Here is a 57,671-nt window from a genome sequence, read left to right as displayed (position 1 = left end):
TGACTGTGGCGACGGCAAGGAGAGTTTTGAGGCTGATTCCGCCGCCTGTCGTCTCGACCAGAGCGGGGCGAATGTTCTTGTATTCGGCCGTATATGCCTCGCGGACAACGATTTCCACCCAGTGTTGAGCGCCCTGCCAGACGGGGATGCCGTTGTATGCGCCGTCGCCAAGGTCGAGCCGCATCTGGCAGTACCGCCGGCACGCTTCTTTCGGCCCGCCAAGGGCCTTGATGAACATCGGCGTGAGCGATTGGCACTGATGCCCGCGTACGTGCCCACGGACTGTGTGGGGTGCGCGGGCTGTGCCGTACCGGCGTCGCGTGGGGCTGCTCCCGCAGTACGGGCGTTGTAGGGGAGTGTGCGTGTACTCCATCACCAAGACACGCGAATCAGTTATTGAAACTTCATCAGGGCGCGATGTACCCTGAGACCTGTCCAGCAAGACAGTCCCTTCGGGGAAGCGCAGTACCACCGAGAGCGCGAGTTACCAGCTCAACCTCTCACCCACTTCGGAAACCCTCGGCCTGCCCGCCGGGGGATTTTCGATTTCTAGGGGGTTCGTGCTACTGCAAAGCGTGTGAAATTGTCACGTATTCTCCTGCCGGAGAAGAGTTTCGCTATGCGGTCAGCGGCAGAACCTCCTCAGAATGCAGCTTCTGATCGAGTCCCAGGTCGAATAGAATTCCCTGGTCAAGCTCAACCACGAGTTCAGAGTGACCGGTTACCAGTGCCAAAACATCGGCCACGAGCTGGCTTTCCGAGCTGACGCCGGTCTTAGCCCGAAGTTCTTCGAGCGCCTGGGCCACGTCCACAGGCAGGCGTGTCGACACGCGAGTGCGATTGCCTTTACTTGGGTTAGGCATATGCCTCTCCTTTCGATCCTGCGCCTGAACGTGCGCCAGGTTCACCGCCATCTTGCGCCAAGTTGGCGCCAACTTCGGGGTGACACGCCGCACCGAATACTAGATCACTGAAAAATCCTATTCGGAGCGTGATTATGTTGCGTGATTTTCTACTTAGATTTCGCGCGTGTCTCGCGCGCCTCTCGGCCGCGCTCCCACGCCTCGAACACCAAGGACTTGTCGGCTCCGTAGAGGCCAGCGATTGCTTCCAGGCGGTCCTCGTTCACCGGCTTCATACCCTTTTCGATCTCGGCGAGCGAGGTAGGAGAGATGCTCAACTGCTCCGCCGCTTGTATCTGGGTCAATCCGGCACGTACCCGTAGATCACCCATTCGCAACCTGTTGTCCGGAATCGGGACCAGCACGCTGATCGACACGTCAAGCTCGTCGGCAATCTGTTTGAGCACAGGTGGAGCCGGCGTGGACCGTCCCGTTTCCCAATGAGAAACGGACTGGCGGCTGGACCCGATACGCACCGACAGATCGTCGGGCGTCAGCCCCGCTTTCACACGCAACTCACGGAGCCTGTCGGCCCGAAAGCCGCGCACTCCACTCCGTGGCACTTCATCAACTCCTGGGGTCAGATCGCCTGCTTGCTCGCTCATTCTTGCGCCTCCCTGGAGCGGTACCCGCCACTAGCCTGTGTTATCGTTGCGTGTTATTGTTGACAGCAATGCTAGCTCGGAGCGCCAGTGAGGATCGAGGTGAAGGCGCGTGTATAGGTTGCACAAACCAGCCGGTTTGCAATACGCTTCGAATGCGCTCCCTCCCGGGGGTTTCCTGGATCTTGTCGAGGTCGGTTCCAGATGCAGCACCACGCAAGTGGCACAGCCCTATTCAGGCGTGCCCACTTTCTCCCGGGCAGGGGCAGGCGACTTGATTATTTTTCATGCACAGAGCGGCATTCAGCCTGCTCGTGACATTCGACTCCACGACGAATACCGGCCAGATGTGAATCGGGCTGGCCCTTGTCGTGCAGAAAACCCCAGAAGCGGACTTGTGATTGGCGTCGCGTTCCGATCCTGGGGTTCTTTCCAGCCTGCAGTGCAACACACACAAAGGCGCCCAGACCGCAGGCTTCCGAGCATAAGCGATCTGGTTGAAATCGCAACAAGCCGGAGGCAGTCATGGGGAACAGCTCTGCTCAAAACACCCGCTCTGCCTGGATAACTCAGGTGGCGAACAACCCGGATTCCATTTACCAGGAAGTCGGGCAACTCGTCATGCCTGGATCCAGCACTGCCGCCCCGATCTCGGCCCATCGCCCAGCGCTGCATGAAGATGCGGCCGGTGAAGCACCCACCTCACTCTCCCTGCCCGGAGAGCGGGTGGGTGCGACTTCACTGAAGCGCTGTATTCCGTTGTTTGCCAGTGTCGCTCATCGCGCCGGCTGCAAGCCGGGCCATATATGCGTCAGCATCCCGGTTACTGGGTTCTTCGGCGTATGCGCCATGTGGCACACGCAACTGCACATCCTCAACCATCTTTCAACGCTCCGTGAAGGGGCTTTCGCCCCTATAACGATCCGGCCTTCCCGGCGCTGACGCGTCGGGAGCCACGGCCGCGTAGCTACTGCCGTGCTGGCTTCCGTTTCGTTTCCCGCCCGGTTTGTGGTTGCACCACAAACACATTGAAGGAGAGCAATTTTGACGAATCACCGTAATCGGGCCGGTAAGCACCGGGCCGCACAGCGTTCGGCAGTCGCCGGGGTCACGCTGACCGCACTGACCGCCCTGGTCGTAACGACATTCGGCGGTGCGGGTGTAGCGCTTGCCGATCCGGTCCAACCCGGCGTGAGCACTGAAGGCGTTCAGCCTGGTGTCACGACTGAAGGCGTTCAGCCTGGTGTGACAGCTCCTCCCGCTGCTCCAGTCGCTCCGCCGGTGCAGCAAACCGTGCCGGTCACCTGGGTGCCCTCCCCGGTGGAGTATCAGCAGCCGTACCAGCCGCGTCCCGGTTGGGACTACGAGACAGGCAACTACGACAACAGTCAGGACCCGGTCGCGCCGCAGGTCAACATTGCGGATTTGCACCTGCCGGTTCCGGTCGAAACCGCAACAGCTCCGATTGCTCCGCCGCCGGAAATGGGCGCTTTCGGAAACTTCATTTTCAAGAAGCCGAATTGGTGGACCACCGACACGCTTAATCGGGTCAGCGGCCAGTCGGCGGTCTGGCTTGCTCAGACGACCGACTTCTACCGATCCACCGGTATCCCGCTGGACACCGCACAGCAGATGGCGGCATCACAATTCACCGCTGGCGCAGTCGGTTTGACCGCTGGACTGGCCGCTTCCGCGCCGGTGCTTGCGGCGACAACGGCGATCGGTGCTGGCATCGGCGGCAATATCGGTCTGGCATTGGGCAACGCTCTCATCCCGATCCCCGGTGTCGGTTCCGTTCCGGGAACCGTAGTGGGAGCTGTCGCAGGCGGTGCAGTCGGTGCGGTTGTTGCAGCTCCTGTCGTAATCGCTTCTGGCGCAGTCGGAACCGCGATCGGCGTCGGCGTGGGTACCGCGTTCGGCGAAGGTGAAAACGGCCGTGAATCCGAGGTCGTCATCCCGGACATCGATCAGCCCGCCATCACCACTGAAACACAGAATGTTCTCGATTCGTGGTCGGCGTCGCCGCCGGTCGGCACTGCTGCCGCGGACGGGGTGCGCAACGCTGCCGCTGCCGCCCCGGCGATCGACACCCAGATCCGCGAGACGGTCTCGGCGCTGCCCGGCGGCGAGGGTGCTGTTGCGGCATTCGACCAGGCGGTCACTGATATCGCTGCGGCCACCGCTGTTCCCGGCCTGCCTATCTCGATGATCTCCGACGCGATCGGTGCCGGTATCCCCGCATAACCACTCGGTCAGGGGGCGCGGGATTCTCTCGCCCCCTGACTGTGTTCCCGCCACGGCGGGATAGCGCAACTGACTCCACCGCCCCACAGAAAAAGGAAAGGCGCAGATCGTGAGTGATTCGCAGCGTCCCCCCGTCGACGAAGAGGACTGGTTCAACTCGCCCCCGCCGCATGTGGGCGATTCGTCCGCGGTAGCTGCGACGCCGCCGCTGTCCGTCGTCTCTTCCATGCCCGAATCCGATGTGGATGAGGCCGAGGACGATTGGTTCTCTACCGTGCCGGAATCCGCAGATCAGGACCTCGATGGGGGTACCGATCTGGATCCGCCCGGGACCTCCGAATCCTTCGCAGATGACGAGCGTCCGGCGAGGGATGACGACACCGATCAGTTTCCGGTGACTCCTCCCATGCCGTCGACGCAGTTCCTTCCAAGGTCTCCTGCCGGGGCTGCTTCCGCGCCGGAGCAGAAGTCCTCGTGGTTCCGCAGTCATCGCAGCGCCGTTGCTGTCGGTGGCGCAGTGGCGACCGTCGTCGTGCTCGGCGTCGGGGCTGCACTGGCGTTGTCGGGTCTGTCGAGTGGGGAGGAATCGCCCACTCCGATCACCGATCTCGCGTCCTCGGCTGTGCCGCCGTCTTCGCTCACCACGACAGCTGCTCCCGTCGCGGCGAATTCGTGGTGCACCGGCTTTTCTCCTCGCGAGCTGGCCACCCCCGAATCCTCGGATGCCGGTATGTCGGCGATCGCCAGCTTCCAGACCGCGTTCTATTCGGGTGATGCAGCGAAGGCTCGCAGCTTTGTCGCCCCCGACAACTCGATTGGATCAGTCGAACAGCTCACGAACGGCTTCGCTCAATTGCCCGCAGGGTCCGAGCAGTGCGTGCTTGCCGCGCCTGTCGGCAACGGCCGTTACGAGGTCGACCTCTACGAGCGTCATCCCGACGGATCGAACGTCAAGTACCGCCAGACGGTCGTCACGACCGGCGCCCCGGACGGTTCCGGTGCCCGAATTGTTGCCATCAATCCCAGGGAAGGGCAGTAGAAATGCACATTCATTCACTCACGCTTAGGCGGTCGTCCGCGACGGCTGCGACTGCGGTGATGCTGATCGCGATGGCTGGTACCAGCGCCGCAAACGCGCAAACACCGACCTCCACTCCGACGCCGTCCTCGACAACCACCACGTCGTCGACGACTTCTGCCTCTGCTGCGGATTCGGGGTGCACACCGCTGCACCTGCTGTTGGTCAACGGCACGACAGACAGTTCCCCGGACGCACCGACCGACACGGACGGCGGGTTCTTTTCCCAGGTCGCCATCCCTGCGCTGGTGGAAGCCAACGGCGACAACGGCAAAAAGGGCGTCATCGACCGCTCCTACGTGAACTACTCGGCGAGCTTCGGTGGCAAGCCTGGTGATCAGTCCAAAGACACGTACGAGCAGTCGGTGCAGATGGGAATCACCAACGCCACGGCGATGCTCACCGATCTGGCGAGCAAGTGCCCGGACACTCACGTGTTCGTCGGTGGCTACAGCCAGGGTGCACAGGTCGCGTCCGCGCTCTCGCGTGAGATCGGAGCAGGCGAAGGACCTATCTCTGCTGATCGGTTCGCCGGTGCCGCACTCTTCTCGGACCCGACCCGCCCGGCCGGTTCGCCGGTGTTCGCGTCGTCGTCTCAGACCGCCCCGGCGGCCGCACCCGGCGCCAAGGGCGACTCGGTCGAATCCGTACAGGTCGCAGCGACTGCGACTCCCGCCGGTGGCGGCATCGCCCCGGAAACGACGGGGGAGCGGTCCTTCGGCAAGGTTGCCGACCGTGTCGCTTCCTTCTGCACCGCAGGTGATCTGGCGTGCGACACTCCCGCTGACGCACCGTTGGCACGAATGGTCGCCAACATAGCCGGTCAGTCCAGCATGGACACCCAGGACCCGGTATCCATCCTGACGAGTGTCGGTACCGCGCTCGGGCAGTCTGTGATCTACACCGGTGCATCCGTCGTCAACGACAACATCAACTTCGACTCCAAGGCAGGCGCTTTCACTGTCAAGGACTCGAGCACAACGGTTCTCAATCGAATGGTCGCCTACAGCGACCCGTCCAAGCGCCAGGACGGCATCAGCGAAGCGGTAGCTGCGGTGACGAAGATTGCCGGCATGGGCATCGCGGCGGCCGTGACGGTGGCCAAGGACGTTCTCTCGCCACAGTCCATCACGCAAATCGCTGCCGCTGGTGTTGCCGGACCGCAAGCCGCTATCGGTGTGCTCGGCGCGAAGGTGCTCAATGCGACGGTCAAGCTGGTTCCGCCGGCCACCATCGACAAGACTGTCAGCCTTGCATTCAATGAGGTCAAGTCCGGTTTCGCGGATAACAAGGGCCTAGCGAAGATGGCGACCGATGCGGCGTACTGGGACACGATCGCCAAGCACGGCAGCTACACCACCACCCCCGTGGGGACAGGCGGTCAGACGCCAGTGGAGTTGGCGACGGACTGGATTCTCGCTCTCGCTCACGATCTGACCGGCGACCAGGTGGGCGGCAACGCGCCGCGCTCACTCGATCAGAGCGGGCCACTACTTGCTGCACTCGGACAGCAAAGCCGTTCGGCCAGCGAGATTCTCGGCTCCCGCACCACCACCACCGGCACGATGACGTCTCCGACTACGACGACAACTGGCGCGACGACGGCAACGACCACCGCGACCAGCAGCCCCGCTGCTAGTTCGTCGGTCGCTACATCAACGACCGCCGCGACACCCACTCAAGCCGGAATCAACTGATCCGCAGGTGAGGGGCACGCTCTCGTGTCCCTCACCTGAGCAGGTTGTTCGCGGTGGTGGTGGCACCACCACCGTTGATGGAAGGAAACCGAAGATGGCTTCACCTCTCGCTCGTGAGGGCGTTCCGGGTAACGACCCCGACACCGGGGCCGGCCGGATCGTCGTTCCCGCCGGTCTGCGAGTTCCACCACCCGAGTCGCGTGCTCCGGTGTGGGACGAAGCGATAGCGACAACCGCTCCGCGTCCGGCGTTTTGGTTACTCGGCGCACACGGCGGTGCCTGTGTGTCGACATTGACGCGAACCTGGGCGCCGGCCGGTGACTCTCGTCGGGGATGGCCGGCCGCCGATCGCTATCGCGGTGTCGTAATCGTCGCCCGCACCCACCGTGAGGGACTGCAAAGCGCTCACGAACTGCTCTTACAGGCAATCGCGGGACTGAGCGGAGACTGCGCCCTACTCGGACTGCTCACCGTTCCCGACGCTGACGGCAAGTTGCCTGCCACTTTGCGGCGTCAACTCGACGTCGTCGAGTCGGCTGCCCCGCAGTTCTGGCGACTGCCGTACCTGCCGAGCTACCGCACGTTGACCTACTCGCAGATGCCGGTGTGGTCGCCGAGCGATCCTCCTCCACCGCCCGGATCGAAATTGCGGCGCACGGACCCCACCGCATACCCGGATCCCAAACTCGCCGAGATCGGCGCGGAAATCTTCGCCGCGGCACGGCTCGCCGCAGCCCAACAAGCCCCCTGAATTGCTCCACCTCGAAGTAACCCTCACCAACAGAAAGGCACCATCATGGTCGCATTCCTCTCCTCCGCCCAGGTGGCGTATCACGCTGCCAGCGTTGATGTTCTGGCACAGATCGGCAACGAAACTCCACAGCCAATTCCAGGTGTGGAGAAGTTCGGCCTACTGATGTCCTGGCTCAAGTACGGCGGCATCTTCCTCACCGTCTGCGGCCTGATCGTCGGCGGCATCATGCTCGCGATGGAACGCAACGGCACCCGCGACGGAGATGGCAAAGCCAAGATCATCGGCGCCATGATCGGCTCTGTCGTCATCGGCCTCGCCCCCGCTGTGATCAATCAACTCGCGAGCTGACACGACCATGCGCACCGCACCGATATTGATCGCCCAGCCCCCATCCGATCGGCAACGACTGCCGACCGAAATGTGGGAGCCGTTGATGCTGGTACTGCGCTACGTGAGCTTCATCGGCATCTTCGCGTGCGTCGCCGCGCTCGTCGTCTTCGGGGCGATGCTCGGCTATCAACGCACCCATAACGCCGGCCAAATCCTCCAAGACAAAACCCTTGTCCGGATCTGCGCGTGCGCCGTCCTCGTTGGCTCGGCCGCCACCATCGGCAATCGCCTGATCGTCTAGAGAAAGAGAAAACCATGCGTACCATCGGTCGCCGCTCGGTAACCGCGCTCGCCCTGGCGGCGACCGTGCTCACCCTCTCGGCGGGATGTGGATCGGATTCCGACACATTCGATCCCGCACCCACTCCACTTGACACCATCAGCGCCCCAACGAATGTGAGCTGGGAAAGCTACAACGGCGTTCGCCTTCCGCGCTCACTGGCCGATGGGCCGAAGAACTCGTCGACGACGCCCTCCGGCTACTCCCAGTCCCCACAAGGAGCTGTGCTGGCTGCGATCCGGGGACAGGCGTACCTCGCACTGACCCCGGATGCGAACTGGGGAGAGATGGTCTCGATCGTGACCGCCCCCGGCCCCGGCCGCGATGAATTCGCCGCGAATCGAGCGTTGGTCTCGGTCACCGGCCCTGTTCCGGCTGAGCAAGCTCCGAAGTTCATCGCGTTCAAGGTCACCGACTACACGCCCGGTGATTCCGCTACGGCGGCCGTCGACGTAGTGCAGGAAATTGGTTCCCCACCAGCACTGTTCGTCTATCCCGTCGCACTGGAGTGGATCGGGGACTGGCGACTGGTCCTCCCCACGGCCGCAGAGAACATCGATGCCCGCGAGGTCGACAACCTCGACGGCTACACCCTGATCGAGGAGAAGAAGTGAACTCCAAACAGAAATGGTTGATCGGCGGAGCCATCGCCCTGGTTGTCGTACTGATTGCAGCGTCGTTCGCATTGTTCGCCGGCGACGACACCGAACCTGATGCCCCGACAGCCCAACCGACGACCCCAGCAGTGCCCACGCAAGGCAACAACGGAGGTACCGGATTCGCCGATCCTGCCACCGACACGTTCGGACGAAAGATTTACGTGCCGAACAACCCTGCCGGCCAAGCCCTCCCGCAACGAGATCCCGGCGCTCGGGTCGAGTGCGATCCCGGCCAGCTCCCCACGGCGCAGGGCGGGATGACGATTCAGCGCAACTTCGACATGGTGATGCTGTATTCGGAGACCGACGGCCCGGCCCGAGTCGACGGCGATCTTGCCCGCGGCTACAGCCACTCTCCGCAGGGCGCAGCTCTGGCGGCGTGGAACCTCTGGCACCGGATGCGCGAGGGCGGCGATGTCACCAAGCAGGTATTGCTCGAGCAGACCGTTCACGACGCGGCACTACAGAAAGAGCTGGAAACGAAGCCAGTTCCGCCAGGCCTCCGCACGGTGGAACAGAAACGTTCGATGGTCGCTCCGGATGGTTTCCGGATTCTGAGCTGCGATGACGATTTCGTCGTTCTCGAATATGCAGTGCGCCAAATCGCAGACGAGAACGGCGTATTGGCTGCCCCGCGTTGGGTGGGGATGCAGTGGTCGATGCTCTGGCGCGATGACGATTGGAAGATGCAGACCGCCGACGACTCGGGCAAGTCCGGCGCAGTTCACACCACACTCGATGGGTTTACGACATGGCAATTCTGAGACGACTTCTCGCGGTCGCGCTCGCTGCCGTGGCCTTGATGTTGGTCGGCGGCGGCATCGCCTTCGCACAGGACCGCCCCAGTGTTCCGCCGCCCAGTGAAGGTCCGGCACTGAACCTTCCGGTGCAGGACGGACAGAACGGCTTCCAGAAAACGTTCGAGGAGTGCAAGAACAACGTCCCCGACGACATGGAAGGTGTCGAGAAGTGGATGGACGAGCACATCGGATTCATCAACTGGGCCAACGAAGCAGCGAACAATGTCAGCTGCACGATGGACGCCACTGACGCTCATCCCGGCGACGCATTCTCGACCTTGCTGACCAACGCGGCGTCGACGTTCTGGGACGACCCGGTCGGCAAGCTCACCAAAGCCGTCATGGAAGGCAACGTCGCCGCGTTCTCCACGGTGATGACGTTCTGGATGTCGGTGCCGATTCCGGGACTGACCGGCGGAGAGGCGATGTCCGGCATCCGGAACCTCACGTGGGAGATCCAACTGGTGGCGTTCGTCATCGGCATGATCGTCGCGGCCGCGAAACTGGCAATCGCCAGGCAGCAAGCCGTTGCGGAAGGAGCGGACGAGACCGCGAAAATGCTGACGCGCACGGTGTTCTCGGCCGGGTTGCTCCCGACATTGGTGATCATTTTTCATCTCATCGGAGACGTGTTTTCCACATGGGTGCTCCAACAAGCCTCGGGCGGTGACCTCAACGCCAAGATCACTGGCATTGCGTGGGTAGACGAAAAGACAGGTCTGGGACCGGTTCTCGCGCTCGTGCTGACCGGGCTGGGATTGCTCGGGTCTGTCGCGCAGTTGATCGCATTGCTCGTGCGTGAAGCTGTGTTGGCCATCGTGGTCGGGTTGGCACCCGTGGCGGCTGCGCAGTCAGCCGCCGGCACGGGGCGTCAGAGCTGGTCCACGATGATGGGCTTCGTCATCGCGGCACTGCTGTTCAAGCCGGTCGCGTCACTCTTCTACGTGTTCGCGTTCTGGACAGCATCGTCGAACGTCGTGTCCTCGGCTGTCATCGGTTCCGTTCTGCTCGCAGTCGCCGGGCTCTCACTGCCCTCACTGATGAAGGCGATCGGCCCCGTCGACGCAGGCGGTGGTGGCGGCGCACAGCAGGCCGCCGCGATGGCAGGCGCTACCGGCGCGGTGATCGGCAGCGCGGCTGCGCTGGGCAGCAGAAGCGGTTCGAGCGGTGTCAAAGCTGGCGGTGCAGGCGGCGGCTCGGGTGGCGGCGGAGGCGGAGCCGCAGGCAGTAAGGGCTCGCCCGCGTCCGGCGCGAGGTCCTCGTATGGCGGACGTTTCAGCAGTGGAGGAGCCTCGGGAGCTCGCAGCGCCGCAGTAGCAGCAGGTCGTTCGCTCGGCCGGGTGGGAGCCGGTGTCGCGGGAGCAGTCGGAGCAGGTACGCGCACCGCTGCCACGGCTGCGGGAGCACTCGGTCGCGGCGCGGCATCAGCCGGCCAAGCCGCAAGCCAAGGCACGGCGGCGGCCGCGAACATCGCGAGCGGTGCAGTCGGCAACTACCACGGCCAGATCCCCCGATAAGGAGACCTCCCATGTCCACTCGAAATTCCGAAAGCGAGTCCGTATGAGCACCGCGATTTCTCCCCGTAAGTCCGTTGGTGATCGGTTTGATTCTCTGGCAGCCGTCTTCGTCAGTGACCGCGCTGTCGCGGTGGGCCGGGCCATCCGTGAAGCGTGGTGGTTCCTGTGGCCGGTCTTCTACTTCGCCGTACATGTTGTGCTGCTGACGTTCGTGCTCGGATTCTCGCGGTGGATCGCTCTGGACACCGTCCGCGAGGACATCTCGGAGGCCGGCACTTCGCATCCGACGTTGCTGGCTGTCTTTGATGCTTTCGACGGGGTGCTCCGGGCAGCGGAGGCGGTCGGCTCCAGCGGCGCGGCCGCCAGTTACGCCTTGTGGGTGGCATGGATATTTGCTGTCCTCGCGGTTGCCCTGTCCGGTGTCTCGATCCTGGTATCTCCGTCGTCGAACCGCGCTCCACGACTGAGCCGTTCGTGGGCGTGGTTTCCGCGCCGTGCGGTGCGGGAGATCTTCGCAGTACTGATCGCGTGCGCGATCCTCGCCCGTGTCGCGGGGGAGCCGAACTACCTCTTCAGCACGAAAATGTGGATGAACGCGGTCCTTCTCGCGCTGGTCATGTGGCTGACGGTGTTCGCCGAACAGCGATGGATGAGCACTGAACCGTCCTACGCCAGGATCACGCATCTGCCCGCAGCTCGGGCGGGTGTGACGTTCGGATCGACTGCACGTGCCGACTTGGCAGATGACGCCGTTACTGCATCGGTTGATCCGGAGGCGAACCGATGACCGCCGTGGCAGAGACGACGAACGACCGCCCGCTGTACGGATCGGGTTCGGTTCCGCAGCGGACCGGCATTTTCGGTTTGTCGATCTGGGCATCGGGCTTCGCCGCAGTCGGCTTCTTGGTCTCGCTGATCGTGGGCGTGACGTCAAACGTTCTGTACGGCTTCGCGTTGGCTGCCGTGTTCGCGGTGCTGATCGCTCCCTTGGTGATCCGGTGGGGTCATCGCTCTATGTACGAGGTGATGCAGTTGAAGATTCAGTGGTGGAAGCGTGTTGCTACAGGTTCGACGGTCTACCGGTCGGGGCCGACTTCGCGGATTCCCGGGGGCCGCTACCGCCTTCCTGGTCTGTTGGCGTCGACGACGCTTCATGTGGGCACGGATCGGTTGGGCAATCCGTTCGGAATGATCTACCGGCGCCGCGGCGCCGAGTACACGGTGATCCTCGAATGCTGGCCCGGTGGAGACGAAGCGTTGACGACGCCGGAAAAGGATCTGATGACCGCCGACTGGGGCGCATACCTGGCTGGTTTGGGTCTTCCCGGCGACATCGTCGCAGCGGTAGCAGTCGTCGAATCCATCCCGGCGACGGGATACCGGCTCTCACTTGAAGTCGAACAGTCCATCAAGCACTCCCGTTCGGAGCTTGCCTCGCAGATCCAACGCGAAGCGGCGGTCGAGTTCCCCTCGGGACGGTCACAAACCCTGTGCCGCTTGGCGATCACCTTCAAAGCCACGACGAAGGAACGGCGCACCGAGCCGGAAGAGATGGCTGCCGAGCTGGCCCGTCGTCTCCCCGCCGCGTACGAGGACATGCTCAACGCCGGTGTCGAAGCCTCCCCGATGTCGGCCGAACAGATCGTCTCCTTCGTGCACCGCAGCTACAACCCGTCCGCGGAGCGTGAACTCGAGGAACTCGAGATCCTCGACGAGCCCCACGGAATCGACTGGGAGGACGCCGGCCCGGCGTCTGCGCTCACGAAATGGGATCACTACCGCCACAACGGCGTCGTGTCAGTGGTGTACGAAATGAAGGCACCGCCGGAGTCTGTGTTCACCGACGAGGTCCTCAAGCCGCTGCTGCGGCCGCACGACGACCTCGATCGGAAACGTCTCACGATCGTGTATCGGCCGTTCTCGGCGGGAGATGCGACCAAGCAGGTGAACCGGGAGCACAAAGACGCACGTGCGGCAGTGAATCAGAAGTCGGGCTTGGTCTCCGCGGCCGCAGAGATGCGCGTCGAAACCACCGAGCAGGCCCGTCAGGAACAGGTCCGCGGTGCCGGTCTGGTGCGGTACTCGGCTCTGATGACGATCACTTGCGCTACGGCGACAGAGGTGCCGAATGCGTCCTCGATCCTCGAATCGCTCTCCGCCCGAGCGATGTTGAAGCTGGTTCGCGCATACGGAATGCAAGATGCCGCGTTCGCGGCAGGTCTCGGTGTCGGGGTGCTGTTGGGCGATCACACCACCACCTCGAAGATCGCCCGCAACGGCTGAGAGAAGAGGATTCGTCATGCAGTTCAAGACCGTGGACGACGTCACCGACGCCGAACTCGAAAACATCATCGGCAAGTGGGAATTCGCCGAACTCGAGGCCCTTGCCGAAGCGATCGACAACGGGTCGGTGTCAGCTCCGTTCCCGCTCACACACAAGGCTCGTGCGCTCAAGAAATGGCGCAAAGCCAACGAGGAACGCGACGACGCCGAAGACGAAAGTCCGGACCCGTCCTGGCGGCGGGCGTACCGCACACTGCCCCGGCGTGGGTTCCGCGACAGCTACCTCAGCAGTGACGGCGGCGGCGCGATGGAGACCGTGCTCGCCCCGATCGAGTACCAGGTCAGCACCATGCACGCGTGCGGCCTCAACCCATGGATGATCGGCGCCACCGCTCCCACCCTCGGGACCCCGATCGGAATGCACCAGCGCACCGGGGATTCCGCGTCCTGCGATGTACTGACGTGGTTCGCCGAAGGACTGATCACCAACCCATCCGCGTTCCTGCTCTCACTACCTGCTCTGGGCAAGTCCTCGTTCATTCGCAAGATGTTCGTCGGCGCGGTCGCCCGGAATCAGTGCCCGATCGTCGCCGGCGACATGAAGGGCGAGTACGTCGGCGCCACACAGGCGATGGGCGGTCAAGTCATCACTCTCGGCCACGGCAAGGGCCACCTCAACCCACTCTCGGCCGGCGCGATGGGCGCGGTCCTCCCGCGTCTCGAGCAGCATCTCGCCCGACTGCGCGCCGCAGAGGAGAGGGCCGCTGTCACCGGTCAACTGTTGCCTGCGACCGACCCGTTCTGTCAATGGCCACGAAGTTCTCCCCGTAGGCGGCCAGTAGTTCTCCCCGCTGGTGGCCACGGGTTCTCCCCGGTGGCGGCCAGTTGTTTTTCCCCACCCGCTTTCTGATTTGGGTTAGCTGAAGGGCTTCACCCCCTTGCCGGTGGTGGCTTCGGTGAGGCGGAAGGAGTCGCCGTCGGTGACGACGACGTGCGCATGGTGCAGGAGCCGGTCAACGGTGGCGGTGGCCAATGTTTTGGGCATGATCTCGTCGAAGCCGGAGGGGTGCAGGTTGCTCGAGACGGCAATCGCTCGGCGTTCGTAGGCAGCGTCGACGAGGCGATAGAATCCTTCGGCGGCGTCTTCAGAGACCGGGAGCAGACCGATGTCGTCGACGATGATCAGGTCGGAGCGGATGATCCTCGTCAGGGCTCGGGCGATGGAGTCGTCGGCACGGTGCCGGCGGACCAGGGCACCGAGGTCTTCGATGGTGAACCAAGACACCGCCAGCCCAGCTTCGACTGCGGCCTGCCCGAGTGCCTCGGTGAAGTGAGACTTGCCAGTTCCCGAAGGCCCACAGACGCAGAAACATTCACGCCGCCCGACCCACTCCAGGGTGCGGAGCGCGTCCTGGGTGGCGCGGGGAATCGACGATTTCGTTTCGTCCCAGTCGCCGAAGGTCTTGCCGGTAGGGAAACCCGCGCGTTTGCGGCGAGTGTGCAGGTTCGCCCGGTCCCGGCCGGCGGCTTCCTCAGCGAGGAGAACCCGCACGACTTCGGCGGGGTCCCAGCGTTGGGCTTTCGCGGTCGGGATGATATCGCTCAAGGACCTGCGGATATGGGGCAGTTTCAGGCGTTTAGTCAGGTCGATCGCCTCGGCCAACGGGTCGCCGTTAGCGCTGGTAACAGTGCGCAAAGGGGTGCTCATCAGGCGTCATCGCTTTCATCGTCAGTAGTGGCTGGGCTGGCCGGCGCTGGTGTCTGGCCGAAGGTGGACCAGGCGGCGGTGCCCGGTTGCAGAGTGTGGTTCTCGCTGCGACGGACCGGATCAGCGTGTTCGTGGGTGACTTGGTAGTCGAGGATCGAGATCAGGTCCCGATCGGCGAACCGGCCGGTCATCGCCGCCGTCCCCAACGCTCTGTCGACTGCGTCCGGGGAGTGCAGCTTCGAAAGGTCCACGGCCTCGGCCATCTTCGCCCTGATGCGGCGCGCTCCCGCGGCGGCAGCCTCGACCAGCCAGCTGTTGGCACCCTGGCCCAACTGTAGGAAGGCGAGCTCGGCGGCGGTACGAGGCTTGGGCACCCGGTCGGCGGCGTCGCGGTCTGGGCGGGGTGGGTAGTGGTCGTTGTCGAGGACCGGTGAACCGGGTTGGCCGCGGCGGTGCCGCGCGACTTCGACTGCACCGCCATCATTGTCGACGGCGGTCACGATCAGCTCCTCACCATGGAAGCGGGCCCAGACCCGAGTGTCGATCAACGTGTGCGGCACCGAATACCGCACCCCTTCCACCGAGATCGTCGACTCCCAGTTCACCCGCCGGGTAGTGCCGAACACCGCGGTGAACGGAGATTTCGGCAGCGGATGCAGCCGCTGCAACTCTTCGGCCAGCCGCTCGACCGGCCGCCGCCGAGTAGAGCTGTGGACGCGGGTGTTGACGTCGGTGCAGAACTGCCGGCAAGCCGACTCGAGCTCACCGAAAGAGTGATACTGCTCGCGCAGGTTCACCTCCTTCGGCAACAGGTCGGCTTTGGCGATCCGCACCGTCGCCTCACTTCCTCCCTTCGACTCCGGATCAGCAGGTAAACACGTCCGCAGCGTCGTGCCGTAATGCCGTGCCACCTCCACGATCTCCGGATTGCGGACCGCGATCCCGGCCACGTGATCGATCGTCGCGGTCTTCTCGTTGTCGGTGAGGACATAGACCGGAACCCCGCCCAAGCGGCGGAATGTCGCATCCAAACACGCCGCCACCGTCGGCAATGTCTTGTCCCAGATCGGGATCACCACCCGAAATCGCGACCACGCCAACCATGCGCAGAACAACGTCGTCTTCCGGCCGGAAATCGTTGGCCCGTCACCGAAGTCGTACTGTAACCACAGCCCAGGTTCGGTTACCCACGGCCGATACACTCGCCGCCGACCAGCCCGAAACTGGGCCTTCGCCTCCGCGACCGTCCGGCGCGTGGTCCGCTCACCGCCGGTGAACCCCAGCGCGACGATCCGTTCGTGGATGACATCCGCGCGGACCTTGCCCTGCGAGCGGACCACCAACTCCTCGATCTTCGGCAGAAAGTCGTCGATCGCCCGCGCTCGATGCCGCCGGCGGTCCGGCGGCTGCCCCGCAGCGCGCATCTGCACATACCGGGCCACCGTGTGGTGATCACACCCAGCCAGCTCCGCCGCCGCCCGATAACTACCCGTGAGGTCGTACGCCTCCAAAATTTCCATGATCTCCCTGCTCGATTTCATCCACCCAGCGTTGCCGGGACCGAATCTGACTCACAGCAGGTGGGGAACTATCTGGCCGTACGCGGGGAGAAACCATGGCCACAAAATGCGCCATAAATGGCCGCCAGTGGGGAGCTTACGATGGCCGTCGACACCGTTCACCGGCCGCGATCGAGTGCGCGTCGAAACCACCGAGCAGGCCCGTCAGGAACAGGTCCGCGGTGCCGGTCTGGTGCGGTACTCGGCTCTGATGACGATCACTTGCGCTACGGCGACAGAGGTGCCGAATGCGTCCTCGATCCTCGAATCGCTCTCCGCCCGAGCGATGTTGAAGCTGGTTCGCGCATACGGAATGCAAGATGCCGCGTTCGCGGCAGGTCTCGGTGTCGGGGTGCTGTTGGGCGATCACACCACCACCTCGAAGATCGCCCGCAACGGCTGAGAGAAGAGGATTCGTCATGCAGTTCAAGACCGTGGACGACGTCACCGACGCCGAACTCGAAAACATCATCGGCAAGTGGGAATTCGCCGAACTCGAGGCCCTTGCCGAAGCGATCGACAACGGGTCGGTGTCAGCTCCGTTCCCGCTCACACACAAGGCTCGTGCGCTCAAGAAATGGCGCAAAGCCAACGAGGAACGCGACGACGCCGAAGACGAAAGTCCGGACCCGTCCTGGCGGCGGGCGTACCGCACACTGCCCCGGCGTGGGTTCCGCGACAGCTACCTCAGCAGTGACGGCGGCGGCGCGATGGAGACCGTGCTCGCCCCGATCGAGTACCAGGTCAGCACCATGCACGCGTGCGGCCTCAACCCATGGATGATCGGCGCCACCGCTCCCACCCTCGGGACCCCGATCGGAATGCACCAGCGCACCGGGGATTCCGCGTCCTGCGATGTACTGACGTGGTTCGCCGAAGGACTGATCACCAACCCATCCGCGTTCCTGCTCTCACTACCTGCTCTGGGCAAGTCCTCGTTCATTCGCAAGATGTTCGTCGGCGCGGTCGCCCGGAATCAGTGCCCGATCGTCGCCGGCGACATGAAGGGCGAGTACGTCGGCGCCACACAGGCGATGGGCGGTCAAGTCATCACTCTCGGCCACGGCAAGGGCCACCTCAACCCACTCTCGGCCGGCGCGATGGGCGCGGTCCTCCCGCGTCTCGAGCAGCATCTCGCCCGACTGCGCGCCGCAGAGGAGAGGGCCGCTGTCACCGGTCAACTGTTGCCTGCGACCGACCCGTTCACCGGCCGCGATCGAGTCAGCGCCGCGCACATCGAGGAACTGATCGAAGAAACGAAGCTGGTCGTACATTCACGCCAACTCCAGATGATCACCGCGTTGATCGAACTGATCCGCCAGGATCCGATCGAGGACTACGAGAGTTCGCTGTTGTCGCGGGCCTTGCGGGAGTTGCGCGAGGGCGGCGAGTTCTCGTTCGTCGATCCGCCGCTGGTCAGACACCTCGCGGCGAAGATCATCGAGGGCTCCGAGCGACTGCGCAAGGTGGTCTTCGCACAGTCCCCAGATCACTACATCACGATCATCACGCGCTTGGTGCAGTCCCTCGAAGCATTGCTCGACGGACCGCTCGGCGACATCTTCGCCGACCACACAAGCGTGCCACTGGATCTCGATTCGACGGCGATCTGCATCGATGTCTCCGCCATCACCCGCGGCGACCAGAAGCTCAAGGCCGCGGTCATGCTCAGCTGCTGGTCCGACGCCTACGGCTCGATGGAAGCCGCGCATCTGCTCGCCGATGCCGGCCTCGAACCACAGAAGTACTTCCTCGCAATCTTGGACGAGCTGTGGCAGGTCCTCGGTGCCGGCGCCGGAATGGTCAACCGCATCGACGAACTCACCAGGCTCAACCGAAGCGACGGAACAGGCCTGCTCCAAATCACGCACACCGGCCGCGACCTCGAAACACTGCCGACCGAAGTGGACGTCAAGATCGCCAAGGGCTTCATCGAACGATCCGGAATGGTCATCTGTGGCGGACTACCCGCCGGTGAGCTCGATCGACTCTCCGACGTTCTCCAATTCACCTCCGCCGAGCGGGCAATGATCACCTCGTGGTCACGCGGCGCTCCGATGCGCCGTACCCGCCGTGGTCCGCGCCGCAACCCGCCGGGCCTGGGCAAGTTCATGATCAAAATCGCAAAGGACAATGTTCCGGGAATCCCGGTGCAGACCGTGTTCACACGAACCGAAATAGATCTGAAACTGCACGACACCAACTCTCGCTTCAACGAGCTGTTCGAACTCGAAGGTGTGGCGTGAGTAGCCGATACGGGGACGAAACCCGCGCATGGGCAGAGAAGACGTTCGAAGAAACCCGACACCAGTACAACTCGCGCCTCGAATGCTGCCAGGCGATCGCAAAATCGTTGGGCGCGCATGTCAATACGGTCTCGCGCTGGATCGGCGAGAGCTACGGACCTGCACGGCAGGCACCACCGGAAGAAGTGAGCGCCAGGATGCGCGCACTGGAAGAGGAAGTGGCGCGGCTGCGACGTCAGAACCATGATCTGGCTTCCAGTCGTGGATTCACCGCCGGGAAGCTGGGGCTGGCGTGAAAAAGGGACTCGCTGCGGCGCTGGTACTGATCCTTCCGATTCTCGTGGTGGTCTTCATCGCGACCTCGGAGGAGCCGAAGTCGACGGACTGCGTACCGAAGGGCAGTGGTCCAGGTTCGTCTGTGGCGCAGGGAGTCCCGACAGGTTCGATGTCGAAGCCGATGCGTTCGTCGGATGGTCAACTGACCTCGGGGTGGCGCACTCCGGATCGTCCGGACCACAAGGGCGATGACATTGCCGGTCCGGCCGGTGCGCCGATTTTCGCGCTGGCAGATGGCGTGGTCATTGATGCCGGTCCGGCGTCCGGGTTCGGTCAGTGGATCGTGATCGACCATCAGATGGACGGGAAGATGTTCTCGACCGTCTACGGGCACATGTTCGAGGACGCGGTACTCGTCAAGACCGGTGACCAGGTCAAAGCTGGTCAGCACATCGCCAACGAAGGCTACAACGGTGAGGTCTCTCCGCCGGGTCCCGGCGGGGCTCATCTGCATTTCGAGGTCTGGGAAGGTGGCCGACTGGCCGGCGGCCACGACGTGGATCCGATGCCGTACTACCAGGCAGCAGCCGAACCCGGCAGCGCCGACTCGTCGCCCGCGGTTCCGTCGACGCCGACTGCCCCATCTGCGCCCTCGGGAGCGGAAATGGCGGCACTGCCGGCCAAGGTCGGAACCGAAGAGCACTGGCAGGTCGACACCGTCCGGGTCGCTCGCGCCGTGTACGCGAAGTTCCCGCAACTGACCTCTATCGGCGGATGGCGACCGTCCGACGCGATTTCCCAAGATCATCCGTCCGGTCGCGCCGCCGACATCATGATCGACGACTACTCCAGCGACGAGGGCCGCAAGCTCGGTGACGCCGTCAAGGACTATTTGTGGGCCAATCGCGAGTACTTCCAGATCGAGTACATGATCTGGCGCCAGGAATACATTCCTTCGGACGGCACCCCGAACATGATGGAGGACCGGGGCAGCCCGAACGAAAACCACTTCAACCACGTCCATGTGACGACCATCGGACACGGAATGCCCACGGCTGGTCAAAGCTACGGCCCAGCTCCGGACGTGGACGGCTCCACCGCGCCCAAGCCCTCCGACGGGTGCACGATCGGGGGCGCGAATCTCGGTGATGCGGGCGCAGACCTCGCGGCGGGAACCGTGCCGCCGGAATTCGAGAAATGGCTGGTCATCAGCGCGAAGCAGTGCACGGAAATCACCCCGCCCCTTCTGGCGGGTCAGCTCGAGCAGGAATCGAATTGGAAGCCAGGCCAGATCAGCCCCGCGGGAGCTGGCGGCTACACCCAGTTCATGCCAGACACCTGGGCGGTGTTCGGGTATCCGGTCGACGAGAACGGCAACAAGAACGGTCCTGCCGGCGCCGGGGATCCGAACAACATCGCCGATGCGGTGATGGCCCAGGGCGCCTACGACTGTCACGTCGCCGAATACCTCCGCCCGCTGCATAAGAGCGGGCAGGTCACGGGCGATCCGATCGACACCATGCTCGCCGGATACAACGCAGGACCCGGTGCGGTCGAGCAGTTCGGCGGAATCCCGCCGTACGCCGAAACCCAGGCCTACGTCGTCGACATCAAAGAACGCATGACCCGCTACGACGCTGCCCTCGCCGGCGAGAACTAGGAGAGATCCACGATGAGAGAAAACAAAGGCATCGCGATCGTGATCGGCGTCGTCGTCGCACTCGTGTTGGTCGTCGGCATAGTCTTCGCGATCCGCCAGACCACCGGAAACGACAGCGGCCCCGGCACTTCAGAAGGCCACGACTCCGATCACCACCACGAGGACCCGCTCTCTCCGGAACACGCCGAACCTCAGACCGTGGCCACCAACGCCATGTCGATGATCTTCTCCTGGCAACCGGCGCGGGATCGCTCTGGATGGGACGCACTCCATCGCGCATCCCAGGCCGATCTGCTGACCGGAGCCCTCGCGAAAGCGGCTGCCAACGAACCGAATCCGCTTCCGACACCGGTAGCGGACTGGGCTGCCTGGTCTCGCAGCGGGGACACGCTCACCGCCGCGACGACAGCGGAAACGCCCGTCTCGATCAAGGGAGCGACCGCCACGGTCGACGTCCGTATCCGGCAGGTCGTGCTTCACCCCGACGGCGGATCGACGCCGTACAAGACATCAGCGGCAACGGTCACCCTCGAAAAGGACGCATCGGGGACCTGGCGGGCCGCGAATTACCGGATCGGAGAAACCGGATGAGAACCGCATCGTCACCTGCACTTCTCACGCTCCACCTCCACTTTCGTCCCGGAAGGACACTCACTCATGGCTGAGAAAATTCACACGCGAGATCCACACAGGTCGAACGTCGGGGTCTATCTCGCCGGCGCAGCATTTGCCGTTGTCCTCGCATTGGTTGGGGCGATCGGCATTTCAGTGCGCCTGGGTTCGTCGTGGGCGGGCTTGGAGCAGATCGTGTCGGCGAATCCGATCGACGCCGGGTTGAACGTGATGAGTGGAAAGCTGATCTGGCCGACGCAGGCGAGCATCATCGCGGGCGCCTTCGCGGTCCTCGCACTTGCTCTGATCGGTGTCGGCACCTGGTGGTGGGCATCGCGTAGTTCCAAGCGCCGCAGCAAAACCCCCGTCGGGTTGGCCACGGTGAAGGATCTGCGGATCGCCAAGCTGGACGAGGCATCCGCACGCAAGGAAGGCCGGTTCCTGCGCCCCTCGGTGGCGAACGTCTCCGACAAGGACATCGAGACCGCGGAACTGGCGCTGCGTCTGGGATTCCTGCGCAACTCCAAACATCCGGTGTGGGTGTCGACGAAAGATGCGATCTACGTCGAAGGTGCCGCGCAGCAAGGCAAGTCTTCCCGTCTGGCGGTACCGATGGTGCTCTCGGCACCCGGAGGCTGCCTGACGACGTCGACGAAGGTCGACATCCTGCATCAAACCTGGCTGCCCAGGTACCTACTCGGCGAGGTCGTCGTGTTCGATCCGGAGAACATTTCCGGCTGGCCGGATCGGATCACGTGGTCGGTGATCGCCGGATGCGAGGACGCGGACGTGGCGATCCGCCGCGCTACCGCCCTGGTGGCAGCGAAACCGAAGACGGCAAAGTCCAGCGGAGACGGTGACTTCTTCGATCAGAAGGCAGCAACCCTGTTGCGTTGCTACCTGCACGCAGCCGCGCTCGGCAATCGCAAACTCTCCGATGTCACGGCGTGGTGCGAGTCGACCGATGCAGTGGAAGCTCGCGAGATCCTCGACGAACACCATGCAGAGTGGGCGCGGACTCTCTCCGAGATCCTCGATGCGAAGTCAGAGAAGACGACGTCGAGCATTCTGATGGTGCTGACCTCGGTGATGGAGCCGTTGGCGTCACCGTCGCTGCTGGCTGCGGTGGACTGCCCGGCCGCGAGTTCGTTCGACGTGAAGGACTTCGTCGAAAAGGGCACCGGAACCATGTACGTGCTCTCCGAAGGCGGAAACGGATCGGTGGCACCGTTTGCTGCCGCACTGGCGGCCGAAGTGTTCTTCGTCGCCAACAAGCTCTCCCAGCGCCGCGCGGGTCGCAAGCTCGATCCGGCGCTGCGCATGGTCCTCGACGAACTCAACAATGTTGCTCCCATTCCGGAGCTACCGGCGAAGATGTCGGACTCGGGCGGCCGCGGAATCCAGCTGGTCGCATTCACACACAACTTTTCGCAGACCGAACGTCGATGGGGGCGCGAAGGCGCGAAAGAACTCGCTGGTAGCGCCAATATTCGGCTGATCCTGCCCGGCCTGCTGGACACCGCGACACTCAAGGAAGTCTCGACATTGCTCGGCTCTATCGAAGAGTTCGTGCTCTCGGCGCCGACGCCGCGTGGCCGGGGTATGGGCACCTCGCGTGGTGGCAGCTTGCATCGCCGTCAGGTGATGGAGGAATCAGCGATCCGTGAGCTCGAGGAGGGCACGGCGCTGATGATTCGCCGCAACAACAAGGCCGTCATGCTCGATCTTCCCGGTTTCTGGGAGGACCCGCAGATCCGCGATGTCGTCGCCGCGTCGGAAAAGCAAGCGGCGGCCGTGATCGAGCAGGGTTTCGTCTCGACGTCACCGCCGGTCGAAGCCTCCCCGCTCAACTGAACTGTTTTCCGCTCGTATCACTCGAATCCACCTTGTAGAAAAGGAGTTTCATCATGGTTGCAGGTCGTCGTAGCAGCACGAAGTCTCGCAGCGCCAGCTCGTCTGCGGCGCAGTGGGACGAAGTCGGCAAGGCAGTCAAGGAAGGAGCGGAGGAGCTGCGCACCTTGACCACGCACTCGGCGCTCTACGAGTGGGCGAAGGAGCACAAGTTCGCGACGCAATCGATGTTCCCGAAGTTCAAGACGGAACTGAACAAGCGACTCGACATCGACTACGACGAACTGCGCTCGATCGCGCAGCGGGAGCGACTGGCGCAGATCCAAGCAGCCGCGGCCGATGGTCCGTTGGTGGAGCTGTGGGCGGCCGGCGATGACGAAGTCGCCTCGTACGCGGTGTGCGGTCCGGAAGGGCTCGTTGCCTGGTACGGGGAGTTTTTCGACGACGACAAGATTCGCAAGGAAGGCGACCAGAACTCGGCGGATCTCTCGGCCGCCGGCAAAGCGGTGTTCCTGGCAGGCAAGGTCCGCGAAGAACTCGAGGTCGACGCTCTGACCGTCCGGATTCACGTGCTCAACCATCACGTCCGCAGCGGCGATCTGATGCGCGCCGCACTGGGCGCGGGAGTGGTGGTGGAAATCGACGTCGACGACGACACCACGGCGTTGGACTGGTGCCGCGAACCTGGATCGAAGTCCTGGCGCGAAACGAAGCTCGAACGCCTCGTCGCCACGGCCTCCGCCGATGCTTCGGCAGATGACGATGGACAGGACGATACCGCCCCGGACGACGACGGCAGCGATATGGACCATGTCGGCGACCAAGGATGAGGAACTCGACCCCCTCAGCAGCACAGGATGATTCGACTAAGCCGTGGCTGCATGACGATCATTGGACCACCGGTGACAAGGCCTGGTGGATTCTCGTCACCGGAAACGAGATCAGCCGGACGATGGTCGAGATCGTCTCTCCTGCCGATGGAACGGTGCGTGACCCGGAGGTGACGTACAACGACGGCGTATTCCGGGCGAGCGGCAAGTTCGAGAGCATCCGTCACCGGGGAGACTCCTGCGCCCCGTGCGGAGACTCGGTATTCGAGATGCTCGCGGCCGGGCAGGATGCGTGGGCCGGCTACTGGATGCAGGAATAGGCAACGGCAACCGGCGGCCCTTCGGATAGTGTTGCACGACAACGATTTTACGAAAATCACCAGCGCTCATACTGCCCGACAAACAGAAGGGGGATAGGCGGATGATGGAAGATGAGTTCGGTGACGACGAGCAACTCGAGAACGATGTGCCGGCGCGGGTGTACCGGTGGGAGGATCTAGACGGGGCACAGGCAGCGGAGCTGTGGGCGGAACTGATCGCGTGGGTGGGGTGGTTCCGCCGGCGCTACGCGGTGTCCGGATCGGATGCGGTGATTCCGCCGTGCTGGTTCCGCCACCCCGTAGCGGTCGAGGAACTGACAGGGCTGATGGTCTCGCACCAAAGCGCCTACACCCTCGACGAGCCGGGCTCGGAGCTCTCGGCGTTCCATGTGCAGTGGCTCTGGCCTACGTTGCGTGACCTTGCCGAACGGGCCGGTTACAAGCGGTGCACCGACGCGAAGTGTTCGTTCAAGGCGCTTGAGATCGTCGATGACCTGGAGGGATTGGGGGAGTGGGTCAACGATGACATAGCTGTCCGCCAATAACTTCTGGCGCACGAAAACAGGGAGTGAGCTGCATGTATAGGCAATTTGATGTAAGATAGTGGAAGCGATCGAACGTATCGCACGGGGAGGGCTGGGCCGCATGACCACTGCACACAAGGTCACCACACGCACTGCATCGCGCAGTGTCGAAGAGTCGGTACAGTTCGCGACCGGTGTTGTTCGTCTCGCCGGTGGCACCGTCACCGAAGCGGACAAGGCTGCTGCGCGCCGCGTTGCACGAGGAGTAAGCACTCCAGAGCAAGAGCTGGCGGCCTTCCGCCAGGAACTCGAGCTCTAACCGTCCGTTGCCTGCGAAAACTTCACAGTTCCGTTCCTGGGATGACTACTTCATCCCGGGAACGACTGTTTTACGAAACAAGCTGGTCACCGCTGCCGACCCATACGGGACACGGGACGCCGAAAAACTGCGCCGGTACGAAGAGCGAGCAACGCATCTGCGGGCGATCGAACTCGACAGGAAACCGATCGAGGGGAACTTCGACTACGCGCACCTCAAGGCCGTCCACCGCGCACTGTTCCAAGACGTATACGAATGGGCAGGTCAGGAACGTGTCGGCCCGGACCGACAGATGTCGAAGAGCGGCCCCGACATCGTCCACTACGCACCCGGGGACCCGGCAGCGCCCACAGTGCAGTACGGCTATTACCCAGGGGTCGGAGATCAGATCCGCGAAGCGGCCGAAAGACAGTTCCGCAAGCTCGCGGCCGATGACCTGCTGCGCGGCCGGGATCGAGAGCAATTCGTCGCCGGCCTCGCTGATCACTGGGGCGAGATCAACACGATCCACAGTTTCCGTGAGGGCAACACTCGCACGCAGTCGGTGTTCTTCTCCCAGCTGGCCCGCGAAGCCGGGTACGAACTCGACGTCGGGCAGTTCGCCGAGAATGCGCCACTGAGAACAGAATTCGTACAGGCACGCTTCTACAATCAAGCCACCGCCAGGACGGATCGTCTGGTCAGGGTCCTCGACAAGGCACTCACAAAAACGCATACTCGAACGAAATCTGGCGCAAATGCACCGCTCACTGCAGTGGAGCGTCTTACTCGAAGGCGACTTGAACATCTTCGTTTCGAAGGCGAGATTGAGATTTGATGCAGACGTAAACTCAGGGCCTGTACTTCGATTCCCAATGTGGATTCCGACTATCAGACTCGGAGAACTCATCTAGTCGACGTCCTCCGCGGAGGTCATCTCTGCAGCGCAGCTCGGCGGCACACATACCAGATTTATGCTTGAGCCGCGGTTTGGTGAGCTGTCGTCGACAACCTCGTAGGCGGCAGCGGGTCGAAACAGAATCCGGTGGTGCACGGGCGTCTCACACAGCCCAAACCCATTCGATCATCAGTCTCGATCGGCCTCTCGGTCTGCCGGGGTAGACACGCATCTCGTGCGAATACGTAACCGCGAACACCTTCCGACTTGGGGAACTTTCGGTCTCATCCGACACAGCCTCGGCGCGAACCAGACCGATGACGCAGAGTGCGTGAGATGATGACTCTTTCGAATGATCCAGGAGGGAAACCGTCTGTGCATATTGAGCGACTCCAAGTTGAGGCCGAGGGTTTCCTAGCGGGATTGGACCTCAGGTTCAGTCCCGGGCTGAATGTCATCATCGGTGCGCGGGGGACGGGGAAAACCTCGATTGTTGAACTTATCCGGTTCTGCACCGGAGCAGGTGCGTTCACTGAAAAAGCGAAAACTCAAGGCAACCAACAAGCTATAGCCATCCTGGACGGGGGGGCCGTAACGCTCACGATCCGTGACAACGACTCTATCTACACGATCTCCAGATCGGCCTCTGGTCATACGTCGACATCTCCCGGCGCCGGAAATATTTCCTGTACGGTCCTCGCCCAGAACGAGATTGAAGCGGTGGGTGCACAAACAGCAGGACGACTGCATCTTTTGGACAGATTTCGAACAGACAGAGAAGTGCGCGAACGAAATATCGACTCTTTTCGATCGCAATTGAGAAGCTTGACCACAGAAATTTCCACTCTAATTTCGGATGGTCGAGCGATATCTGAAGAAATTGAGTCGCTGCAACCCATAGAGTCTGAATTAGCTGCGGCACGACAACATCAGCAACAGCTTCTTGAAGATTCTCAGGCCACACAGGAACAACAAACTGAATTAAAAGACCTTCAAGAAATAGGGCAACGGATAGCTATGCGCGAATCCGTACTCGAGCAAGACAAATCACATGTCAAAGAATTTCAGTCCCAACTGGACCGCTTGAGATCCGCAACGACTCAAATTCTCATGCCTTGGCCATCCCATGCGGGAAGTGACTTGATTGCCGATGACCGCCCCCGTCTTGAACATATTTCTTACATGCTTCAACAAGCTGCGGGAGAATTACTGGCAATCGAACAGGGAATTACAAATGCGGCAGAGTCAACAACTAGCTTACGCGCCGTGATAGATGTTCAGAGCAGACAGGTTCGGCAACAACTGGATACCGTGCAAACTGGCATAGGACAAGCATCGCAGCGGGTAGCTGAACTGGAAGAAAAACACGGACGTCTTGAGGCACTCAAAAATCTCTTAACCATAAGAGCGGAAAGATTCCACTCAATAGCATCCGATCGAAACGAAATCTACACAAAGCTGGATTTGCTCCGGGACGAAATATTCCGAGAGCGAGATGCAGTAGCCACTAAACTAAATAGCAGCCTTGCGCCGACCGTACGGATTCGGATGAGTCGATCGGAAAATTCCGAACAATATCGCGCAGCTATAGTGTCCGGTCTCCGCGGTAGCGGGATCCACTACAACTCATTAGCGCCCCAAATAGCCCGCGAGGTCTCCCCACACGAACTTGTCACATGGATCGAAAACGGAACCTACGAAAACTTGAGCGCTGCTCTCGGAATCGCGCCAGAACGAGCGAGTTCCGTAATTAGAGCACTTCAGCATCACGCCACAGCGGATATTATTTCAGCAGTTATTGAAGACGGTGCAACTCTAGAACTTCTCGACGGACCTGAATATAAGCCCAGCGACCGACTATCAATTGGTCAGCGCTGCACTGTGGTGCTCCCGATATTACTTGGTCACCACGGCGATCCACTGATTCTCGATCAACCCGAAGACCATCTGGATAATGCATTCATAGCTTCAACCTTGGTTTCTGCTTTGCGCAAGCGGCTACCAAAAGACCAGTTCATATTCACGTCGCATAACGCCAACATACCTGTGCTCGGAGAAGCTGATCGGGTGATTGCCATGAATTCCGATGGTGAGCACGGCTTTGTTTCTCACCAAGGTTCGCTCGATGAAATTTCCACAGTTCAGGCCGTAACGAAGATCATGGAAGGCGGAGTGAGAGCATTCGAGACACGTTCCGAGTTCTATCAGAGAGAACGGGACGCCAAGTAGTGGATATCGATGAGGCAATGAGATTATTGGCCTCCGCAAGTTCAAGTGAACGACTTCGAGGAGCGCGAGGATTATTTAACCTTCCCGAAGCGTCAAGACTGTCTGAAATACGCCATATACGAAATAATGAACCAGACTCCTGGGTGCGATCCGCTTTGGACCGTGCCGTTTCCAACTGGAGGACGGCCGGCGGAAAATATGAAATAGGAGACGGTTGGATATCGACAGCGGACGAGGTCGAACTAGAGGACATACGAGCTAAGGCTATTCAGTCGGTCACAGAGACTATCCTGCACGAGGTAAAAACTATTGTAGGTGATATTTTCACATCGGCTCGCCGGGAACTGGGAGATGAATTTCCATCATCAGCGACCGAAAATTACATAAACCGTTTGCGAAGCTTCCTAGACACCATCAAACGCCTGCACGACGCCTCCACTTCACCCCAATACACTGAATTCGATCTCGCAAACCTCATCACCGAGGAAATCCACCATGGCAACTTTACCGAACACCAAGTAATAGTAACTAGATCAGACTCTGTCACCGCCTTGGGTGATCCAGAGCTTCTTCGTATCGCTCTCATAAATGCAATCCGAAATGCGGTAGAAGCAAGCGAGAAGGACGGAAATCAAGTAGTAATCAATTGTGGCGTATCGCATGACACTGCCTGGATCGCTGTACTGGACAATGGAATCGGCCTCCCTGAGGGAAATGACCGATTATGGGATCCAGGAGTTACCAAGAAGTCTAAAGAGATACACTTCGGATGGGGCCTTCCAATCGCGCAACGCGCGGTTCATTCATTCGGCGGATCAATAAAATTGACTCCGCGTGAACATGGAGGAACATCGTGCGAAATTCGATGGTCGACAAATGTAGATGGGATATGAATAGATGAAAATACTACTGATCGAAGATGAAGATAGAAGCATTAGACAAACTACTTCCGCCATCAAATTCGCATGTTCACATGCACAAATAACCTTAGCCCAGTTTCGCGAGCAGGCTATATCAAAAATACAGAATGATGTTTTCGATCTCATTATATGTGATCTTAGAATCCCTCCCACTGAAAATAGCGCCGACATCAGCGAATCTCATGGCTTCGCGGTCCATGGGGTTGCTCGCGAAATTTGCCCCGGAACTCCGCTTGTGTTTCTTACAGCCTTTGCCACAACGAAAAACACGAAAGATAAATTAGCGAGCGGTGGTACTGATTCAATTTTTGGAATAGAAGAGTACCCCCTTGTTCAGTTAGTTGAAAAAGATGACGTGGAGGAGCTTGAGGAGTTAATACTGACACTGAGTCGCGCACTTTCTGAACTTGACGATTATTGCAATCTCGACGCCGGGGGAGTGGAAGACATCATATTTCAACGTGCGGTACGCACTTACGCGAAAAAAATAAAACATAATCGTGCGATAGTACAAAAAGCGACAGGGCTTTCTGGCGCAACAATCGGTCGAGTGAAATTTGTTTCAGAAGATCTGAGTGAAGCTAATATCTTCATTAAAGTATTGGATCGGGCAGAAGCATCAGAGGAGTATTCCCGATTCAATGAATTCGTCCCGAATCATTTGCAGCCAGGATTCTTTGCCCCCTCCATACCCCCCATGATGTCAGGATTGAGGAAAAAGGCGGCCCTGATTTCAACATTGGCCTCGGCTGATAGCAAATCATTTTTTTACAAATTGAATGAAGACCCCAATTCCGCAGTAGAAATCTTACGAACCCTAAGAGAGGCTATGACTAAATGGATAGGCGGCGATACCAAATCTCTAATTAGCCTAAGAGAATTAAGGCAGGACCTAGTATCCGACGAGCGCCTAAATGAACTCGACTTCGCCCTCGACCGTCGGGCGCAGGAACGCGAAGAACGAATGGTTGTCATTCGAAAAACAATTGTGCATGGCGACCTTCACGGAGAGAACATACTAATTGACAAGTTCCAACGACCAATTTTGATCGATTTCGGCGATGTTGGAAACGGTTTAGCGCCAGTTGATCCTGTAACGCTCGAACTCAGCATTATATTCCACGATCAAGGATCTGCGCGTGAAAGCGATTGGGCTGACCGCGCGAATTGGTCTAATTGGGCTAACCTTGATGCTTACTGCGAGTCCAATCCATATGCGGATTTCATTCGCGAATGCCGGGGTTGGGCCCTGGACGTCGATTCGGTCGAAGCGACGCTAGCCTTCACGTACGCACATGCGATGCGGCAGTTAAAGTATTCCGACGTGCCGGATGAGTTAGCACTTGCCGTGGCAGATTCTGCACTAACGCAACTTGAGTCCCTACAAGATTCTGGTGACCGTCCAAATATCTAATGCTGAAACATCTCCCGCGGATCATCTAGCTTCGCCGCTACCAATCCGACAGGCGCTTCGAGTGTGATCTTCGTACCCGCCGACTAAAATCAGAGATACACGTCGAATCCGACGTGAGACATGACGACCACAGCTAATTCCGATGCAAAATTTTCATATACCGCGTAAACACTGATGTCAGGATTCTAGGCCTCGCTGTCGGCGTTTTTCTTGCGTGTTCTGTTCGCGTTGGCGGGCGAGCATCATGGCGCGGTTGTTGCGTTCCTTCGCCTCCGGCTGCTGACCCGTGTCCTTCTCGGTGGCCTGCTGTTCACGTTGTGTCGTTTCGACGATGGTCTGTTCGGGTGTGAGGGCGCGCCGCCGGGTTTGCTCGCCGGTGATTGCGGTGTCCTGGTCAGCGAGCTGTTGTTGCTGGGTGTCGATCCGTTCGAGGGTCTTGTCGGCGGTGTTGAGCGCTTGGCGGTCGCGTTCTTCTGCTTCGCGGAGGGCTTCGGGCAGTCGCTTGTCCGCTTCGGCCGCGTCGTTGGCGATCTTGTCCCATTGGTTGGCGGGTGCGATCGCCTCGGCGGCGGTACGGGCTGCTGTGAGCTCCTCGATTGCTGCTGCTCGTTCGGCGGCGAGGGCGCCTATCTTCGCTTCGATTTCGGCGCGTTTGGTGCGGGCGAGGCGTCCGGTGCCGGCCAGCTCTGTGCGGGCGCCGTCGATGGCTGTGTCGACGCGGTGCACTTTTTCGGTGCGCGCCTCGATCGCTGCTTGGGCTTGGGTGAGCGCGTGGGCGGGGGCGGTGATGCGGGTGTGTTCACGGCGCACCGCTTCGGTGCGGCTGCGGGAGACTGCTGCTGCGCGGGTCGCTGCGGTGAGGGTGCGGAGTTGTTCGAGGTGACGTTGCTTGGCGGCAATGTGGCGACGGGCGTCGACGAGCTTGGCTCCACTGAGTGCACGCAGGCCGGTGAGCCTGGGGGCTGCCGGTGTGCGGGGATCTCGCGTGATTGCGGGCCGAGGTTCGGTCTGTTGTTGCGGTGTTTCGGGTCGGGTCTTTTCGCGCCGGGTGATCGGCGACGGTTCGATGGTCCGGGCGGGGGTAGTGGTTCGTGCCGGTTCCTGCGGCTGCGCTGTTTCCGGGCGGGAGGTAGGGGAGTCGAGCGTGTCGAGGTAGTCGCGTAGTTCGGTGGCGTAGGCGGCGAGGGCTCGGTCGGTGGGGGCGATTGGTTCGTGTGTGGTGGGCAGCGCTGGATCTGCGGGTGTGGTGTCGTCGAGGGTCCGGAGGCGTTCGAGCAGTGCGGTTCCGTAGCCGGCGAGCCGTTCGGGGCCTTGCTCGGTGATGGTGGCGACGACGGAGTAGGGGTCGCGGCCGCCGTGAATTTCTGCGTCGGCGACTGCTGCGAGGAGCGGGGTCCATTGTCCGTCGTCGCGGATTGCGTCGACGACGTGGTCGGGGAGTGCCGCTTCGAGGAGTGTCGCGGCGTCGCCTTCTGCGATGCGTGCGAGGGCGGCGTTGTAGGCGGATTGCTGTGGGTGGGTGTATTCGAGGTCGACGGGTCGCAGTCCGTCGAAATCTGCGGCGGTCACGGTGGGGGAGCTGCCGATCTGCTCGCGCATGCGGGTAGCGAATTCGCGCAGGGTGTGATCGCTTCCGCTGTGGGCCGGGGGGAGGATCGCTTGCTGGTCGTCGGCGAGTGCGGGTGTCTCGATTGCTTTCAATCGTCTGAGCAAGGCGCCGGGGATGTTGCCGACGGTGGCGAGTTCGCGGTCTGTCGCTGCTGCGAGGATCGGGGCGATGTCGGCGCCGTGGGTGGCGAGTTCACGGACGCGGGCGACGAGGGAATCGAAGCCGTCTTGCTTCTTGGCGGTCGCGAGGATGGTCGCTGGCAGTGACCGGTCGAGCAGGTGCAGGGCGTAGTCGGTGCCGAGTTTGGCCGCGGCCACGTCGTAGTAGGTCTGAAAGCGGGCGGGGTCGCTGGCTCGGTCGAGTGCCTCGCGTAGTTGTTCGGTTGCGGAGATCTCCTCGCCGCGGCGATCGAGGATCTCGGCGAGCACACCGCTGCGGGTGGAGACGGGGTCCGGTTGGTGGTCGAGGTCGCCGTCGGGCAGCTCGTCGGTGATGAGGTAGGCGTAGTTTCCGTGGCGGCCGCGGGTGAGTGCGACGTATCCGGCTTCGCGGGTGACGGAGGCTCCGAGTAGCGAGCGGGCGACGTCGACTGTCATGCCCTGGGCGCGGTGGATGGTGTGCGCGTAGCCGAGTTCGGTGTGTTGGGTCAGGTACCAGTTCGGGAGGCTGACGGTGCCGCCGTGGCGTTTGTGTACGGCGATGATGCCGTGCTCGGTGACTGCGTGCACAGTCCACAGGTCGCCGTTTTCGACGCGTTGGCCGGCGCGGGTTCCGCCGACAGCGGTGATGTTGTTCTGGTTGCGGCGGGTGACGATGATGTCCCCGACGTAGGCGTGGTCGCCTGCGGTCAGAGCTGTACGTGTGCCGTCGGTGAGGGTGCCGTTTACGAGGTGGATCGCTTGGGCTGCCTGATTGAGGGACTGCACGTCGGCTGTGGTCGGGGCGAGCATGACCGATGTCGATCCGGCGGCAGTATCGGCAAGGTGATCGCGCAGGATTTTGTCGAGTAGTTCGTCGCGGCTTCCTCCGATGAGGCGGTCACGTTCCTCGTACCACTCGATGACGGAGTGTTCGCCCTTGCGTAGTGCGAGGGAGATGTCGCGTTCGTCGTCGTCGCTGAATCGGACGACTTCTTCGAGTTCGGGTGCTCGGGTGTTGCGTGCGAGTAGTCCGAGTGCGCCGCCGGCGTTGACGGCGGACAGCTGGGCGGGGTCACCGATCAGGCGGACGACTGCGCCGTGTTCGGCGGCGATCTGTACGAGGGCGTCGAGCTGGTGTGTCGATGCCATTCCGGACTCGTCGACGAGCAGCATCGCGCCGCGGTTGATCGCGGCGTCGATGCCCAAGCGGTGGCGCGTGAGGATGTCGTCGATGGTGCGTCCGCGCACGCCGATGTCTTCGCCGAGCACGGTCGCTGCGGCTGCGGAGGGTCCGAGTGCGATGACGTCGCGGCCTTGCGCCTGCCATGCATCGGTGACGGCTTTCATGGATGTGGTTTTGCCGGTGCCGGCCGGTCCGATGCCGACGGCGAGGAGTGCCTCGGTGGTTGCGAGGTGTCGGGCGAGCGTTATCTGTCCCTTGTTGAAGGGTCGGCCTTCGAGGTTCTCGCGGTAGGCGAGAGCGGTCTCGAATGCGCTGTCGGAGACGGTGAAAACAGTCGGGGTGTGGGCTGCGTTGAGGAGTCGTTGCTCCGCGTCGAGCATTGCGGTGCTGGTGTAGCGGGCCTTCTGGTGATCGGTGAGCGTGGACTCGCCGTTGGCGCGAGTCATCGCTTCTGGCATCTGGTCGAGGCTGATGTCAACGAGTAGCGAGTCGCGGTGCAAGGCGCGGTTGACGACGAGTTCGACTGCTGCGTTGGCTTGTTCTTCGGACGGGAACTTCACCCGCGAGAGCATGTCCTCGGCGACAGTCCGTACGTTGGCTTCGGTCCAGGTGCTTCGTTGCAACGAGACCCGTTCGACTGCGGAGCTGGCCACCTGGTCGGCGTCGAATTCGGCGGGGTCGATGAACGGTTCGTCCTGGGATAGGGCGGTCGAGAGAAGGTTGTCGATGCCGTCGGCGCCGAGCATGTTCACCGCTTGTTCGCGCCATTCCTCGCGCATCGCGGCCAACGATTTCGGGGTCTGCTTACCGGATCGCGTTTCCAGAGTGGCTCGCTGGACGAGAGAAATTTGGACAACCTTGGACGGGTTCTTGCCGTGTTCGGCGCGGTATTCGGCCATCAGTTCGTTGGCCCGCTCCATGATTTGGGGGCGACGAGAGAAGCCGTCGAGAAGCTCCTGCGGTACTCCCGCAATCTCGCGGACCGGCTGCTTGTTTTCGCCTCGTGAACGGTCCTCGAATGCGACGGGGAGCGCGCGGCTGATCTTGTCGGCAACGATGCGGTTGTAGCGTGCGGCTCCGGCGACGGCGATGCGGTGTAGGACCCTCGCGTCGAGTGACGACCAGTTCCCGTCGATGCCCCGGACCTTGTTGGAGACGGCGCAGTGGGTGTGCAGATTGGGGTCGCCGTTGCGGTTGTCGAAGTGGTCGAACTGGGCGATGACGAGTCCGTCGGTGTCGATCTGTTCGACGCCGGCAGTACCGCGTCGGGTCAGCGCTGCTTCGGATTCGATCCATGCGAGGGTCTCGTTCACAGCATCTTTATGGGCCTGCTCGATGGCGGTCCGTACCTCGTCATCGCCTAGTCCCCACAGGACGGAGACGCTTTTCACTGGCGTGAACACGAGGTCGTAACCGGCGACTGGTTGCCGGATCTTCGACTCTTGAGCGGCCATGAAGCGGACAAGTTCTCCCTTGGTGGCCGCTGACTGACCGTGCTGTTTCTGGTAATGCTTCGCCGCGAGCATAAACCGGAGGGCGTCGCGCTCGTCGCGGGTCGGGGCCTTACCGGTGTCGATGCGGTGGGCCTCCAGGGCTGAGTTGAGCTCGTTGACGAACTCGACATCGTTCTTGAACTTCGGGAAAGCTCGACCGAGTTTTTGCGCTTCAATGGCTGCCTTCGGCGACATTCCTGCGGCGATCGCTTGGTCGAAAAGGAGGTCCGCATTGGGGTGCAGACCCTCACCGAACAAGGCGCGCATTTGCTCTTCCGAGACCTGACCGGTGAGTCCGAGGTCGTCGATCCCTTTGCCGACCCACAGGCCGGGCGGAGTGCCTTCGGCAACGTAGTAGTCGGCAAGATTCTGGCCGCGGGCGATCTCGCGGTCACCGCTGGCGACCTGTCGCGTGAGGTAGGTGTATCCGTCTCCGGCGTGCAGCCGGTGCAGGGTCATCATGTCGAAACCGCCGCAGCGGGACGGTGCCGGACACAGGTTCCGTAGCACTGAAACCGCGGCTGAATGCGCCGGTCGCAGGCATTCTCAGCGGTCTCCAAGTGCGCGACACCGGCAAAGCTGGTGAGCGACTTGGGCGTCATCATAAATCGAGTCTCCTCTAGGCCCACGGCAAGTGCAAATGGTGTGTGCGGTTTCAGATTTTGATCATTGGTGAGGAACGAACTGAAAAGCTGAGGAACGAAGTTCCTGATGCCGAGGGACGAGGTGCAGTGAATGGGCGTGAAGATCGCAAGCTGTGGCGAAATGCAGAAATGGAGTGGCGAAAGAGCGATTGATGGTGCCGAAGGCTTAGGATGCTGGTATGACGTCAACGGCGAACAGAGTCAGCGCGAGGGAACGTGCTCGTTCCGCCACTGCGGCACGGCTCGCGGAAGAGCAAGCTCGGATCAAGCAGAACGAAGATGATCTCGCCGCATTCTTCAAGGCGGACGAGAACAGCGAGAAGGCACAAGCCGATGCGGAGGCCCGGATCGCTCGCATTCGCGAGGAGACGAGCGAGAAGTTGCTCGCCTCGGATGCCACGCGAGCGTCGTCCTTGGCGGCACTCAAGAGTCGCGGGGAATCTGTCGCGTCGATCGTGACGATGACCGGACTTACGAGTACCGAGGTCAACAAGTTGCTGAAGCTGGCTCGTACGGCCGGCGGGACTCCGGCAAAGGATTCGTCTAAAGCTGATTCCGCGAAGAAGAATGAGAAGGCTTCGGCTGAGTCTGCTTCGAGTTCATCGGATTCGTCTCCTACTGCTGTCGCCTCCTAGTCGGCGGTCCTGCGATGGTGACTGCGATGCGGGTTGTCCCCGGTTGGGTGTCAGCGACCGATTGTGTGTTGCCTGAGATCGAGCGGAGCGGGAACAGAAATCTCGGGCATCCACATGAGGGAATTCGCTGTCCCCGGTTGGGGGCAACCCGCGCCGACGGATCGGCCGGTCCCGGAAGCGTTAGGTTTTCTCGATGACGAATCCGGAGGACCTAACGCTTCCGGGCGTGCAGGGTCTTGGTCGCCAGGAAGATCGGCGTGATGGGTTGTCACTGCCGGCCCCTGGCGATCGGGAGCGGGAGCGGTTCGAGCGGTTCATTGTTCGCGGCCCTGGTGAGCGTGATTGCCATTTCTGGACAGGTTCGATTTCTGACGACGGGTACGGCCGTTTCTGGATCAAGCGCGATGGCCGGCAGCGGGTCGTCCGTCCGCATCGGTACGCGCTGATGCTCGAACTCGTTCGGCCTCTCGAAGATTCGGAGATGGCGATTCACGAGGTGTGCGACAACCCGATCTGTGTTCGGGTCTCGGAAGCGTTAGGTCGCCCGCACGTGGTGCTCGGCACGCAATCGCAGAATCTTGCGGGGATGGGCGCGAAGGGACGCGGCGGTGGGCGCGGGCAGAGCTGGCATTGGTACGGGCCGGATCGTGCGGCGCGGGTTGCTCGGTCGCGAGCGCTGCGCGAAGCATTGCGCAACGGTTGGGATGCGGATGCGGTTCAAGCGGTGTTGCGTCACACAAGCACCGCGACACTTTTTTGACGAGCGAAGGGCACCAGATGAGCGAGAACTTCACTCCGCGTAAGCGGTCCGCTGTGGAAGCGGCCGCGTACCAGGCGACGAAGCACACGCAAAGGATCACCGATGCGGATCTCGTTGCGGTCGTGGCGGGTTTGACCGAAACTTCGGTTGTGCAGACTCCGCGTATCGACATCGCTTTTCCGGCTGCGGGAGATCCGGACGATCTCTTCCGCTGAACGACGCACGACGCGTCCGGGCCGCCGGTCCGCACAGTGTGGCGCAGTGGTTGTAAGGGCTCGATGCCCGAGCAACCACCACCACGTACGGGGGCGGCCCCGACTCTCTCGAGTTGAGTCGGGGCCGCGTTTTTGTCCGTTCGGCTATTCGGTGTCGAGGTCGATTCCCATCGAGCGCGCCACCTCGACGCCGATGGTGGCAAGTTCGGCGATCGCCTCCGGCTTGAGTCCGGCTGTGCGGGACGAGTCGAGCAGCTTGAGCAACGTCGTGAGGCTGGGGTCGACGCCGATGGCGCTCGCGGCCTCGAACGCAATTCCGGCGGCGACTCCGTCGCCGTCGACGTATGCGGCCAACCCGGCAAGGGTGAGGGCCTGGACTCGGCAATTTCCGCGTAGGTGCGCGGCGATGGTTCCGAAGGCGTCCGCTGCGGCTTGCGGGCTGATCGTGACGATTCCGATCATGGCATCGCGGTGGTGCGGGTCCGCTGCCGCGCACAATCCGGCGCGGGCGGCGAGGTCGAGACTGGGGACCTCGAAATTGCGCACGACTGCGGCGATTTCCGTGATCGTGTTTCGTGCGAAGTCCTCGCCCTGCTCGGCTGCGGCGGCGCGGGCTGCGTCCATGTCGGCGGCCGTGTCCTCGCGGTAACGGGCTTCGATCTCGGCGCGGCTGCTCGACGTCTGACGTCCGCCCATGATTCGGTTCATGCTGACCTCCGACAGGGTCGGGTCGGCGGTGCGTCCGCTCTCCTCTCCGTTGGTGTCGAACCACTCCGCTCCGACCTCGAGAGACTCGGCGACAAGGGTGCGGCCGCTGCGGATTCCCCTGCCGTCGAGCTCGCGCTGCGCTGCCTCGATCTGATCGAGTCCGGCGGCTGCCACCGGACCGGCTCCGACGACAACCCAGATAACGGACGTGACTGCAGCTTGCTCGAGTGCGGTGCTGTAGTCGGCTGCCGCATCGGCACCGACGACATCGGTGCGCGCGACAAACGCGAGGGTTGCCGGTGATCCGGTGAGCGCGATCATCACGACGGAATTGGCGGGGACGAATCCGAGCAATGCCGGGATTGCGGCCAAGACGTCGGTGGCGGTCCTCAAACGGATGTTCTGCATATCGTTCCCCTTGCTGTGACAGTGACCGGGCCTGGTGCCCCGCCAATTTTTTTCGCCTTCTGGCAAAGGAGAATCGCGTCGGCATGAGGGGGCCGGAGTGCCACCCCTGGGCCGAGAAAATTTTGACGGGAGCGTGCGAGTGGCGAAAATTTCTCGGAGCCACCGGCCGGCGCTTGCGCCGCCAGGGGTTGCGCGCAGGTCACCGCCGACGAGAATCGGAAAGCCAGAAGTGAATCTCAATAGCTTTTGTCAAGCACGGCCGAAGGCCGTTCCCATCTCCGGCGCGGCACGCGGCGCGGGGCAAATGCCCCGAACGCGTCCGCTACTAGTAACGAAAAGGTGCCTGACCGTGTCGCCCCGCTTGACTGAGACAATCTCTCAGAACGAATAATCGATTTCCAGCATCGGATGAAGATGAAAGAGAGTGCTCCGTGACCTATTGGGCGGTTGCTCGGCCAGGCTCGGGTTCCGGCGAGGTTCTCCTACGCGATGGTTACGTCGTTGGTGATGATGCTGCGATCGCGCAGATCGCCGAGGAAGGCGTGCAGTTGGCTGTGTCCGAGGACGGATCGCGGCCGATGATCTGGGTGTCCTTGGGAAGCGCACATGCCCGTGTGCCAGGATTCGGCGATCAGAGTCTTGACCGCGCTGAACTCGAAGCCGATATCCGCAGGTGTGTCACCGAGGAAGAGAACGCACAGCGCCGCGCTGCTGTCGAGGCGATGATCGAGGGTTCTTCGCACGCGCGAAGCGCCGTGCATTCAACGACGGCGGGTTCGGTTCGTGATCAGTGGAGCCGGATCTCCGATTGGCTGCGAGTCCACTTTCCCGGCACGACGATCACTGGAGCCGACCGCGACAGTGTCGATGCCGCGATGGCGAAGACGGGACAAAGTTGGCCGGCCGAGTTGATCGAGCTTTACACCTTGGTCGACGGAGTTTCCGACGACCGGTTGCTGGGGTTGCTCCACCGTTTCGCGTTTCTCACGTTGGACGATGCCATCTGGCATTGGGAGTCATCGACTCGGATTTGGGACGAGAGTGCTCGCTTGTACGGCGGTGGGCCTGTTGACGCGCCTGCCGAGGCTGGATTTCAAGCCGACACCTTCATTCCGGCTTTCGTCCCCTTCGCGGGACTCGACAGCAACTTTTTGTGCGTTGACACCCGACCTGGACCCATGCACGGCTGCGTGACCGAATTCGATAAGACGGGAGCGGACGAGCCTGGACCACAGTGGGTCTCGATCAGCGCCATGCTGACCGATCTCGCCGACAGCCTGACCACCTCGAAAGCGTTCCACGACGGCTGGTACTGGACGACAGACAACGGAGCGCTCGAATGGGAACCTGACCGCACCTGGCGACTCAGGCAGTGTGTGTTGCAAGCCAACTCTCACACCCCGTGACCGAGTCGCTCCAACTGGACACGCATCGCGTGGACCGGATAGCCAGAACTGAAATCAGCTCATCCCAGTGACGCCCGCAGTGCGGTCTGATCTACGGCCCAAACTGCGGTTGAGAGGGCCGCGCCCATGTTGCTGAGGCTAAACTCCGTGGCCATGAGCGATCATTGCCTGTTCTGCGGCATCGTTGCCGGCACAGTCCCGAGCGTGAAAGTGGCCGAGGACGAGACGACGTATGCCTTCATGGACATCAATCCGGGCTCGGACGGTCACATACTGGTTATTCCCAAGCAGCACAGTAAAGATCTGTTCGAGATCCCGGCCGAGGACCTGACCGATGTCACTCTGGCCGCGCAGCGAATCGCGAAGGCAGCGGTCGCGGAATTCGGTGCAGACGGGGTGAACCTGCTCAACTGCTGCGGCGCCGACGCCTGGCAGACAGTGTTCCATTTCCACCTGCACGTGATTCCGCGTTACGTCGACAAAGCCAAGGATCGACTGGTGCTGCCCTGGCAACCGGGAACCCCCGGCGACATGGAGGCGATCGCCACTCTGGGCAGTCGACTCTTCACCGCCCCGGACGGGCAGCTTTCCACCGTCTTGGATTGACTCGGGCTGTGCACCGTCTCCGCATGGATCTGTTACTCAGGCGGCCGATGCAACAGTCGGCTCCGGCCGATAGACCGCGTTGTCGCGGAGCATCGCCCACAACACATTCAACCGCCGCCGGGCCAACGCCAGAACGGCTTGGGTGTGCCGTTTCCCTTCCGCACGTTTACGCGCGTAGTAGGTCTGCGACGGCACGCAACTTCGAACGCTCAACTGCGCGGAGAGATAGAACGCCCGCAACAGTCGACGATCGTATCGGCGTGGGCGCCGCAGATTTCCGCTCACCCGACCCGAATCACGTGGTACCGGGGCAAGTCCAGCGATCCCGGCCAATCGGTCCGCGGTCCCGAATGCGGTGAAATCGCCGCCGGTGGCGGCGAGCACTTCCGCCCCGAGTACCGGCCCGAAACCGGGCATCGACTCGATCACCTCCGCATGATGATGACTGCGGAACCGTTCCTCGATATCACGATCGAGCTCGGCCATCTCCGCATCGATGTTCATGACCTGCACCGCTAATTTCGCGACCGTGGTCGCTGCTACGTCCTGGCCGGCAACTCTCACATGTTGTGACTGCGCCGCGGCGATCGCCTTCGCTGCGATCTGGGTGGCGTTGTAGGCCTTACGTTTCCGCAGCCATGCCTGCAACCGTGCCTGGCCGAGCCTGCGGATCCCGTCCGGCGTCTGATAGCCCGAGAGCAAGATCAACGTCGCTTTGACGTTGCTGATGTCCAACGCCCGCTCGAGGGCCGGAAAGTAGGTGCCCAGTAGTGCACGGAGTCGGTTGATGGTGCGGGTACGGTCTCGCATCAGATCGGTACGCCTCGAGGTCAGAATGCCCAGTTCGATACTGATCTCGTCGCCGGCCCGCATCGGGTGCAGGTCGCGGCGCATCCGCGCCTGATCGGCGATAATCGCGGCGTCCTTCGCGTCGGTCTTGCTGTCCCCGCGATAGCCACCAGCGGCGTGATGGACCACCCGGCCTGGGATGTAGTGCAACCGTTGCTCTCGTTCGGCCATCAGCGCGATCAGCAATGCAGCACCACCGTTGTTGAGATCCACCGCCCACGTCACCACACCTCCACCCGAGAGGCAGAGGGCGTCGTCGATCAAATCGCTGAGTTCGGTTTCGTCGTTGGCGACGCGATGCGAAAGCAATCGCGTTCCCTCGCTGTCGATCACCACACAGTGGTGGTGCGCTTTGCCTGCATCGATTCCTGCCCATAGTTGCCTCACGAGCGCTCCCTTTCACTCTCGTTCCGTCATGGATCGGGCTTGCACCTGGGTGGACGACCTCTCTGTCGTGTCCTTAAACAGCGATCGAGTCGCATCTCTCAATAAGCAGTCGAGTCGTCGAGAACACCGCGGCGGCCACTCACTTCCGGCCATACGAACAGCGAAAACAAATAAGCCATACCGCAGCGTCCCCAGGCAGCTCCGAACCTACGAGCAACAACCGGAAACCGCCCCTCAAAGACGTTAAGGAAAACAAATCAACGCTTTTCACAGAACGGAGCGCAGCGGAGTTCATTTCGGAGGACACCGAAGGTGGCCGGCCGCCGGTCAGGTGGATCCAGATCGTGAGTTGGCAGCCCTGAGTCGCCCGCCACGTCGGTGGCAGCCTCTACCGGTCGTCGTCTCTGTTAACTGCGCTGAAGCCGGGTATCCCATCCCAAAGACAGGGGTACGCGATGAGATCACACCACGGCTTACGGCGAACATCGATCGTCGCCGGCATCGGGGTCGCGCTGCTCTTCGGCGCACAACCTGCCGCTGCCGCACCGACCGACACCGCCTTCCCCGTTCCTGTCGTGGGGGCATCGGTCACTGTGACCGGCCTCCCTTCTGTGGGCGCCATGTACGTCACCGCCAGTACCGATCCGGCGATACCGGGCGTCACCCGATTCATCGCAGACCGCTACTGCTGCGTCTTCATTCACTGGCGAAACATCTCCACCGGAGCGGCGGGCATCGCGTACCTCGGATATCCGAGCGTCGAGGCCCAGACAGGGTCGGGCATCGTGGTCGCCGCCGTCACAGTGCCGACCGGGCCGCCGAATTATCCGGCAGTGATGATTCAGCCCGGTGGTGGTGCCTGGACAGTCCCCTGACCGAACCGGTAGAGCGCGTTCACCGGCAACTCCTGGACAACCTTAGTGGCGTTGCCAGACTTAGTGCTTCACAAGGACGCTGCCCTTGGTCCGGAGGTCTCTAAGGCGATTTCGAAGGGGCATGAAACCGGAGTCGTCCGGCGGAGTAGCGGCGTGTCGTCCCCGGAAGGGCCGCAATTTTCCCCTCGACGATATGTCGGCCACCCCAGATCCCAGCCGCTTCCTGCCTGTCGAGCGCACCCGTCAAACACTGATGAAGGTGAGAGCATATGCGGCACAACGCTATTGCAGTCGACAGTTCGCTGCGGACCGACGAGAACCACAAATCCGGGTCGGAGGATCGACATGGGACCTCTGCACTGTCCATGCCGTCATCCTGACATGAACGCGGCCGTCATCCTGACATGAACACGAAGGTTCGCATCGTTGCGGAAGGACTCCTCACCAATGTCCACAGTGCGAACCTGCACAAGGCCGGACCTCGTAGTTTCACGTAACTGAGAAGCGCTCGAAGAAACCGGCACACCGCGGTCACCGCAAAGAGAGGACACTCGGAAGTGGTCCGGTTCTGTGCTGAATCGAGCCGCTTGAACCCGTCGAGTGCTCTCCCATTCGTACTCGGCGGGCACAACGCAAGACCTTCTTCAGTGTTCGGCGATCTCAAGTGCGGACTACTCCTTCAACACTGGCCAATGCCCAGTGCCATCTCCGTCGAATCAGTCCGCGTACTGGCCCTCTGTTCCTGTTTCGACTGACGTATCCAGACTGGTGATCCGGGGAACCTGGCGTGTTCCCACGCTGTCGGCTACCCCTGATGAGGTCGTTCATGCCGGGGACGGTGAAGGCGATCCCGGCCGGCCGTTGCGCAGATCAGACCCTTGTAAATGACGGAGTTGCAAACATCGCTGACTTCGCTCTACGAACTGCGGGCAGTCGAACTCGAACTCCTGTTTCCGCCAACCGCCACAAACGGTGCACGTTTCGCAGCGATACCGGCGGATCCGTAGAACTACTCGATCGGCGAATCCGTTTCGACGATCACACCGTTTCGATGCCCGATACCTCCGCACAACCCGAGCAGAGAGTTTTGTGACCCCGTTGACCAGCGTGGGTTGATCGTATGTAATGGTGAACATGTTCAGTGAACAGGTTCAGGGTCGTGCGGCTGCCCGTGATGCGACGCGGCAAAGGGTCATGACTTCGGCGGAGAGACTCTTTCGTGAACACGGTTTCGCTGCGACGACGGTTCGGGAGATCGCAGCCGATGCTGGGGTGAGTACGGGGTCGGTCATGGCGGTCGGCGACAAGGACGGTTTGCTGGTGTCGGTCTTCGACGACTGGATAGCGGCTGTGCACCAGGCCCGAGGCGAGCCGGAGGCGTTCGGCGGGTCACCGGAGGAGGCTGCAGACGCCATCATGGGCGTGTTTGCACCGTTCCTCGCGTATTTCGCGCGTGATCCCCAACTTTCGCGGGAGTACACCTCCATCATCGTGCGCGGCACTCACACGTCGGAGATCTTCGGAGATCTTGCGGTCGCGCTGGTCGCCGAACTCGGCGCGGTGCTCTCCGGGATCGGTATGACACCTACGGAGTCTGCTCGCGGTGCGCGTGTCATGTACTTCGCTTACCTCGGAATCATCATGACTGCAGGCAATTTCGCCGCGATCAGTCGATCACCGCTCGAACAGATCCGCGAAACCATCAGCTTCGTCCTGAGCGCACACCACACCCGGGACCCGTAGCCCCCGGACGAATATCACCACGAAGTCCTGTCGACACCGCGTTCAGGAGATGTCGACATTCATTCCATTCACCACACGTAACGAGGAGCCCAAGATGAAAATCGTAGTCGTAGGCGCCGGATATGCAGGAACGATCGCGGCCAATCATCTGGCGAAGAAACTGCCGGACGCCGAACTCACGGTGGTCAATCCGCGTGCCGATTTCGTCGAACGGGTCAGGCTCCACCAACAGATAGCCGGAACAGGATCTGCAGCAACACCTCTCACCTCGATGCTGGCAGAGACGATTCATACGGTTCTCGGCTCCGTGAACAAGATCGGCGACGGCTCGCTCACCCTCGAAGACGGCGCGAGCCTGGACTTCGACTACCTGCTCCTCGCGGTCGGAAGCACGGTCCGCGCACCCGCGGGGACGGTGCCGGTCGGGACGTGGGAAGGTGCGCAGCAGTCGCGGGCCGCACTGGCCGAACTACCCGGTGGGAGTGTGGTCACCGTCGTCGGCGGCGGTCTGACCGGGATCGAGGTTGTCTCCGAGGTCGCCGAAGCGCGTCCGGATCTGCGGGTGCGGATCGTGGGAGAGAAGATCGGGGCAAGTCTCTCCCCTGGCGCGCAGGATCGGGTGCGGGCAGAGCTCACGCGGATGGGGGTCGACATCGTCGAGGACCGTGTCGTCGACATAGACACATCCGGCGGAGGAGGCAGCGGCACAATCGCTCTGCGCTCTGGCGACCGTGTCGACTCGGATCTGACGTTGTGGGCGATCGTGGCCGACGTTCCCGATCTCGCAGCTCGCAGCGGACTGGACGTCACCGCAGAGGGGCGGGCAGTGGTGGACGAGTACCTCCGTAGCGTCACCGACCCTCGGGTCTTTGTGGTCGGGGACTGCGCCGCTGTCCCGGGTGCGCGTTTCGCGTGCGCGACGGCGACCCCGCAAGGTGCCCACGCGGCAAAGGTCATCGTTCGAACGATCAAGGGGCGCAGGCTGAAACGATTCTCCATGGGGTACGTGGGGCAATCTCTGAGTCTCGGAAGGAATGGCGGTCTGCTTCAGATGTGTCGGCGGGACGACACACCGCGGCGGATGTACCTCACCGGCCGAATCGCCGCGACAAGCAAAGAGAGCATCGTGCGCTACGCCAAGTACGGGTCCCGGACAGCTCACTACGCTTGGATGCCCGGGGGGCAATCGCCGAAGCTGACCGCATAGCGTCGGGTGTGCCGGGCGACCTACATTCAACTACCGATATCGGGCTGACTGTCGCCGTCTCCCGCCTGGAACTCGGAGAACTGTCTCTGTCGCCGTCGGGGTACTGATCGTGGCGTTGATCGGTGGACTTCTAGTGGGGTCAGTGATGTCACACCACTTGTTAGCGAGCGTGGTGGCCCGCCGACTTTCGGTGCCGAACGTCGTGCCGACGGGCCGTGCGCGCTCAGCCTGGCAGGCATAAGCGAGCAGTCCTTCAGTGGCCCGCCCCATCGCTCGTCAGTAGCAATCAGGCGGGCCGTGTGCGCCCACATCCGACTAAAGAACAGGCGCACAGTCCAGGTGGCCCACCCATCCGGCCGAGGAGACTCACAAGATGGGCCATGCACGCCACCGGGGCGGCGCGCACCGACGATACTACGACGCAGGACCATGTCGGGAGGTGCGTCGGACACCAGTCCTCGTCGTACGCTGCGGCAGCAACCGTGCGGTCAATGCAGCGATCGAATGACCGAAAGGTCAAAATGGATTGTTTTGGCCCAGGCAGAGGTCCCTGGAAGGCCGGTGGTGATGTGCGCAGTGGTAGTAGCGGCGCCTTCATCCTGCCTGCAGACTCCGGATCACCTCTCGCGGAGATTAACGTCACCTGAAACGGCGTGCCTGGTCGGTACTTTTAGGTGTTGTCTTGTACCGTTCGGATCGTAAATTCCCGACAGAGGGTGTAAATCCCGGAGGTTGCAGTGACGGGCGCGATCAACGCTTCGGATGGTTCCAGTTCCGATACCGAAACTGTGAATTCAGGTGCGGTCGTAGCCGAATCTGCCGCGTCAGCTGAGGTACCGCGACGCAGTCTCCGTGTCGGTGTTCTCGGATTCTCTGTACTCGGTGTCCTGGCCGTCGCGTCCGTGCTGATGGTTCTGTTCGCGGTGCCAATGGATGCACATTACTGGGGGATCTTCGACAACTTCCTCGATCTCGACGTCTACCGCCACGGCGGCAGCGTTGTGGTTCAGGGCCTTCCGTTGTACGACGGGCCAGTCCTGGAAGGGATGATGTTCACGTACACCCCGTTTGCGGCTTTGCTGTTCACGGTGTGGGCGGTGCTCTCGCTGCAACAGGCGATCCTCGTGTGGACGGGTTTGAACATCGCTGCGTTGTTCGCAGTGATCGTGTTGTGCTGGAAGTACCTCGGTTATCGGCTCGACGTGAAGGCGTACGCCGTGAGTGCGTTGGCCACCACGATCTTTCTGTTCATGGAACCGATACGTACGACGCTCTGGCTCGGGCAGATCAACATCTTCCTGCTGCTCTTGATCGTGTGGGACCTCGGTCGGGACGAGAAGAGTCGGCTCCGAGGAATCGGAGCAGGCGTTGCCGCGGGTGTGAAGCTGACTCCGGCCTTCTTCTGGGCGTACCTCTTCATCACTCGTCAATGGCGTGCGTTGGTGACGGCCGTCGTGACGTTCGCGGCGACCGTCGCGATTGGTTTCGTCGTGATCTACAACGATGCGTACAAGTACTGGACCGGCACTCTTGTCGACAGCGAACGCGTCGGACCGACGGATGCTCCGAGCAACCAGTCCGTGTCCGGTCTGATTGCTCAGCTCACTCACACTCCGACGCCGTCGCGGGTCCTGGTCCTCGTCTTCAGTGCGCTGGCAGTATGCCTCGGACTCGGTGCCGCGTGGATTGCTCACCGGCACGGCCAGAAATTGCTCGGCCTCACCATGACGGGGTTGACTGCGACCACTGTCTCGCCGTTCTCATGGGGTCACCACTGGGTGTGGTTCGTCCCGCTGGTCGTGCTCGCCGCGCACTACGCGATGGTGTCGAAGAAGCGCTGGGCGTGGGTGGCGCCGTTCGTTTTCCTGCTCCCGGTCCTGAACTGGTCTCACACCTGGTGGGGCCCCTCGTTCGTTCCTGGCACGGATCGCTTTGTCGGAATGGGCCTGTTCATGTTCGTGCCGCCCGAGTATCTGCGGATCCCGGCCGTCGGCGTCTACCTCTGGGTCTTCACGCTTGCCGCGGTCTCGACCTTGGTGGTGTTCGGGTGGAAGAAGTGGAAAGTTCCCGCTGCGGACACGACCTTCTGATCTTTGATCGCAGGCATGGCGCAGGGTCGACGATCCGACGGAATGAGAGTGCGAGTTATCTGATTGCAACCCTTCTGCAATCAGATGCGCACCGGGTTCGCACCGATTTGCCGGGCTTGCATGCGAGGCTGTGGGCATGATCCCAGATTCGGTACCTCTCGGTCGGTTTCGTGCCCGAAAGGTCATGACCGGTCTCGGCGTCCTGCTCGGTGCCTGCCTCCTGTCGAGTGTGGGCGTCGTAACCGCTCACGCGGACCCGACGGAGCCGGTTGCCGCTGTCGTGGGTGTTCGGACTGTCTCCGAGACCCTTTCGGTCGTCGACGTGTTTTCGCCGTCGATGAACCGCGTCATTTCCAACGAAGTACTGCGCCCCGCCGGGGGCGGGTCGCTCCCTACCTTGTACCTCCTGAACGGAGCGCTCGGCAACGAGGACGGTGTCGGATGGATCAACAACTCCACCGTCCGCGACTTCTTCGCCGACAAGAATGTCACCGTCGTCCTCCCTGTCGGGGGCCGCTTCAGCTTCTACACCGATTGGCAACAGCCTGATCCCGTCCTCGGTGTGAACACCTGGCAAACGTATCTGACTCGGGAGCTCCCCGCTGCCATCGACGCCCAGTTCGGTGGAACGGGCGCCAATGCGGTCGCCGGACTCTCGATGAGCGGTGCATCCGCACTCGACCTCGCCATCCAAGCACCCGGCCTCTACCGAGCGACAGCCTCCTTGAGTGGCTGCCCCGCCCCCAGTAGTCCACTCGCTGCCGCGGGGATCTCCGCCATGATCGCCGGCGGGCTGAACAATCCGTTCAACATGTGGGGACTGCCCGGCAGCCCCGCCTGGCGCGAGCATGATCCTTCCCTGAACGCAGGCAAGCTCACCGGCACAGCCGTCTACGTCGCCGCATCCCGCGGTAATGTCGGCGCCGTCGACCGCATTCCCCCGGGAGCGATGCCGCCGTGGGGCGGGATGGCGGTCGAAGCAATGATTTTCCAGTGCACCACCCAATTCGTCGATGCTCTACGCGCCGCGAACATCCCCGCGACCGTGTCGCTGCGTGAGGAAGGCGCACACACCTGGTCACTGTTCGAAGACGAACTGCGCGAGGCGTGGTTCACCACGATTGCACCCGCACTGAACACTGCCTGATCGACGGTCGACGAACAGGCGATGCCTGCGTGTGCTGCGGACGGGTCGGATGCCGCGCTGACGAACGGCGCATCCTCCACCCACACCGGGCGGCAGGAGCCGGGTAAACCCGTTTACACCTTGCGCGCGTCCCACCTTCGAGCCCTCACCCACCTCGATACGAATTCCATTGACGCGAGCCGACACTGGGTCGATACCCCAACGGAGAGGCCCTTGGTCGCATGAAGGCACCGGACCGAAGGCGAATTGAGGCACGAGACGGGCTCGTCATTCTTCTCTGCTGGCCGATTCTCGTGGCCGGCATCGTCGGGGTAATCTCGTGCGCTGGTCAGTCCTTGTGGTGGGGAGCTTTCGTGTGGTCCTTGATCGGCGCAGGCTCGACATCGGCCATGCTGCGAGCCAAGCACTCCGGGGAAACCAGTCCAGCGGAAGAGATTCAGCGCCGGGAGACAAAACCGTAGTTGATCTGCACCTCGGTGATTTTCGTGCCGCCGACACCGGCCGACCCGTGCATCACCACGACACGCCCCTCCCCGACGCTCCCGTCACGTCAGTGCGACTTCACACGCCCTAGCGCATCGGGCGGACTAGACGGTATGTAGGTCGGCCTGTTCTGGGCCGAGGCCTCGCTTGCAAGTTGCCGTGGGTTGCCGAGTAGGCGAAGCCTGGATCGGTAGTGCCTACATTTGCAGGAGGCCCCGGTGATATATCAGCGTACGAGTGTCGGATTGGACGTGCATGCACTCTCGGTAGTGGCATGCGCGATTGACGGTCAGACCGGCGACATGTTCAAACAACGATTATGTCCGGATCACGGCGAAATCCTCGCCTGGTTGCGTTCGCTGCCGGGCCCGGTGAAGGTCGTCTACGAGGCTGGACCGACCGGATTCGGCCTGTGCCGATCCCTTAATCATGCAGGTATGGAGTGCGTGGTGGTCGCGCCGTCAAAACTACAGAGACCTGCGGGAGATCGGGTCAAGACCGACGCTCGCGACGCACTGCATCTGGCAAGGTTGCTCCGGCTGGACGAGATCGTCGAGGTCACTGTTCCTTCGGTGGAACAGGAGGCGGCCCGTGATCTGGTCCGTGCCCGTGAGGATGCTCGCGGGGATTTGATGCGATGCCGACATCGTTTGTCGAAACTTCTTCTGCGGCAGGGCATCGTCTATTCCGGTGGTGCGGCGTGGACCGGCGCGCACGACATGTGGCTCCGTGGTCAGAAGTTCGACCAGCCGGCACTGCAGGCGACGTTCGACTCGAACTACGAGGCGATGCTGCTCACGCGAGACCGCCGCGACCGACTGGATACGGCGATCGAAGAGATGGCGGAGAGCAGTCCCTACACGCCAATGGTGCGCCGGCTGGGATGTTTGCGCGGAATTTCGACGTTGACCGGGTTCGGGTTGGCGGTCGAGATCGGCGACTGGCAACGCTTCACAGGGAGCACGATCGGCTCGTACGTCGGGTTGGTGCCGAGTGAATACTCCTCGGGGACATCACGATCGCAGGGATCGATCACCAAGACCGGCAACGGTCACGCGCGACGGTTGTTGGTCGAGGCGGCCTGGCATCACCGCAAGATCTACCGCAATCCTGGGCAGGTCATGCGCACCCGGTGGGAGAAGGCGTCACCGGCAGCGCGTGCGCGTGGCCACGCCGGCAACCACCGCCTGCATCATCGGTGGGAGCAGTTCACCGCTCGTAAGAAGCGTCCGGTGGTCGCCAATGTCGCCGTCGCCCGAGAACTTGCGGGGTGGTGCTGGTCGTTGGCGGTCGTCGACGACCAGCCCTGAGCTAGTGATTCCCCTAGATTTCGGTCGATAGACAATCCAAGGGCGTGATGGCAGCGTGAGGAACGATCTGCGAAAACAACTATGGGCAGCAACAGAATCCGAAATCGGAACCGATTGTGACGCCCGACCCTAGAGCAGCAGCACCGTTCCTGCCGAACAGTCGTCCTGCGGTAGCCAACCCGCGTATATCAGTCTGACCACGAGTCGTGAATATCGACATGTCACCCGCCGTTCTTCATATCCGTCGACCGAAACGGAAACGGCCTCGGGAACTGACGTTCCCGAGGCCGTTTCCACCTGTCCCTTGACAAATTTCTCTACATATCAGTTGTTTCCCCACAGCCCGAAGGTGCATTCGGGCTGCGTCGAGGTTCCCGCGGGTGGAATCGGGCGCGCATCGCGCAGCGCAGGGGTACGTCAAACCAGCAGCGGTACTGACAGCGCCGACGTCGAACGAGAACGAAACTCGAGGACCTGTACCGACCGGTGCCACCACCTCGGTCTACTTCCGACCTCGGCGTCAAGCACCCCCAGTGTGTCGATCGACGCCTGGGATTCGAGGGAACGTGTCCAGCAATGCTCGAGCCGGACCTTGCCCCAAACCTTGCCTGACGTGTGTAACTTCCTGCACCGAAATCGGATACACAGGTCGTATGTTGAACTAACGATCAGAGAGCGACGATTTTGTTTCATCTATCCACGTTCGGACCATCTCGATGACACCGGTCAACGGTGAGGTGTCGGCGGCCATGAAATTCTGCCCGGAGACGGCCACGAAACTGCCCGCTGGCGGACATGAAACCTGCCCGGTGGCGGTCATGGGATCTGCCCGACACGACGTCGTCTGCCTCACCGGCTCCGACGGTTGAGGCCCCTCCTCAGGTGCGATCGGCGGTGCTGAAGCGCCCGTCGCCCTGAGGAGGGACAACTTGAAGTCTGCCGAGGAGATCATGGAAATCCTGGATGCCTACGACCTGACAGGGTCGTTGCGTGATGCCGGCGAGCTGGCCGGATGCTCGCACCACACGGTCAAGCACTACGTGGACCGCCGTGCTGCCGGGGGTGAGCTGGACAAGGCCGTGACTCGGCCGCAGTTGATCGATGAGTACCTGCCCAAGGTCGAGGAGTGGGTCGAGCGGTCCAAGGGCAAGGTCCGTGCCGACAGAGCGCACGAGAAGCTGCTCGCGATGGGCTACAAGGGTTCGGAGCGCACCACCCGTCGTGCGGTCGCATCGGTGAAGAAGTCATACCGGTCAGGACATGTGCGGGTCCACCGGCCCTGGGTCACCGAGCCGGGGATGTGGCTGCAGTACGACTACGGCGACGGACCTGTCGTCGACGGCGTCAAGACGGTTCTGTTCGTGGCGTGGCTGGCGTGGTCGCGGTTCCGGGTCGTGATCGCGCTGCGCGATAAGACCATGCCGTCCGTGTTCGCCGCGCTGGACCAGACCTTCCGCCGGTTGGGTGGGGTGCCGACCTACGTGCTGACCGACAACGAGAAGACCGTCACGACCGAGCACATCGCCGGGATCCCGGTCCGCAACGGACAGCTCGTCACCTTCGCCGAGCACTACTCGGTCGTGGTCCACACCTGTGTGCCGGCGGATCCGGCGTCCAAGGGCGGCACCGAGTCGTCGGTGAAGATCAGCAAGGCCGACCTGGTGCCCAAGGACACCAACCTGCGTGAGGAGTACGCGTCGTTTAGCGAGCTCGAGGAGGCGTGTGAGGCGTTCTGTCAGAAGGTCAACACCCGGGCTCACCGGACCACGAAGCGGCCACCGGTCGAGATGTTGGCCGAAGAGCGGACACGGCTACACCCGGTCCCGACACAGCCGCACACAGTCGCGTTCGGCACCACCCGGGTAGTGCCGGGCAACACGCCGATGGTGATGTTCGAGTCCGGCCAGTACTCGGTGCCACACACCCTGCTCGGCGCCACGGTGTGGGTTCGTGCCCAAGGACTCGGCGACGGCGAGGAGGTCGTCATCGTTCACGTCGGCGAGGACGGACCCGCCGAGGTCGCCCGCCACGCGCGCGCGACGCCGGGCACGCCGAGGATCAACGACGAGCACTTCCCACCGCAGCCGGAAGGTCCGTTGAACCGGCAGCCGCGAGCGAAGAACCCAGCGGAAGCCGAGTTCCTCGACCTGGGCGAGGGCGCCCGCCTGTGGCTGGTCGAGGCCGCTGCGGCGGGCACGCCGCGGATGAGGGTCAAGATGGCCGAAGCCCTCAGCCTGGCCAAGCTGTTCGACCCCGTCGAGGTCGACTGGGCACTCGGCCACGCCGCCGTCCACGGCCGGTTCGCCGAGGCCGATCTGTCCTCGATCCTCGACCACCACGCCCGGCAACCCGCTGTTGGCGAGCACCGTGCCGGCGAAGAACGGTCGCTGACCCAGGGCACCGCCGGATGGGCACGTCTCGGCCAGCACGACAGCCAGCACGACAGCCGCGAGGGGAACGAGGTGACCCGATGACGACCAAGACCACCACACCATCGATGGCGTCCGCGCCGCCGTTGCCGGCCGAGTTGGAGGACCTCTTGCGGCGGCTTCGGCTGCCCCACATCCGTCGCCACGCACCGGAGGTCGTCGCGACCGCGAAGGCCCAACGCTGGGAGCCCGCCGAGGTGCTCAAGGCTCTGTTCGCCGAGGAGGTCGCCGGAAGGGAACGCTCCGCACTGGCCACCCGCAGGGCGGCTGCGGGGTTCCCGACCGGGAAGACGTTCGATGCGTGGCAGCCCGAGGCATCCTCGATCCCGGCACCGACCCAGCAGGCACTCCGCACCCTGGAATGGGTCCACCGTCGGGAAAACCTCGTCGTGTGCGGGCCGTCGGGGACCGGGAAGACGTTCCTACTGGAGGCACTCGGTCACCAAGCCGTCGAGGCCGGGTTGAAGGTCGCCTGGTTCACCCTGGAAGACCTCGGGGTCCTGCTGCGCCGCCATCGTGCCGACGACACGGTGTCCAAGGCCATCGCCCGTGTGCTGCGCGCCGATCTCGTTGTCGTCGACGACATCGGCCTGTTGCCGGTCGCCCAGGATGCCGCCGAGGGGCTCTACCGGCTCGTCGACGCCGCCTACGAGAAGCGGTCGGTCGCGATCAGCTCGAACCTGCACCCGTCCGGGTTCGACGAGCTGATGCCCAAGACGCTGGCGACCGCCACCGTCGACCGGCTACTGCACCACGCCCACGTGTGCCAGACCAGCGGAGACTCCGTGCGACTTACCCAGGCACTCGCCGGCCGAGGGGTGAGTCCCTTGAGCTGAGTGCTCTGGTCGGTGGTGGCCGCAAGCCCACTGGGCAGATCCCATGGCCACCACCGGGCAGTTCTCGTGACCGTCAGCGGGCAGGTCTCACGACCGCCCCTGGGCAGTTCCTACTGTCCCTTGACAGTGAGGACTCCGCGGCGCCGACAACTCCGCAGTGGAGGGACCGAAAGCGGTACTGGTGGCCGTTGGGATTGCTGATCCCGCTGAGCCCGTTTCTGTCCTGGCTGCTTGTCGAGCACCTTCACCTAGGACTGTTCTGGGCCACCGGAGCATGGATTCTGGTGCTCGTCATCCCGATCGTCGACCTGATCGTCGGCCACGACGGTCACAGCCCGCCCGAAGACGCTATCCCAGCTTTGCAGGAAGATCGGTACTACCGGTGGTGCACGTACCTGTATCTCCCGTTGCAGTACGCGGGGTTGGTGTTCGCATGCTGGTGCTGGGTTCATGCCCCGATGGCGACGGGAGAGAAAATCGCTCTCGCGATGACCGTCGGGGTCGTCGCAGGTGTCGGAATCAATGCCGCCCACGAACTCGGCCACAAGAGCGAGCGCGTCGAGCGGTGGTTGGCGAAAATGGTCCTGGCCCAATCGTTGTACGGGCACTTCTACGTCGAGCACAATCACGGTCACCACATCCGGGTGGCGACGCCGCAGGACCCGGCCAGTGCCCGGTTCGGGGAATCGTTTTGGATGTTCCTCCCTCGCAGCGTGGTAGGGGGCCTGCGATCGGGATGGCGGATCGAAACAGCGCGCCTGCGCCGCCGGGGGAAACCGGTATGGAGCGGCGGGAACAACATTGTGCAGGCATGGGCATTCAGCGTCGGCATGTTCGCGATCTTGATCGCGGTGTTCGGATGGCAGATCGTCCCGTGGCTTCTCCTGCAAGCATTCGCGGGGATCTCATTCCTCGAGGCCGCGAACTACCTGGAACATTACGGGCTCCTGCGGGCTCGCCGCGAGGACGGAAGTTTCATCAAGGCCCGCCCCGAAGACAGTTGGAACAGTGATCACCTCGTCTCCAACCTGTTCTTGTATCAACTGCAACGTCACAGTGACCATCACGCGAATCCGCGCCTGCGGTACCAGTCGTTGCGCAGTGCCCCGACCGCGCCACAACTGCCGGCCGGATACGCGGTGATGATCGTCTGCGCCTGGATACCGCCCGTGTGGCGACGCATCATGGATCACCGTGTGCTCGACTACTACGGAGGGGACCTCGACTACGTCAATACGAGGACACGTGCCCAATGAACAACTCTCGTCCAGACCTCGACGGCTGCAAGTGGTGATGAACCCGATAACCGCGGCAGATCAGATCGCCAGTGGCTCATCCACACGAAATGCGACCGTGGGGTGTTGCTTGAACTTGAGCCTCCCTGAAGGTATCGCTCGCTTGACGACGAACCGCCCGGCGGTCACCGCCGTGCAGATCCGGGACTTCATCAACTGCTGGAATCCAACGCACAACCCCGAGAATCTGATCTCGAAGTGCTCTGCGTTCAACACGATTCGGTTACGGTCGATAACGTCCGCCTCGAGCACGTCGATGCAGTGGGCATGACGCGGACAGCAGAACGACGGCACGTACCGAGATCTGCAGGTCGAACACAGCGGTTGCGAGTCGGCTCCCGAATCGCGGGGACGCTGGTAGCGGCTTCAGCCCTCATGCTGATCGTGTCGTGTTCGGCGGGCACCGACCCCGACGGCGCGGATCTGTCCACGACCAGCGATGCCGCCGCGACCACTACCTCAGCACCGGTGTCGTCGTCGACACCTCAGAGCGGTTCTGCGCCGACAGCACTACCCAATGGTGCCGGCGAGTCCGGGCAGCCCGGTCCAGCTACTGCAGTCCCGCCGATCTCACCTGCGCAGCTCACACCGGAGATTCGGTCCGAGCAGGGGCGATGCACCGATCAGATCAACTACGCCGGCGATCCGCGCTCGAACGCCGAAATCAACTCGATCGGAGAATCCACCGGCACCTGCCCACAACCGATCGAAGACGACCGGCGGTGTACCGATCAGATCAACTACGCCGGCGATCCACGCTCGAACGCCGAAATCAACTCGATCGGAGAATCCACCGGCACCTGCCCGCAACCGATCAACTCTGCACCAGCCCCACCTACCCCGTAAAGCTCTAACTGCGCGGCACGGAAAGTGAAAGCGCACCCTGCGCGGTGCAGGCCGGATCGACCCACCGGCAGGAAAGTGAGAAGGCTGTGCAACTCCCCATAACTGTTGTCGAACAACTGCTTCCACCCAACCGCATCCCCAATCGGCACTGGCTGGCCACGGCCGCCCGCACCACGACCATCGTTGTCGCGACGGCTACAGCCACGATGGCGATACTCGCCGGATGCACAACCGCTGACAGTCCAACCGGAGCGGGCACATCGGCGGCACCGCCGGGCATCGACACGTCGATGATGCCCACCACGGGCAATGACGTCGCACCCTCACCTCCACCTGCCACACCCACGACTACCAGCATGACGAATACAGGGACCATCCAAGCAACGAACACCGACAGTGCCGAACCGCGTGAGGGTCTGCATGCGGTCGATCCGGCCGTGCTGTCCGCCGACGGAAACGGAATAACATGGGTATCGCCGTCGGGCAACATCTGGTGCCGCATCTCCGAGGGAGAGTACGGTTCCGGATGCCAAGCCCGAGACGCACCCGTTCCGAACGGAGCAACCTGCGTCAATCCCACCTTCACCGTCGAACAATTGAGCAAGGGCTTCTACCTGCATCCCGACAGCGTCCAGCCCGCGTGCTTCAACCAAGGCGTGTTCACTACCGAACACCCCACCGCCTTGGAGTACGGCCAGTCCGTCACCACCGGCGGATACACCTGCATCTCTCGACGGAGCGGCATGGCATGCACCACGGCAGGCGGCGATCACGGCTTCGAACTATCCACTGAAACAGCATCCTGGTTCTGACCTGCACCGATACCGAGAAAGGCCGCTGTCCAGCGGCCGATCCGCGCTCACCGGACTGCCGAACGCAGTCCAGGAAAACCTGGTCGGACTGACTGCGGGAACCCGATGTGGTCACGTCCTTGCTTTTCCCGTTTGTCGATCATCTGCCAATTCCGGCTGAGCAAAACTTCATGACTACCGCTGCTGACCTCCGCCTTCGACGCTGCCTTTGACTCGGTGGGTGCCGTTCAGCGAGTCTGCTGGATACCGTCATCTCTCGCTGGGACTGTTACCGGCCTCCATCCGATGCCACTGCGGGACAGAGCCTGTCGGTGCACGCCCCTACAGTCGGCTCGGGTAACAGTCCGGATCGAGTGTCAGGAGCAGGCGATGACGTACGTCAACGATGCTCCATCGCCGCTGCCCGGCATGCCCGACAACATCCCCGCGCCACCGGCGTTCCAGATGACGTTGATCGGGCAGCCGCAGCCTGTACGCATTCCCGAGCGCCAGTGGCGGTCTTGGCTCGACGATCCTGCCGTCGTTTGTCGGTTCGAGTCCAAGCGTTACCGCCGGCGAGAGCAGTGCTGGCCGTGGATCGGCGGGGTGTCCTCGACCGGGCATGGTTCGTTTCGGGCGGCGAGCCTGCCCGGGCCGTCGCGGCGCGGGACCGTGCCGGCGCACTTGTTCGCCTACCAGCTCGAATACGGCGTCATTGCGAGGTTGGGCTGGTCCAACACCGACGACGCGGTGCTGTGTCATCAATGCGACTTCGCCGGCTGCACCAACCCGGCACACATGCGGTTGGGAACCAATCGCAGCAACCGCAGCGAATACGAGCTTCGGCGACGCAACATCGCCAGCCCTCTCGCCGACGTTCGAGGACCCGCAGGACGCACTCGCGCCATCGCCGCCGCGATCCGTATGGGGATCGAGCAGAACGTGGACGTCGCCACGGTCGAAGAGCGCATAGCTGCGGCCGAAGCTGCAGGACGTCCGCTCTCACTCTGGTAGCGACTGCCGCG

54 protein-coding genes (1 of these 54 running past the window's edge) are annotated in these 57,671 nt (G+C 62.3%); 45 read left to right on the top strand and 9 right to left on the bottom strand.

Annotated elements, in window-relative coordinates; genetic code table 11:
- From M0639_RS29840 to M0639_RS29830, 3 genes are all read right to left on the bottom strand, one after another.
- Positions 1-184, bottom strand: partial view of a replication protein gene (locus M0639_RS29840; RefSeq protein ID WP_082893297.1) — the beginning only. 923 nt of this gene lie to the left of the window's left edge; 184 of the gene's 1,107 nt are visible here — the first part of the coding sequence; it begins with the start codon at positions 182-184; its stop codon lies off the left edge, out of view.
- 433 nt (positions 185-617) lie between these two features.
- Entirely contained in the window at positions 618-914 is a 297-nt protein-coding gene (locus tag M0639_RS29835) for a hypothetical protein (protein WP_230793364.1), read from the bottom strand.
- Between the two features lie 98 nt (positions 915-1,012).
- Positions 1,013-1,507 carry a helix-turn-helix domain-containing protein gene (locus tag M0639_RS29830; protein WP_064075403.1) on the bottom strand — a complete coding sequence of 165 codons (495 nt, stop codon included), beginning with the start codon at positions 1,505-1,507 and terminating at the stop codon, positions 1,013-1,015.
- Positions 1,508-2,077: 570 nt separating this feature from the next.
- On the opposite strand from M0639_RS29830, the gene M0639_RS29825 reads away from it, so the two are divergent.
- The 13 genes from M0639_RS29825 (at position 2,078) to M0639_RS29765 (ending at position 14,116) form a co-directional block, all read left to right on the top strand.
- Positions 2,078-2,446 carry a hypothetical protein gene (locus tag M0639_RS29825; RefSeq protein WP_156525086.1) on the top strand — a complete coding sequence of 123 codons (369 nt, stop codon included), beginning with the start codon at positions 2,078-2,080 and terminating at the stop codon, positions 2,444-2,446.
- A 102-nt stretch (positions 2,447-2,548) separates the two neighbouring features.
- Entirely contained in the window at positions 2,549-3,748 is a 1,200-nt protein-coding gene (locus M0639_RS29820) for an insoluble domain protein (RefSeq protein WP_231914977.1), read from the top strand.
- A gap of 109 nt (positions 3,749-3,857) precedes the next feature.
- Positions 3,858-4,787: a DUF8176 domain-containing protein gene (locus M0639_RS29815; RefSeq protein WP_156525084.1), complete on the top strand. Its 930-nt coding sequence runs from the start codon at positions 3,858-3,860 to the stop codon at positions 4,785-4,787.
- Positions 4,788-4,858: 71 nt separating this feature from the next.
- A complete protein-coding gene (locus M0639_RS29810; RefSeq protein ID WP_231914978.1) occupies positions 4,859-6,523 on the top strand; it encodes a cutinase family protein in 1,665 nt (554 codons plus the stop codon).
- A gap of 94 nt (positions 6,524-6,617) precedes the next feature.
- The gene (locus M0639_RS29805) at positions 6,618-7,274 is read left to right on the top strand and encodes a hypothetical protein (RefSeq protein ID WP_064075400.1); all 657 of its coding nucleotides are present in this window, start codon (positions 6,618-6,620) and stop codon (positions 7,272-7,274) included.
- A 45-nt stretch (positions 7,275-7,319) separates the two neighbouring features.
- Entirely contained in the window at positions 7,320-7,625 is a 306-nt protein-coding gene (locus M0639_RS29800; protein ID WP_003941225.1) for a hypothetical protein, read from the top strand.
- 7 nt (positions 7,626-7,632) lie between these two features.
- Positions 7,633-7,908 carry a hypothetical protein gene (locus M0639_RS29795; RefSeq protein ID WP_064075399.1) on the top strand — a complete coding sequence of 92 codons (276 nt, stop codon included), beginning with the start codon at positions 7,633-7,635 and terminating at the stop codon, positions 7,906-7,908.
- Between the two features lie 14 nt (positions 7,909-7,922).
- Positions 7,923-8,561, top strand: coding sequence for a DUF8175 domain-containg protein (locus M0639_RS29790; protein WP_064075398.1), 639 nt, complete (start codon positions 7,923-7,925; stop codon positions 8,559-8,561).
- Positions 8,558-9,370 carry a DUF8175 domain-containg protein gene (locus M0639_RS29785; RefSeq protein ID WP_064075397.1) on the top strand — a complete coding sequence of 271 codons (813 nt, stop codon included), beginning with the start codon at positions 8,558-8,560 and terminating at the stop codon, positions 9,368-9,370. Before M0639_RS29790 ends, M0639_RS29785 begins: the two co-directional genes overlap by 4 nt.
- A complete protein-coding gene (locus M0639_RS29780; protein ID WP_064075396.1) occupies positions 9,358-10,923 on the top strand; it encodes a TrbL/VirB6 family protein in 1,566 nt (521 codons plus the stop codon). The genes M0639_RS29785 and M0639_RS29780 overlap by 13 nt, the downstream gene beginning before the upstream one ends.
- Positions 10,924-10,966: 43 nt before the next feature.
- Positions 10,967-11,710, top strand: a complete 744-nt coding sequence (locus tag M0639_RS29775; RefSeq protein WP_064075395.1) for a hypothetical protein — start codon at positions 10,967-10,969, stop codon at positions 11,708-11,710.
- Positions 11,707-13,206 (top strand): SCO6880 family protein, encoded by a 1,500-nt coding sequence (locus tag M0639_RS29770; protein ID WP_230793374.1) that lies wholly within the window; start codon positions 11,707-11,709, stop codon positions 13,204-13,206. The genes M0639_RS29775 and M0639_RS29770 overlap by 4 nt, the downstream gene beginning before the upstream one ends.
- Before the next feature lie 16 nt (positions 13,207-13,222).
- Positions 13,223-14,116, top strand: a complete 894-nt coding sequence (locus tag M0639_RS29765; RefSeq protein ID WP_248671231.1) for a hypothetical protein — start codon at positions 13,223-13,225, stop codon at positions 14,114-14,116.
- 6 nt (positions 14,117-14,122) lie between these two features.
- Here the strand turns inward: M0639_RS29765 and istB (M0639_RS29760) are convergent, their stop codons facing one another.
- Together istB (M0639_RS29760) and istA (M0639_RS29755) are read right to left on the bottom strand one after the other, a co-directional pair.
- Entirely contained in the window at positions 14,123-14,914 is a 792-nt protein-coding gene (gene istB / locus M0639_RS29760) for an IS21-like element IS1415 family helper ATPase IstB (RefSeq protein WP_003944771.1), read from the bottom strand.
- Positions 14,914-16,455, bottom strand: coding sequence for an IS21-like element IS1415 family transposase (gene istA / locus M0639_RS29755; protein WP_030538069.1), 1,542 nt, complete (start codon positions 16,453-16,455; stop codon positions 14,914-14,916). The genes istB (M0639_RS29760) and istA (M0639_RS29755) overlap by 1 nt, the downstream gene beginning before the upstream one ends.
- A 106-nt stretch (positions 16,456-16,561) precedes the next feature.
- On the opposite strand from istA (M0639_RS29755), the gene M0639_RS29750 reads away from it, so the two are divergent.
- The 14 genes from M0639_RS29750 (at position 16,562) to M0639_RS29685 (ending at position 30,551) form a co-directional block, all read left to right on the top strand.
- On the top strand, positions 16,562-16,876 hold the full coding sequence (locus M0639_RS29750) for an SCO6880 family protein (RefSeq protein WP_197491352.1): 315 nt from the start codon (positions 16,562-16,564) through the stop codon (positions 16,874-16,876).
- 16 nt (positions 16,877-16,892) lie between these two features.
- Positions 16,893-18,719, top strand: coding sequence for an ATP/GTP-binding protein (locus M0639_RS29745; protein ID WP_248671230.1), 1,827 nt, complete (start codon positions 16,893-16,895; stop codon positions 18,717-18,719).
- Positions 18,716-19,015 carry a hypothetical protein gene (locus tag M0639_RS29740; protein ID WP_003944113.1) on the top strand — a complete coding sequence of 100 codons (300 nt, stop codon included), beginning with the start codon at positions 18,716-18,718 and terminating at the stop codon, positions 19,013-19,015. Before M0639_RS29745 ends, M0639_RS29740 begins: the two co-directional genes overlap by 4 nt.
- Complete coding sequence (locus M0639_RS29735; protein ID WP_064074974.1) at positions 19,012-20,655, top strand: M23 family metallopeptidase; 1,644 nt, start codon at positions 19,012-19,014, stop codon at positions 20,653-20,655. Before M0639_RS29740 ends, M0639_RS29735 begins: the two co-directional genes overlap by 4 nt.
- A gap of 12 nt (positions 20,656-20,667) precedes the next feature.
- Positions 20,668-21,246, top strand: a complete 579-nt coding sequence (locus M0639_RS29730; RefSeq protein ID WP_064074973.1) for a hypothetical protein — start codon at positions 20,668-20,670, stop codon at positions 21,244-21,246.
- A gap of 66 nt (positions 21,247-21,312) precedes the next feature.
- Positions 21,313-23,121 carry a type IV secretory system conjugative DNA transfer family protein gene (locus M0639_RS29725; RefSeq protein WP_064074972.1) on the top strand — a complete coding sequence of 603 codons (1,809 nt, stop codon included), beginning with the start codon at positions 21,313-21,315 and terminating at the stop codon, positions 23,119-23,121.
- 53 nt (positions 23,122-23,174) lie between these two features.
- Positions 23,175-23,948, top strand: a complete 774-nt coding sequence (locus M0639_RS29720) for a hypothetical protein (RefSeq protein WP_064074971.1) — start codon at positions 23,175-23,177, stop codon at positions 23,946-23,948.
- Complete coding sequence (locus M0639_RS29715) at positions 23,945-24,268, top strand: hypothetical protein (RefSeq protein ID WP_064074970.1); 324 nt, start codon at positions 23,945-23,947, stop codon at positions 24,266-24,268. The genes M0639_RS29720 and M0639_RS29715 overlap by 4 nt, the downstream gene beginning before the upstream one ends.
- Positions 24,269-24,369: 101 nt before the next feature.
- The gene (locus M0639_RS29710; protein ID WP_064074969.1) at positions 24,370-24,813 is read left to right on the top strand and encodes a hypothetical protein; all 444 of its coding nucleotides are present in this window, start codon (positions 24,370-24,372) and stop codon (positions 24,811-24,813) included.
- A gap of 100 nt (positions 24,814-24,913) precedes the next feature.
- Positions 24,914-25,111, top strand: a complete 198-nt coding sequence (locus M0639_RS29705; protein ID WP_054801853.1) for an antitoxin VbhA family protein — start codon at positions 24,914-24,916, stop codon at positions 25,109-25,111.
- A 7-nt stretch (positions 25,112-25,118) separates the two neighbouring features.
- Positions 25,119-25,928 carry a Fic/DOC family protein gene (locus tag M0639_RS29700; protein ID WP_064074967.1) on the top strand — a complete coding sequence of 270 codons (810 nt, stop codon included), beginning with the start codon at positions 25,119-25,121 and terminating at the stop codon, positions 25,926-25,928.
- A gap of 396 nt (positions 25,929-26,324) precedes the next feature.
- Complete coding sequence (locus tag M0639_RS29695; protein WP_082893253.1) at positions 26,325-28,217, top strand: AAA family ATPase; 1,893 nt, start codon at positions 26,325-26,327, stop codon at positions 28,215-28,217.
- Positions 28,218-28,372: 155 nt separating this feature from the next.
- Positions 28,373-29,110: a sensor histidine kinase gene (locus tag M0639_RS29690; protein ID WP_248671229.1), complete on the top strand. Its 738-nt coding sequence runs from the start codon at positions 28,373-28,375 to the stop codon at positions 29,108-29,110.
- 4 nt (positions 29,111-29,114) lie between these two features.
- The gene (locus M0639_RS29685; RefSeq protein WP_064074965.1) at positions 29,115-30,551 is read left to right on the top strand and encodes a phosphotransferase; all 1,437 of its coding nucleotides are present in this window, start codon (positions 29,115-29,117) and stop codon (positions 30,549-30,551) included.
- Positions 30,552-30,728: 177 nt separating this feature from the next.
- Here M0639_RS29685 and mobF read toward each other — a convergent pair whose 3' ends face one another.
- Positions 30,729-35,438: a MobF family relaxase gene (gene mobF / locus M0639_RS29680; protein WP_064233777.1), complete on the bottom strand. Its 4,710-nt coding sequence runs from the start codon at positions 35,436-35,438 to the stop codon at positions 30,729-30,731.
- A 361-nt stretch (positions 35,439-35,799) separates the two neighbouring features.
- Here mobF and M0639_RS29675 point away from each other — a divergent pair, with 361 nt between their 5' ends.
- From M0639_RS29675 to M0639_RS29665, 3 genes are all read left to right on the top strand, one after another.
- Positions 35,800-36,255, top strand: a complete 456-nt coding sequence (locus tag M0639_RS29675) for a hypothetical protein (protein ID WP_064074524.1) — start codon at positions 35,800-35,802, stop codon at positions 36,253-36,255.
- A 193-nt stretch (positions 36,256-36,448) separates the two neighbouring features.
- Positions 36,449-37,015 carry a hypothetical protein gene (locus M0639_RS29670; RefSeq protein WP_231915107.1) on the top strand — a complete coding sequence of 189 codons (567 nt, stop codon included), beginning with the start codon at positions 36,449-36,451 and terminating at the stop codon, positions 37,013-37,015.
- Between the two features lie 17 nt (positions 37,016-37,032).
- Positions 37,033-37,230 (top strand): hypothetical protein, encoded by a 198-nt coding sequence (locus M0639_RS29665; RefSeq protein ID WP_064074523.1) that lies wholly within the window; start codon positions 37,033-37,035, stop codon positions 37,228-37,230.
- A 144-nt stretch (positions 37,231-37,374) separates the two neighbouring features.
- Here M0639_RS29665 and M0639_RS29660 read toward each other — a convergent pair whose 3' ends face one another.
- Positions 37,375-38,346, bottom strand: coding sequence for a DUF4192 domain-containing protein (locus M0639_RS29660; protein ID WP_064074522.1), 972 nt, complete (start codon positions 38,344-38,346; stop codon positions 37,375-37,377).
- Between the two features lie 431 nt (positions 38,347-38,777).
- On the opposite strand from M0639_RS29660, the gene M0639_RS29655 reads away from it, so the two are divergent.
- Together M0639_RS29655 and M0639_RS29650 are read left to right on the top strand one after the other, a co-directional pair.
- A complete protein-coding gene (locus M0639_RS29655; RefSeq protein ID WP_024488119.1) occupies positions 38,778-39,752 on the top strand; it encodes an SMI1/KNR4 family protein in 975 nt (324 codons plus the stop codon).
- A 153-nt stretch (positions 39,753-39,905) separates the two neighbouring features.
- Positions 39,906-40,358: an HIT family protein gene (locus tag M0639_RS29650; protein ID WP_024488120.1), complete on the top strand. Its 453-nt coding sequence runs from the start codon at positions 39,906-39,908 to the stop codon at positions 40,356-40,358.
- A gap of 36 nt (positions 40,359-40,394) precedes the next feature.
- Here the strand turns inward: M0639_RS29650 and M0639_RS29645 are convergent, their stop codons facing one another.
- Positions 40,395-41,594, bottom strand: coding sequence for an IS110 family RNA-guided transposase (locus M0639_RS29645; RefSeq protein ID WP_196232054.1), 1,200 nt, complete (start codon positions 41,592-41,594; stop codon positions 40,395-40,397).
- Between the two features lie 455 nt (positions 41,595-42,049).
- Here M0639_RS29645 and M0639_RS29640 point away from each other — a divergent pair, with 455 nt between their 5' ends.
- Complete coding sequence (locus M0639_RS29640) at positions 42,050-42,469, top strand: hypothetical protein (RefSeq protein ID WP_064075391.1); 420 nt, start codon at positions 42,050-42,052, stop codon at positions 42,467-42,469.
- Between the two features lie 100 nt (positions 42,470-42,569).
- Here M0639_RS29640 and M0639_RS35230 read toward each other — a convergent pair whose 3' ends face one another.
- The gene (locus M0639_RS35230; RefSeq protein ID WP_082893293.1) at positions 42,570-42,836 is read right to left on the bottom strand and encodes a WhiB family transcriptional regulator; all 267 of its coding nucleotides are present in this window, start codon (positions 42,834-42,836) and stop codon (positions 42,570-42,572) included.
- Between the two features lie 827 nt (positions 42,837-43,663).
- Between M0639_RS35230 and M0639_RS29635 the strand changes: the two genes are divergently transcribed.
- The 12 genes from M0639_RS29635 (at position 43,664) to M0639_RS29580 (ending at position 57,660) form a co-directional block, all read left to right on the top strand.
- On the top strand, positions 43,664-44,212 hold the full coding sequence (locus M0639_RS29635; RefSeq protein ID WP_231914969.1) for a TetR/AcrR family transcriptional regulator: 549 nt from the start codon (positions 43,664-43,666) through the stop codon (positions 44,210-44,212).
- 94 nt (positions 44,213-44,306) lie between these two features.
- Positions 44,307-45,419, top strand: coding sequence for an NAD(P)/FAD-dependent oxidoreductase (locus M0639_RS29630; protein ID WP_064075393.1), 1,113 nt, complete (start codon positions 44,307-44,309; stop codon positions 45,417-45,419).
- A 737-nt stretch (positions 45,420-46,156) separates the two neighbouring features.
- Positions 46,157-47,509 carry a glycosyltransferase 87 family protein gene (locus M0639_RS29625; RefSeq protein ID WP_064075389.1) on the top strand — a complete coding sequence of 451 codons (1,353 nt, stop codon included), beginning with the start codon at positions 46,157-46,159 and terminating at the stop codon, positions 47,507-47,509.
- Positions 47,510-47,645: 136 nt separating this feature from the next.
- Positions 47,646-48,656, top strand: a complete 1,011-nt coding sequence (locus M0639_RS29620) for an alpha/beta hydrolase (protein WP_064075392.1) — start codon at positions 47,646-47,648, stop codon at positions 48,654-48,656.
- Positions 48,657-49,360: 704 nt separating this feature from the next.
- The gene (locus tag M0639_RS29615; RefSeq protein WP_248671232.1) at positions 49,361-50,449 is read left to right on the top strand and encodes an IS110 family RNA-guided transposase; all 1,089 of its coding nucleotides are present in this window, start codon (positions 49,361-49,363) and stop codon (positions 50,447-50,449) included.
- A gap of 716 nt (positions 50,450-51,165) precedes the next feature.
- Positions 51,166-51,318: a hypothetical protein gene (locus M0639_RS29610; RefSeq protein WP_156525083.1), complete on the top strand. Its 153-nt coding sequence runs from the start codon at positions 51,166-51,168 to the stop codon at positions 51,316-51,318.
- Between the two features lie 60 nt (positions 51,319-51,378).
- Positions 51,379-52,923 (top strand): IS21 family transposase, encoded by a 1,545-nt coding sequence (gene istA, locus M0639_RS29605; RefSeq protein WP_064075337.1) that lies wholly within the window; start codon positions 51,379-51,381, stop codon positions 52,921-52,923.
- On the top strand, positions 52,920-53,714 hold the full coding sequence (istB, locus tag M0639_RS29600) for an IS21-like element helper ATPase IstB (protein WP_183591811.1): 795 nt from the start codon (positions 52,920-52,922) through the stop codon (positions 53,712-53,714). The genes istA (M0639_RS29605) and istB (M0639_RS29600) overlap by 4 nt, the downstream gene beginning before the upstream one ends.
- A 113-nt stretch (positions 53,715-53,827) precedes the next feature.
- Positions 53,828-54,970, top strand: coding sequence for an alkane 1-monooxygenase (locus M0639_RS29595; protein ID WP_064075779.1), 1,143 nt, complete (start codon positions 53,828-53,830; stop codon positions 54,968-54,970).
- Between the two features lie 306 nt (positions 54,971-55,276).
- On the top strand, positions 55,277-55,855 hold the full coding sequence (locus M0639_RS29590) for a hypothetical protein (protein WP_064075781.1): 579 nt from the start codon (positions 55,277-55,279) through the stop codon (positions 55,853-55,855).
- Between the two features lie 86 nt (positions 55,856-55,941).
- Positions 55,942-56,667 (top strand): DUF6636 domain-containing protein, encoded by a 726-nt coding sequence (locus tag M0639_RS29585; RefSeq protein WP_064075782.1) that lies wholly within the window; start codon positions 55,942-55,944, stop codon positions 56,665-56,667.
- Positions 56,668-57,036: 369 nt separating this feature from the next.
- A complete protein-coding gene (locus M0639_RS29580) occupies positions 57,037-57,660 on the top strand; it encodes a hypothetical protein (RefSeq protein WP_064075783.1) in 624 nt (207 codons plus the stop codon).
- Positions 57,661-57,671 lie beyond the last annotated feature (11 nt).

It is taken from the genome of Rhodococcus qingshengii JCM 15477 (genome assembly GCF_023221595.1).
Classification (GTDB): domain Bacteria; phylum Actinomycetota; class Actinomycetes; order Mycobacteriales; family Mycobacteriaceae; genus Rhodococcus_F; species Rhodococcus_F qingshengii.
This window is presented reverse-complemented; position numbering and strand designations above follow the sequence as displayed.

What these genes read in the sequence shown, in the direction of transcription:
- M0639_RS29770 (WP_230793374.1), top strand. Translation starts at nt 11,707, where the DNA reads ATGACCGCCGTGGCAGAGACGACGAACGACCGCCCGCTGTACGGATCG.
- M0639_RS29705 (WP_054801853.1), top strand. Translation starts at nt 24,914, where the DNA reads ATGACCACTGCACACAAGGTCACCACACGCACTGCATCGCGCAGTGTC.
- istA (WP_030538069.1), bottom strand. Translation starts at nt 16,455, where the DNA reads ATGAAATCGAGCAGGGAGATCATGGAAATTTTGGAGGCGTACGACCTC.
- M0639_RS29685 (WP_064074965.1), top strand. Translation starts at nt 29,115, where the DNA reads ATGAAAATACTACTGATCGAAGATGAAGATAGAAGCATTAGACAAACT.
- M0639_RS29835 (WP_230793364.1), bottom strand. Translation starts at nt 914, where the DNA reads ATGGCGGTGAACCTGGCGCACGTTCAGGCGCAGGATCGAAAGGAGAGG.
- M0639_RS29765 (WP_248671231.1), top strand. Translation starts at nt 13,223, where the DNA reads ATGCAGTTCAAGACCGTGGACGACGTCACCGACGCCGAACTCGAAAAC.
- M0639_RS29660 (WP_064074522.1), bottom strand. Translation starts at nt 38,346, where the DNA reads ATGCAGAACATCCGTTTGAGGACCGCCACCGACGTCTTGGCCGCAATC.
- istB (WP_003944771.1), bottom strand. Translation starts at nt 14,914, where the DNA reads ATGAGCACCCCTTTGCGCACTGTTACCAGCGCTAACGGCGACCCGTTG.
- M0639_RS29620 (WP_064075392.1), top strand. Translation starts at nt 47,646, where the DNA reads ATGATCCCAGATTCGGTACCTCTCGGTCGGTTTCGTGCCCGAAAGGTC.
- istB (WP_183591811.1), top strand. Translation starts at nt 52,920, where the DNA reads ATGACGACCAAGACCACCACACCATCGATGGCGTCCGCGCCGCCGTTG.
- M0639_RS29710 (WP_064074969.1), top strand. Translation starts at nt 24,370, where the DNA reads ATGATGGAAGATGAGTTCGGTGACGACGAGCAACTCGAGAACGATGTG.
- M0639_RS29725 (WP_064074972.1), top strand. Translation starts at nt 21,313, where the DNA reads ATGGCTGAGAAAATTCACACGCGAGATCCACACAGGTCGAACGTCGGG.
- M0639_RS29640 (WP_064075391.1), top strand. Translation starts at nt 42,050, where the DNA reads ATGAGATCACACCACGGCTTACGGCGAACATCGATCGTCGCCGGCATC.
- M0639_RS29790 (WP_064075398.1), top strand. Translation starts at nt 7,923, where the DNA reads ATGCGTACCATCGGTCGCCGCTCGGTAACCGCGCTCGCCCTGGCGGCG.
- M0639_RS29720 (WP_064074971.1), top strand. Translation starts at nt 23,175, where the DNA reads ATGGTTGCAGGTCGTCGTAGCAGCACGAAGTCTCGCAGCGCCAGCTCG.
- M0639_RS29715 (WP_064074970.1), top strand. Translation starts at nt 23,945, where the DNA reads ATGAGGAACTCGACCCCCTCAGCAGCACAGGATGATTCGACTAAGCCG.
- M0639_RS29795 (WP_064075399.1), top strand. Translation starts at nt 7,633, where the DNA reads ATGCGCACCGCACCGATATTGATCGCCCAGCCCCCATCCGATCGGCAA.
- mobF (WP_064233777.1), bottom strand. Translation starts at nt 35,438, where the DNA reads ATGATGACCCTGCACCGGCTGCACGCCGGAGACGGATACACCTACCTC.
- M0639_RS29745 (WP_248671230.1), top strand. Translation starts at nt 16,893, where the DNA reads ATGCAGTTCAAGACCGTGGACGACGTCACCGACGCCGAACTCGAAAAC.
- M0639_RS29695 (WP_082893253.1), top strand. Translation starts at nt 26,325, where the DNA reads ATGATGACTCTTTCGAATGATCCAGGAGGGAAACCGTCTGTGCATATT.
- M0639_RS29675 (WP_064074524.1), top strand. Translation starts at nt 35,800, where the DNA reads ATGACGTCAACGGCGAACAGAGTCAGCGCGAGGGAACGTGCTCGTTCC.
- M0639_RS35230 (WP_082893293.1), bottom strand. Translation starts at nt 42,836, where the DNA reads ATGGACAGTGCAGAGGTCCCATGTCGATCCTCCGACCCGGATTTGTGG.
- M0639_RS29580 (WP_064075783.1), top strand. Translation starts at nt 57,037, where the DNA reads ATGACGTACGTCAACGATGCTCCATCGCCGCTGCCCGGCATGCCCGAC.
- M0639_RS29630 (WP_064075393.1), top strand. Translation starts at nt 44,307, where the DNA reads ATGAAAATCGTAGTCGTAGGCGCCGGATATGCAGGAACGATCGCGGCC.
- M0639_RS29810 (WP_231914978.1), top strand. Translation starts at nt 4,859, where the DNA reads ATGGCTGGTACCAGCGCCGCAAACGCGCAAACACCGACCTCCACTCCG.
- M0639_RS29665 (WP_064074523.1), top strand. Translation starts at nt 37,033, where the DNA reads ATGAGCGAGAACTTCACTCCGCGTAAGCGGTCCGCTGTGGAAGCGGCC.
- M0639_RS29650 (WP_024488120.1), top strand. Translation starts at nt 39,906, where the DNA reads ATGAGCGATCATTGCCTGTTCTGCGGCATCGTTGCCGGCACAGTCCCG.
- M0639_RS29830 (WP_064075403.1), bottom strand. Translation starts at nt 1,507, where the DNA reads ATGAGCGAGCAAGCAGGCGATCTGACCCCAGGAGTTGATGAAGTGCCA.
- M0639_RS29590 (WP_064075781.1), top strand. Translation starts at nt 55,277, where the DNA reads ATGACGCGGACAGCAGAACGACGGCACGTACCGAGATCTGCAGGTCGA.
- M0639_RS29780 (WP_064075396.1), top strand. Translation starts at nt 9,358, where the DNA reads ATGGCAATTCTGAGACGACTTCTCGCGGTCGCGCTCGCTGCCGTGGCC.
- M0639_RS29730 (WP_064074973.1), top strand. Translation starts at nt 20,668, where the DNA reads ATGAGAGAAAACAAAGGCATCGCGATCGTGATCGGCGTCGTCGTCGCA.
- M0639_RS29635 (WP_231914969.1), top strand. Translation starts at nt 43,664, where the DNA reads ATGACTTCGGCGGAGAGACTCTTTCGTGAACACGGTTTCGCTGCGACG.
- M0639_RS29805 (WP_064075400.1), top strand. Translation starts at nt 6,618, where the DNA reads ATGGCTTCACCTCTCGCTCGTGAGGGCGTTCCGGGTAACGACCCCGAC.
- M0639_RS29610 (WP_156525083.1), top strand. Translation starts at nt 51,166, where the DNA reads ATGACACCGGTCAACGGTGAGGTGTCGGCGGCCATGAAATTCTGCCCG.
- M0639_RS29775 (WP_064075395.1), top strand. Translation starts at nt 10,967, where the DNA reads ATGAGCACCGCGATTTCTCCCCGTAAGTCCGTTGGTGATCGGTTTGAT.
- M0639_RS29800 (WP_003941225.1), top strand. Translation starts at nt 7,320, where the DNA reads ATGGTCGCATTCCTCTCCTCCGCCCAGGTGGCGTATCACGCTGCCAGC.
- M0639_RS29670 (WP_231915107.1), top strand. Translation starts at nt 36,449, where the DNA reads ATGACGAATCCGGAGGACCTAACGCTTCCGGGCGTGCAGGGTCTTGGT.